The sequence below is a fragment of the Bifidobacterium sp. UBA4282 genome, assembly GCF_002394995.1.
In the GTDB taxonomy this organism is placed as follows: domain Bacteria; phylum Actinomycetota; class Actinomycetes; order Actinomycetales; family Bifidobacteriaceae; genus Bifidobacterium; species Bifidobacterium pullorum_B.
On sequence record NZ_DGVO01000059.1, the window covers coordinates 1 to 50,155 of the forward strand.

Sequence of the window (50,155 nt, forward strand, 5' to 3'; positions counted from 1 at the left end):
GACGGCATCAACGACGCCCCCGCGCTGGTCCGGGCCGATGTGGGGCTGGCGATCGGCGCGGGCACCGACGTGGCGATGGAATCGGCCGACATCGTGCTGGTGCGCAGCGACCTCAACGACGTGCCGGCCGCCATCGAGCTGAGCCAGGCCACGATCCGCAACATCAAGCAGAACCTGTTCTGGGCGTTCTTCTACAACATCATCGGCATACCGATCGCCGCCGGCTGCTGGTATGCGGCCTTCGACCTGAGGATGAGCCCGATGATCGCCGCGCTGGCGATGAGCTTCAGCTCGGTGTTCGTGGTCGGCAACGCGCTGCGGCTGCGCCTGTTCAAGCCAAGGCATGCCGCACAGTCCGAGACGGCGGGACCCGACGGGGCGGCGGACCGTATGACGGGGACGGTGTCGATCTCGACGTTCGCGACGAGTGCCGAGACGAACCGGGGCGCGTCCCGCACCGCCGAATCGTCCTCGCCGGTTCGACGGAACGGTGTACCATCAGTCACCAACCAACAAGGAGGTACCACAATGAAGAAGACACTCGGTATCGAGGGCATGACCTGCGGCAACTGCGTCAGGCACGTCATCCGAGCGCTGGAGGGCCTGCCGGGAGCGAGCGACGTGTCGGTCAGCCTGGAGGACAAATCGGCCCAGGTCACAGTGCCGGAGGACGTGACCGACGAGCAGATCACCGCCGCCGTGGCCGACGCCGGCTACGAGGTCGTCTCGATCGCCTGATCGGTTTCCGTGTCCTGTTCCTGTAGGCAACTGAGGAATGACGGGACTGGGACGGATGCAAAAGAGCCGCCCGATCGGGCGGCTCTTTCATATGCCGGATGGTACCAAGGCCGGCGGCCGTCAGCGGCCACGCATCGCGCGACGGCTGACGCGCTGCGGGCGGGTCGGGTCGATGCCCTTCGGGATGCCCAGACCCTGCTTGGTCTGCAGCGTGCGCAGACGGTCGTTCAGGATGTCAAGCTCACGCTGGGTGAGCAGGAAACGGGAACGCGGATGGATCTTGGCGACCAGCTTGTTCTTGTGGCCCGACGGCACATACGCCTTCTGCTTGACGATGGTCTTGCGCAGATCCTTGAGCTTGACCTGCTTGTCGCCGGTGCCGACGCAGATGCGGTACACCGGGATCTGGGAGCCGGCCGTCACGCCCTTGATGGCATGCTCCTGACGGTCCATCGCACGCATCACACGGCCGTAATCGCCCTCACCGAGCAGATAGATGCCGTTGAAGCCGGTGCCGCGCCAGATCGCATCCTTGGTCTTGGCGTCGAACCACACCGGCTGCTCGGGGAAGTTGAATCCGGCCTTGCTGATGTTGCTCAGCACGCTCACAGCCGCGCCCGGCTTGCCTTCCAGATGCGCGTAGCCGACCTTGTCGGCCCGGTTGGTCAGGGTCATGGTGGCGAACAGGGCGCCGACCATGATGGCCATCACCATCACGAAGATCCATGTCAGCCACGTCCAGTGGAATACCAGTCCCAGGATGACGAACACCACCACCGGGGCCAGCCAGGCACCGGCCAGCAGCCACGGCAACTTCTTGTCGTCGGCAACCGTGAACTTGTAGATCTGCGCGATCTGCTTGAACAGACTCTGCTTCTTCTGCGGCTTCTCGTCCTTGGACGCCATCATTCCTCGCTTCTTCGTTGTGAGAGTGAACACACTAAAACCAATAGTTTAGCAGTACGATGACAACACCGGTCTATCGCGTGTGCAGCGGCCGGCCGTCAGCCTTGAGCAGCGCCTCGCCTATCGCCTCCGCGAATGTGGGATGCGGGTGGATCAGACGGGCGGCCCGCGCGAGCGGCACGTGGTTGCCGACCAGTTGCTGCGCCTCCACGATCAGATCGCTGGCGTCCGGCGCCACCATGTGCACGCCGAGCACCCGCTGTGCGCCGGGGTCGTCGGCGTCGGCACCGGTCACTACGGACAGCGAGCCGGAGGCATCGCTCATCATCATGCGCGCGTTGCCCATCATCGGGTACACCGTCTCCCGCACCTCGACCAGATCCTCGCGCGCCTTCGCCTGCTCCAATGTCAGGCCGACGCTTGCGGCCTCGGGCAGGGAGAACACAATCTGCGGCACCGTCGTCTCGTCGACCGGACGCGGATCGAGACCCGCTATGGATTCGGCCACCACAATACCCTGTTCGAACGCGCGGTGCGCCAGCGCGTGACCGGCGGTGATATCACCCACCGCCCAGACACCCGGCACCGACGTGCGCCCCCGGGGATCGGTGACGACGAAGCCCCGGTCGTCCAGTGTCACGCCCGCCGCCGCCAGCCAATCGAAATCGGTGACCGGATCGCGGCCCACGGCAGCCAGCACGAGCTGCGCGTACACCTGCCGCTCGCCATCCTCGCCCTCGCGGGTGTAATGCACGGTGGCGCCGAGATTCATCCCCGTATCCACGGCGGTCACATGGCTGCGTGTCACCACGTTCACGCCCGCGCGTTTGAGCTCGCGGGTCAACGTCATGCCGGTACGGCGGTCCCAGCCGGAAAGCACCCGGTCCTTGCGGATCAGCAGCGTGACCTCGCAGCCTGTCTGGCTCCATAGCGAGGCGAACTCCAGGGCTATCGCCCCCGAGCCGATGATGATCGCGCTATCCGGGAACGTGTCCTGCTCAAGCGCCTGCGTGGAATCGATCAGTGCGCCACGGAACGGTTCGCCGGGCAGCGGGCGCGGGCGGGACCCGGTGGCCAGCACCACGTTCGCCGCATCCAGCCGCATCCAGTCGCCGACCGGTTCCGCCACTCCCGCCTTGATATACCGCAGCACGGCCTCACAGCCGGGGGAGGGCGTGACCGTGACCTGACGTGCGCCGGCAAGCGAAGCCTGACCGCGGAACACGGTGATGCCGCGATGCGCCACTAAACCGGCCAGACCCTTGACCATCGCATCCACGGCGCGCATCCGGTAGTCGCGTAACGTGCCGAAATCGAATCCGGTCACCTGCACCTGCAGTCCGGTGACCGGCGCCCACTTCGCCGTGTGCATCGCGTGCGCGGCCGTCAGCAGCGCCTTCGAGGGGATGCATCCTCGGTTCAGGCAGGTGCCGCCGAGTGTGGCGTCGCGTTCCACCAGGGCGACGGACAACCCCAGTTCCGCCGCACGCAGCGCCGTCGCGTACCCGCCGGGACCTGCCCCGATGACGACGATATCGAATGTCTGCGGCATCGATGCCTCCTAAGCATATAGTGAATCAATAAAGTGCCGTGTCCCATTGTAGAAACGGTTGCGGAAACCGTCGCGGACACCGCCCCCGGATACGACGAAGGCCGCCGCATGAACGCGACCGGCAGGCGGTGCGATCGTGCGACGGCCCGTGAGATTTGGGCGAGATCTGGGTCCCCCGTCACTCGGGCCAGTGACCGCGCTTGGGGTACTTGGGCTTGGGCAGGCGCCAGCGGCGCAGCTGGATGGCGCGGCTCCACGCATAGGAGCCGGAACGCATGCCCTTGGCCACCGAACGCTCGCCGAACTTCTCGATCAGCTTCTTCTTGAGCTTGCGCCACATGATCACCACATCGATGATCGCGGCGAACAGGTACACATACAGCAGCAGCATAAGCGGCAGCGACAGCATCGGCGCGAAGAACGTGACCACCATCGAGAGGATGAGGATGCCGAACGCCACCGGGATGAAGAACTCGCCGAGGTTGAAGCGGGCGTCCACATAGTCTCGGATGTACACGCGCCACGGCAGACGCTCGGCCTTGGGCATATGGTTGATGTCGCCGGTGCGCATGGCCTCGTACTCGGCGTTCTCCCTCTCGCGCTGGCGTGCCTTGGCGGCCTTGGTGCTGGCCTTGCGGTCCTTGGGTACCAGCGGGCGCAGGTTCTGCTCCTGGGCGTCCTTGCGCTTCGGGGTGGCATGCCCCTTGCCGGCGGTGGGCTCGGGCTTGGCGGCCTTGGCGGATTCCTCGACGGGCACCTGTGCCTCGTCCTGCTTCTTAAACGGGTTCCATGTCATGCTTGCAGGTTACGGTGACGTCTAGACGCTCGATTCCGGCCATTCGTCGGCACTTCGCCGGCAGCGGCGCACGCGGAGGGCCGGGCGGGCGGAGGACTACGCCCTGGAAGACCAGGAACCCCAGATATAAAGGAGAAACATGGCATCCGTGAACGTGGATGAGATCCGGTCCCGCGTTGAGGAGGACTGGCCGCGCATCGTTGAACTGATCGAGCGCAAGATCGCGTTGAAGTCGATCTCCGCCGAAGGCATCACCGGCGAGCAGATGCGCCGTTCCGCCGAATTCGTGGCCGAGGAGCTGCGTCTTGTCGGTATCGACGCCCAGGTGGCTCAGGCGCACAACGCCGACGGTACCCCCGGTGCCTGGGAGGTCATCGGCTCGCGCATCGTGGATCCGGACGCCCCGACCGTACTGCTGTATGCGCATCATGACGTGCAGCCGGTTCCGGACCCGAGCGTGTGGCAGACCGAGCCGTTCATGGCCACGCAGGTCGGCGACCGCCTGTTCGGCCGTGGCTCGGCCGACGACTGCGGCGGCATCGCCATCCACTCCGGTGCGTTGAAGGCGTTGGGCGACGAGCTCAAGGTCAATATCAAGGTGTTCATCGAGGGCGAGGAGGAGATGGGCTCGCCCAGCTTCATCCCGTTCATCGAGGCGCATCGCGACGAATTTGACGCCGATGTGATCATCGTGGCCGACTCCGGCAACTGGTCCGCCGACATCCCCTCGCTGACCACGTCGCTGCGTGGCAACACCACGCTCGATGTGCATGTGCGCGTGCTTGAGCACCCGGTGCACTCCGGACAGTACGGCGGCCCGATCCTGGACGCGAACACGCTCGCGGCCATGCTGATCGCCTCGATGTACAACGGCGATGGCGAGATGCAGGTTCCGGGCGTCGCCGCCGAGGAGCCGGTCGGCGGTCTGCAGCGCGACCTGGACGAGGCCGATGTGCGCCGCGACGCCGGCATCCTGCCCGGCTACCGTCTGGCCGGCACCGGTTCGCTGGCCTCGCGCCTGTGGACCAAGCCGAGTGTGACCGTCATCGGCTTCGACGCCCAGCCGGTCGAGGGGTCGTTCAATGTGATCAGCCACGAGACCACGTTCCGTCTCTCGCTGCGCACCGCGCCAAACCAGCGCCCCGAACAGGCGCAGCAGGCGCTGGCCGACTTCCTGGTGTCGCATGCGCCGTTCGGTTGCGAGGTGACCGTGACCCCCGGCGAGAACGGCATGGGCTGGGCCATGGATCCGAACGCGGAGGCCACCAAGGACGCGCTGGAGGCCATGGAGGAGGCCTTCGGCGTCGCCCCGGTCAACAAGGGCGAGGGCGGCTCGATCCCGTTCATCCCGGATCTGCAGCGCATCTTCCCCGAGGCGCAGGTGCTGGTTACCGGACCGGAGGATCCGAAGGCCAACGCGCACAGCCCGAACGAGTCCATCTCGATGCCGAGCCTGAAGAAGAACATCGTCACCGAGGCGCTGCTGCTCGACAAGCTCGCCCGCTGACGGGCGCATATGGAAGGGTTCCGTACCGCGTGCAAGTGGTACGGAACCCTTTGTCGTATCCGCAAGCCGTGCCGTGCCACGGTTTTGGACAGGGGATGCGGTAGGGTCGGAAACCGACACGGGGGCTTCGCCGCCGGTTCCCGCATCCGCAGGAACGGCGAGGCTGAGATGAGGGCTACCTCGACCGATTGAACGTATACCGGGTAATGCCGGCGCACGGACGTCGCTCTTTTCCCGTGCCTTGACGCAGCGCCGAAAGTCGGCGCGCGGGAGAGAAAGGCACATCGCATGTCTTCTGCTATTACCGAATCCAAAGCCGTCCTGAAATGGCGTGTCGTCGATATCGCCGTCGCCTCGGTGATCGGCGTGGCCAGCGCCCTGATCTACTGGGTCGTCGCCATCGCCACCGCCGCGCCGTGGAGCGCGCTGGAGGCCATCATCCCCGGCCTGGCCGGTGTGTTCAACGGCCTGTGGCTGTTCGCCGGACCGCTGGCCGCGATCATCGTCCGCAAGCCGGGCGCCGCCGTCTACGCCGAGGTTGTGGCCGGCGTGCTCGAAGCGCTGATGGGCAACATGTGGGGCGGCGTCGAAACCTTCCTGATCGCCCTGGTGCAGGGCCTGTTCGCCGAGATCGCCTTCCTGATCTTCGCCTACCGCAAGTGGAACCTGCCGGTGACGATCCTGTCCGGCGCCCTCTCCGGCGTCGCCTGCTGGGGATACTCCTTCCTGACCAACCTGCAGGCCATCGACGTGTTCCAGACCTACGGCGTGGTCTACGTCCTCACCACGGTGATCTCCGGCATCGTGTTCGCCGGCGTGCTCATGTGGTACCTGTACATCGCGCTCGCCAAAACCGGTGCGCTAGACAAGTTCGCCTCTGGTCGCGAGGTGCGCGGCCGCTGAACCTGACGCATGGCGCGGGCCGCAACGCCCGCGCCGTCAGCGTCGTATGAACCGCCGCCTATGCGGCCGAGGACTTTCAAGGGGAATCGTGGACGAACAGCTGAGCATCGACACCGCGCGACAGGGAACCGATCCCGCGTCGGCGAATCATGACGCAACGCATACCGACAACGCGGTGCTGCGCTTCGAGAACTGGGGGTACCGTCACGCCTCGCGCCGGCATTTCGCCGTACGGGGGCTGAACATCACCATCGAGGCGGGGCAGCGTGTGCTGCTGCTCGGCGCGTCCGGCATCGGCAAATCCACGATCCTCGAAGGCGCCGCGGGTCTGCTTGGGGGAGAGGAGAACGCGGAACGCACCGAGATGACGGCCGACGGCACGATGCTGACCACCGACGCGGAGGGCGGCGTGACCGAAGGCCGCGTGCTGGTTGACGACGTGCCGGTCACCCGCGCGCGCGGACGCATCGGCCTGGTGCTGCAGGATCCCGATGCGCAGGCGATCTTCCAGCGGCTCGGCGACAACGTGGCGTTCGGCCCCGAGAACCTCAACGTGCCGCGGGACCAGATCTGGCAGCGGGTGCGCGACGGTCTGCGTGCGGTGGGACTGGAAGGGGTTCAGCTGCACCATTCGACCCTGCACCTGTCCGGCGGGCAGATGCAGCGACTCGCCCTGGCCGGCGCGCTGGCCATGCGTCCGGGCGTGCTGCTGCTCGACGAACCCACGGCGAACCTCGACCCCGACGGCGTCACCCAGGTCGTGGACGCGGTACGCGATGTGCTCGACACCTATCATTCCACGATGGTGCTGGTCGAGCACCGCGCCGGACCGTGGATCGACATGATCGACCGCGTGGTGGTGCTCGGGTTGGAGACTGACGAACAGCAATCCGCCCGCATCGCCCAGCAAGGCGATGAGGAGGAGGTCGACCGCGGCGGATTCAAACGCACGGTCGTCGTCGCCGACGGCACCCCGGACGAGGTGTTCCGTGATCCCGGACTCGACTTCGCCGAACTCGGCATCTGGCTGCCGGATCGATACCGCCGCCCCGAGGACGAGATCGTCCGCATCCACACCGACGATGAGCCGCCATACGATCCGTCCGTCGGTACTGGCCAGGTGCTGCTGTCCGCGCGGGATCTGTCCATCGGCCGCGATGGGAAGGCCATCGCCGAGCATATCGACCTCGATTTCACCGCCGGACAGATCACCGCGCTGGTCGGCGCGAACGGCGCCGGCAAATCCACGTTGTCGCTGACGCTGGCCGGTCTGCTCGAACCGGTGCGCGGGCAGGTGCAGGCTTCGGCCCAGCTGGCCGCGGACGCGGACGGCGACGCGCCGATCGCTTGGAAGTCCACCGAGCTGGCCTCCCGCATCTCCTACGTGTTCCAAAACCCCGAGCACCAGTTCGCGCGCGGCAGCGTACTGGAGGAGGTGATGCTCGGGCCTCTGCGCACCGGATGCAGTGAAGCGGAGGCGGAACGCCGCGCGCGTGAACTGCTGACGCGGTTCCGGCTCATCCAATACGCCCATCAGAACCCGTACACGCTCTCCGGCGGCGAGAAGCGGCGGCTGACCGTGGCCTCCGCCCTGGCCGCGGCACCGCGCGTGCTCATCCTCGACGAGCCGACCTTCGGCCAGGACCGGCGCACCTGGATGCAGATCGTGCGCCTGATCCACGGCCTGCGCGGCGACGGCGTGAGCATCATCGTGGTTACGCACGACCGCGAACTGGTCACCGCGCTCGGCGCCCGACTGGTGGAACTCACCCCCTCCGATCGGACAGGGGAGTGGACGGCGTCCGGCGCGTCCGATCCCCGCATCCCCGTCAGCCCGGTCAACGAGCGCGCCGAGGACCCCAAGCCGTCGAGCCGTTCGCCGTTCCTGGCCGCCCGCAACCCCGCATACCGGCTGATCGGCGCGTTCCTGGCTTCGCTGCCGATGCTGCTGAGCCTGGACTGGGTCTCGGCCACGGTGGCGCTGGTGCTGGAACTCATCATCCTGTGGTGCATCGGCCTGACGCCCTGGCGCGTCGTCAGGTCCACCTGGCCGATCTTCATCGGCGCCCCGGGCTCCGCCCTTGCCGTGCTGCTGTATGGCAAGGAGGGCGGCGAGACCTGGTGGCAATGGGGACTGATGCACGTCACCGACCGGTCGGCCGAGCTGGCGGTGGCCACCGGCATACGAATCCTGGCCATCGGCATCCCCGCCATCATCGCCGTGCTCGGCATCGACGCCACCGACCTGGCCGACGCGTTCAGCCAGATCCTCAGACTGCCCGACCGGTTCGTGTACGGCGGCCTGGCCGGCATGCGGCTGTTCTCCGTGCTGCATGACGACTGGGCCGCCCTGACCGCATCGCGCAGGTCGCGCGGCCTGGGCGACGAGAACAAGATCAAGGCGTTCCTCCCGCAGACTTTCGCGCTGCTGGTGCTGTCGATCAGACGGTCGACCACGCTGGCCACGGCCATGGAGGCGCGTGGATTCGGCGGCGATGGGCCACGCAGCCACGCGCGTGTCAGTACCGTGGATGTCCTCGATTGGGTATATCTGTGCGGGTGTCTCATGATTCCCGTCATTGCGCTGATTACCGCCGTTTTCACCGGTTCCTTCTCGTTCCTCGGCCAGTAAATCGGTTTTGTTCGGCCGTTGCCGCACCGGTTGGAATGATATTTCGGATGCTACAAATAGACCTATCTTTTTCCGGGAGAGTTATGTGATTTGGAGGTATCCGAGTGGTTCGTGAGGTCACCGTCGGCATTGTGGACAACGATTGGTTCGTGCTGCCGAGTCTGAAGACCAGCATCGAGGAACTGTCCGATGACATGCAGGTGATCTGGACCACATCGGACGGCGGCCAGGCCGTGACCAACTGCCTGACCGCTGCGACCCGTCCGAAGGTGCTGCTGGCCGACATGTCGATGGAGGGCGTGTCCGGCATCTCGGTGTGCCGCCGCATCCGTACGCGCATCGGCAAGGTCGGCATCCTGGCGATGACCGCCTACTCCATCGACAAATACGCCGAGAAGGCCTCGCTGGCGGGCGCGCAGGGCATCATCGGCAAGTCCGATGACCAGCAGATCGTCACCGCCATCCGTACCATCGCCTCCGGCGGGACGTGGGGCGATGGATTCGAGATCGCCCTGACCGCGCACGTGCGGCTGAAGAACCAGACCTCCGTCAACGCCGTGCTGACCGACCGTGAATTCGAGGTCATGGACTCCTTCGCCGCGGGTATGTCCATCCAGGCGATCGCCGAGACGCTGAACATCACGCCGGAGACGGTCAAGAAGCACGGGCAGCGCGCCATGCACAAGCTCGGCGCAAACTCGCGATGGCAGGCGGTGGCGATGGCGTACATGCTGGGCACGCTGGTGTATGACACCAGCATGCGCCTGGGGCTGGTCGCCGCGGTCCCGGTGCTGGTCGGCATCTACGTGCAGGCGTGGCGGTTCCCGGACACCAGCTGGAATCTGGCCCTGAACAGCGCCCCGGTGCTCACGTTCCTGCTGCTGCTGATCCTGAACTTCGGCCAGGTCAGCCGCAACCGGTCCAAGCTGATGGAGGCGCAGCTGCAGACCGAACGTGCGCAGGAACTGGTCCACCGCGTGGAGGTGGCGCGCATGATCCACGATTCGGTGACCGGCGACCTGTCAATATCGCCCGCGTCTCGCAGCGCCAGCTGCGCCGTTGCGGCGATCCGGAGCAGGCGGAAGCGTGGCGGCAGATCAATGAGCAGTCCAGGCGCGTGCTGGACGGTGTACATACCGTCATCCGGCAGCTGAATACTACGGATGACGACGCCAATGCCTCGGGGGGAGGCGACGATGGGCTGTCCGAGACGTTGCACGAGCGCGTCGCCGCATGGTCGCGCCGGCTGTCCGAAGCCGGGATCCGCGGCGACGCCCGCGTGATCGACCACACCCATCGGCCCATGCCGTTCGGAGGCAAGGACGCCGCGGCCCGCCAATCCTGCCTGCTGCCCATGATCGACGAGACGTTCACGAACATCATGCGGCACGGCCGCCGCGGCGACGCCGTGTACACCGTGGCCATCACGCTCGGCGAACGCCACGCGGAGATCGTGGGGATGAACGAGCTGCCCGACGGGGAGCGGGACAACGGCGACATTGACACGATCCTGGATCTGCCGGGCGGCAACGGGCTGCGTCTGCACCGCGAGGAGATCGAGGGCCTCGGCGGAACTATGTCCGTCGGTCAGGAGGACGATTCCTGGGTGCTGTATGCGCGCGTGCCGTACGCTGACCCGGAACAGGGCGAGTCCCGCGCGCGCCGCAGGTTCCGGTGACGCCGCCCGGCGGCGTCATGCATCCCATGCCGCCGTGGGAACGGTAGGGTGGTGGGTATGCCGATTCACCAGAACATCATCGACAATCCGAAATCCGAGCGCGTGCGCCGTGTCGCGGACCTCTCCAACCGGCGGTCGCGCGAACGTTCGGGCCGGTTCCTGGTCGAGGGACCCCAATCCGTGCGCGAGGCCGTGCGGTGCATGCCCGAGGCCGTACGCGACGTGTACGTGGCTGTCGACGATTCGGACGGCGCCGGGCATGCCGATACGGCATTGCTCGTCCGGCATGGCTACGCGCAGATGCCGGACGGGTTATACGAAGGGATTCCGGTGCCGGCGCTGCTGGCCCCGATTGTGGCGGAGGCGTTGTCCCACGGCGTCTATGTGCATCTGTGCAGCGCCGGGGTCATCGAACGGATGAGCCGTGACGCGCAGGGCATTGTGGCGGTGGGGGACATGCAGGTCATAAGGGATGCGATGACCGGCGCCGTCCCCGAAACGCCGGGAGTCGGAGGTTCGGGCGGAAGTCCATCACTGGTGGCGGCCTTCTGGCAGGTGCGTGACCCCGGCAACGCGGGCACGGTGATTCGCGCGGCCGATGCCGCGGGCTGTGCAGCGGTCGTGTTCGTGGACGAGTGCGTGGACATGTTCAACCCGAAGGTGATCCGTGCCACGGCCGGTTCGCTGTTTCACCTGCCGGTGCTGACGATGACGACCGGGGAATTCTTCACATGGTGCTCGGAGCGGGGACTGGCGGTGACGGCTGCCGACGTGTACGGTACGCCCGGGAATCGTCCGGTGCCGCTGCCCGAACTGTTGGGCGGTGACGGCGGCCGCGACACCGACCGGGCGGTGCTGTTCGGCAACGAGGCGCGGGGCCTGCCGGACGACGTGCTGGAGCGTTCGGACACGGTGGTTTCGATTCCGATCTACGGCCGGGCGGAGTCGCTGAATCTGGGCACGAGCGCTGCCGTCATGCTGATGAGCATGGCTATGTCGAGTCGCTTTGGGAGAATGTAAAGTCGTAAAACGCCGGTAAATCGCGCTTTTGCGGGTTTGTCGCGCGGTTGACGATGTAGGAAGACGTAGGAAAGGGAGCTCGTGGCACAACAAGCGGTGTTCGATGCTCAGGCGGTGACCGAGGCGGTCGCCGAAGGCATCGCGAGGATAGAGAACGCCTCCAGCACGGAGGAACTGAAAGCCATCAAGACGCAGTATGCGGGCGCCGATTCGGCGATGACGCAGGCCAGCAAGGCCATCGGCGCGCTGCCCGCCGACCAGAAGAAGGACGCCGGCAAGCTTATGGGCAAGCTGCGCGCCGATTTCGGCCGCGCGTTCGGCGCCAGGGAGACCGAGCTGAAGGCCGAGGAGGAGGCCCGCGCGCTGGCCTCCGAAACCGTGGACATGACGCTGCCGATCCGTCGCAAGCCGCTGGGTGCGCGCCATCCGCTGGCCAAGGTCATGGAGGACTGGGAGGATTTCTTCATCTCGATGGGCTGGCGCATCTCCTCCGGCCCGGAGGTGGAGACCGAATGGTTCGACTTCGACGCGCTGAACTTCGGCCCCGACCATCCGGCGCGTCAGATGCAGGACACCTTCTACGTCAAGGGTTCGCAGGCGCGTGACGCCGCGGGCTTCGTGGGCTCGAACATGGTGCTGCGCACACAGACCTCGTCCGACCAGGTGCGCGCGCTGCTCGAATACGGCGTGCCGCTGTACATCGCCTCGCCGGGCCGCGTGTTCCGCACCGACGAGCTGGACGCCACGCACACCCCGGTGTTCCACCAGTGCGAGGCGCTCGCCGTGGACAAGCACCTGACCATGGCCGACCTGAAGGGCGTGCTGGACAAGCTGGCCGTGGCCATGTTCGGCCCGGAGGCCAAGACCCGTCTGCGCCCGAGCTACTTCCCGTTCACCGAGCCGAGCGCCGAGCTCGACCTGTGGTTCCCGGACAAGAAGGGCGGCGCGGGCTGGCTCGAATGGGGCGGCTGCGGCATGGTGAACCCGAACGTGCTGAAGTCCGCCGGCCTGGACCCGGACGTGTACACCGGCTTCGCGTTCGGCATGGGCATCGAGCGCACGCTGCTGCTGCGCCATGACATCAACGACATGCACGACCTGGTCGAGGGCGACGTGCGATTCAGCAAGCAATTCGTGATGGGAGAGTGAGAAGCCCATGCCTATGGTTGATATTGATTGGCTCAAGGACCACGTCGAGGTCCCCGAGGATCTGACGTACGAGCAGCTGGCCAGGGATCTGGTCAAGGTCGGCCTGGAGGAGGAGGAGATCCACGCCTCCCAGGTGACCGGTCCGATCGTGGTCGGCTACGTGGTGGACGCCACTCCCGAACCGCAGAAGAACGGCAAGACCATCAACTGGTGCCATGTGGACGTCGGCGAGGAATACAACGAGGTCGATGAGAACGGCAACAAGGTGCCCCGCGGCATCGTGTGCGGCGCCCCGAACATGAAGGCCGGGGAGAAGGTCGTCGTCACGCTGCCAGGCGCCGTGCTGCCCGGCGACTTCCGCATCGAACCGCGCAAGACCTACGGCCACATCTCCAACGGCATGTGCGCCTCCGAACGCGAGCTGGGCCTGGGCGACAGCCACGACGGCATCATCCTGCTGCGCGAGTACGGCTTCACCCCCGCCGAATACGCGGCCCTGAAGCCGGGCGACGACGCGATGCACCTGCTGCATCTGGACCAGCCGCTGCTGGAGATCAACATCACGCCGGACCGCGGCTACGCGCTCTCGTACCGTGGCGTGGCCCGCGAATACCACCATTCCACCGGCGCCGCCTATGTCGATCCGGTGAGCGCGCTGGACGGGAAGACCCCGGCCACCGAAGGGCTGGAACCCGGTACCCCCACGGACATCGAGGTATCGATCGAGGACGACAATCCGATCCATGGCGTGCCCGGCTGCGACCGCTACTACGCCCGCGCCATCCACGGCTTCGACCCGTCCGCCAAGACGCCGAACTGGATGCGCCGCCGCCTGATCCGCGCCGGCGTGCGTTCGATCTCGCTGGCCGTGGACGTGACCAACTACGTCATGCTCGATCTGGGCCAGCCGATGCACGCCTATGATATGGACAAGCTCGAAGGCCCGATCGTGGTGCGACGCGCCCGCGAAGGCGAGCATCTGGTCACCCTAGACGGCAAGGACCACGAGCTGAGCGTGGAGGACCTGCTGATCACCGACTCCCCGAACGGTGAGCGCGGATCGCGCATCATCGGTCTGGCCGGCGTGATGGGCGGCCTGTACGGCGAGGTGACGGCCGAGACCAAGAACATCCTGCTGGAGGCCGCGCACTTCGACCAGGTGTCGATCGCGCGCTCCGCCCGCCGCCACAAGACCCCGTCCGAGGCCTCCCGCCGTTTCGAACGCGGCGTGGACACGCAGCTGCAGCCCGCCGCCGCGCAGATGGCCGCCGAGCTGCTGATCCGCTACGGCAACGGCGAGGCTTCCGAACATCCGACCGACGTGAACAACGTGCCGCGCCGTCGCGCGATCCATTTCAAGTCCACCGAGGTCGCGCGCGTGACCGGACTGGACACCGATGTGAACCGGATCTGCGAGATCCTGACCGATATCGGCTGCGGTGTGGCCGGCGGCGGCAACGGCGAGTTCTCGATCATGCCGCCGAGCTGGCGCCCCGATCTGAACGAGCCGTGCGACCTGGTCGAGGAGATCGCCCGACTGGTCGGGTATGACGAGATTCCGGTGACCGTGCCCCCGGCCCCCGTGGAGGGCGAGGTCGGACTGACCGACGATCAGCGCCGCAAGCGCCAGGTGGCCGACGAGCTGGCGGAATACGGTCTGGTGGAGGCCCTGACCTATCCGTTCGTGGGCGACGAGGACTACCGCGCGTTCGCGTACGACGCGGACGAGATCAAGCGCGTGAGCGTGGAGATCGCCAATCCGCTGGCCGGCGACCGTCCGTTCCTGCGCCGCGACATCCTGCCGACGCTGGCGCAGACCGTGCGGCTGAACCTGCGCCGCGGTCTGGAGAACGTCTCGCTGTATGAGATCGGCCACGTGTACCTGTGGAATCCACAGGCCCCGGCGATTCCGGCACTGCCGGGCGGCGTGCGCCCCACCGACGAGCAGCTGGCGGCGCTTGACGCCGGTCTGCCCGCGCAGCCGATGCATGTGGCGGGCATCCTGACCGGCAATGCGGTGGAGACCGGCTGGCTGGGCGAACGCCGCGCCGTGGACTGGAGCGACGCCGTGGAGGCGGTGCGCAGGATCTCGGACCGGCTGGGCGCCGATCTGATGCTGGACCAGCCCGCTCCGGACGACGTGCCCGCGCAGTGGCATCCGGGCCGCATGGCGCGTGTGCTGGCCGGGCAGACCGCCGTGGGCATGGTGGGCGAACTGCATCCTCATGTCAACGAGGCGCTCGGCTTCCCGGCGCATTCCGCGGCCTTCGAACTGGATCTGACCGCGCTGTTCGCCGCATTGGACAACGCCCCGATCCAGGCCAGGCCGATCTCCACGTTCCCGCCCGTCAAGCAGGATTTGGCGTTCACGGTTCCCCAGTCGGTCACGGCCGCGGCGTTGGAGTCGGTGATCCGTGAGGCGGCCGGCGAGGTGTTGGAATCCATCGAGCTGTTCGACGTGTTCACCGGCGACCAGGTGGGCGAGGGCATGAAGTCGCTCGCCTACGCCGTCACGTTCCGTGCGGTCGACCGCACGCTCGGCTCCGAGGACAGCGAGACCATCCGCAAGGCCATCATCGACAGGGCGGCCGAACTGGGCGCCCAGCTGCGCGCCTGAGTCATGGCGGATGCGGGCTTGTCTTCCCGGGGATACAGGGAAGACAAGCCCGTTTCGTATCATCAGTACCAACCGGTGCATCACCGACCACCACAGTAAGGAGTATCAGTCCATGACCGCATCGAACGATCAGTCGCAGCCGGATGCGTCGACCGAACGATCTGGAGCGCAGCCGGAATACGGACAGGTGAACCAGCCTGAGTACGGGGCCATGGCCAGCCAGTATCCCGCCGGATACGATCCTTACGTGTACGGGCGCCCCGAAGCGGAACGGAGCGAGCCAGCCCCGGAGAACGGCTCCGGTAATCCGCAAGCCATGCCCGACCGCGGTTCCGCGGAGCCGTATGCTCCCAATGGATTGTATGGTCCTGGCGACTCATTCGGGCAACCCCGGTACGACTCCCCGTCCGCAGGCGGTTCCGAAACGGGCAATGGCGGCCCCCAGCCGTTCCACGGCATCGACATGGACGACCCGCGGCAGAACCCGCTGTATGGCCATTGGGATTTCTACGCCATCCTCTCGCTGGTGTTCGCCCTGTTGATGCCGGTGCCGGTGCTGCCGGCGATCATGGGCGGCGTGGCGATGTGGCGAACCAGGAACTTCCGTATGAAGGGCTACGGACTGGCGTTGGCCGCCGTCATCATCAACGCGCTGTATACGGTGGCGACCATATGGCTGATGATCAACGGCCTGAGCGCCATGGATCTGTATCAGCAGCTGCTGGGCGGCATGGTTGATCAAGAGGGTGGGGAGGGAACCACCTCAATCCGCGCATAGAGCGGTGTTGTCTCGTCATGCGGTGCCATATGTGTCGGTATGGCGGCATTGATGGGGGGTAAGGTGGTGCCATGCGTGATATGAGCATGCGGACGACGCTCCGAATCGGGGTGCTGGATAACGATAGCCTGAGCGTCGAGTACATGAAGGCGCTGCTGGGGCGCCTCAACCGCCGTGACGAGGTCAGTCTCGACGTATGGGGCAGCAGTGACGTGGCCACGGCCATCCATCGATGCTGTTTCGACGTGCATCGGACCGATGTGCTGTTCCTGGACATGGCGCTCTCCGGGATGGATGGCGTAGGCGTATGCCGTTCGATACGTGAGATGGGATCGCGTTGCGCCGTGGTGGGCATGACGTCCTACCACATGGATACCTATCGCAAGCCTTTGCGGGATGCGGGCGGGCAGGCGCTCCTCGACAAGAAACGGCTGGTAGAGGAGCTGCCCGAGGTGCTTGCCGCCGCGGCGGGCGGGGCCGGCTATCCGGACAACACGGATTTCCCCACCGTGGAGCAGAGCCTGGCGAAGGGTCGGGGGCGACCTCGGACCAGGCCGTTGAGCGAATCGGAGAAACGCGTCATCGCCATGACGCTGGGAGGCGTGTCCTCCTCCCGCATAGCCCGCGAGCTCGGTATCGCCGAAAGCACGGTCTTCTCCTATCACCGCAATATCAAGGACAAAATGGGCAAGCGGACATGGTCCGATGTGCTGGACGAGTTCCGTTCGCTGCATCTGTTCTAAGTGTGGGGCGGTGCGGGACATCGCCGCTGCGGCCATAAGACCGCCCATCGACTTGGCGTGCATAATATGCAATGTACTGCATAATGTGTATGCTGGGTGATGTATTCGGAGTGCATGACGGTCATGCGCGGAAAGGTGACGCGAAATGGCGAAATACACGGTCGCCGTGGCAGGGGCCACAGGATATGCGGGAGGCGAGGCGCTGCGCATCCTGGCGGCGCACCCCGCGTTCGAGGTGACCTGCGTGGCGGGACATTCCTCGGTGGGGGATCGGTTGGGCCTGCACATGCCCCACATCCCGCAATTGGCTGATCTGGTTGTGGAGGACACCACTGCGGAGGCGCTCAACGGCCATGACGTAATCGTCCTGGCACTGCCGCATGGGGCTTCCGGGGCGCTCGCCGCGCAGCTTGACCCCAACGCCGTCGTCATCGATCTGGGGGCCGACCACCGGCTCGAGGAACGCTCCGCGTGGGATGCCTACTACGGAGGGGATTTCTATGAGCATTGGACGTACGGCATGCCCGAGCTCGTTGTCGGCAAGGATTCCGAGGGCGGGTATGTCCGGCAGCGCTGCGCGCTTCGGGGAAGCCGACGCATCGCCGGTCCCGGCTGCAACGTGACGGCCGTCACGCTTGCGCTGCAACCGGCAGTGGCCGAAGGGCTGGTCGAGACCACCGATATCGTGGCCGATCTGGTCGTCGGCTACTCGGGCGCCGGCAAGAACCTCAAGCGTGCGAATCTGCTTGCCGCGGAGGCGTTCGGATCCGCGGTGCCCTACTCGGTGGGCGGCACGCACCGCCATATCCCCGAGATCCTGCAGAACCTGGCCCATGCGGCAGGCCTGACGGCCGCCGACGCGGACCGCTTCACACTCGGGTTCACGCCGATCCTGGCCCCGATGTCGCGCGGCATCCTGGCCTCGGTCTCCGCCCGTCTGACCGACCGCGGGGCCGCGATGAGCGATGCCGACATCCACGCGATCTGGGAGCGAGCCTACGCCGGCCAGGAGTTCATGGTCGTGCTGCCGGAGGGCGTGCTGCCGGCCACGCAGAACATCATCGGATCGAACGCGGCCCATCTGCAGGTGGTCGTGGACCGCAAGGCGAACCGTCTGCTCGCGTTCGCCGCCATCGACAACCTCAACCGTGGCACCGCCGGACAGGCCGTGCAATCACTGAACATCGCACTGGGACTCCCTGAGGATCAGGGACTGACGAAGATTGGAGTGGCACCGTGAGCGTGACGTTCGCCAAGGGATTCAGGGCGGCCGGCGTGGAGGCCGGCATCTCCGCCGTGGACGGCAAGAAGGATCTGGCCCTGGTGGTCAACGACGGCCCGCTGGATGCGATGGCCGGCGTGTTCACGCCGAACCGGTTCTGCGCCGCGCCCGTGCAGTGGACCCGGGGCGTCGTGGCCGATGGCCATGCCAAGGCCGTGATCCTCAACTCGGGCGGGGCGAACGCCTGCACCGGACGGGCCGGGTACGACCAGTCCTCCGCCACCGCCGCCACGGTGGCCGAACTGCTCGGCTGCACGCCCGATGACGTGGCCGTATGCTCGACCGGTCTGATCGGCGAGCTGCTGCCGTTGGACAACGTCCTGGCCGGCGCCGCGGCCGCCCATGCGGCGCTGGCGGATACTGCCCAGGCCGGGGCGGACGCCGCGCACGCCATCATGACCACCGACACCAAGCCGAAAACCGTCGAGATCGAAGGCAACGGCTACCGCATCGGCGGCATGGTCAAGGGCTCGGGCATGATCGCCCCCCAGCTGGCCACCATGCTGTGCGTCATCACCACCGACGCGGTGGTGACCGCCGGGCAGATGCAGGCGGCGTTGGCCGTCGGCGTCGACACCTCGTTCAACCGCATCGACGTGGACGGCTGCATGTCCACCAACGACACGGTGCTGCTCATGGCCTCCGGCGCCTCGGGCGTCGAACCGGACCCCGACGAGTTCAACGCGCTGGTGGCGCAAGCCTGCGCCGCGCTCGCCCGCCAGATCATCGGCGACGGCGAGGGCGCCAGCCATGACGTGCGGATCACCGTCGCCGGCGCGACCAGCGAGGACGCCGCATTGGCCTGCGGGCGCGCCGTGGCCGCATCGAACCTGCTCAAGTGCGCGATCGCGGGCAACGATCCGAACTGGGGGCGCGTCGTCAGCTCCCTGGGCACGGTTCCCGAAACCGTGGCGCCGTACGACCCGAACCGGGTGACCGTGGACATCAACGGCGTGCGCATCTGCGACGGCGGCAAGCCCGGCCGCGACCGCTCCGAGGTGGATATGACGCCGCGGGAGGTGCATATCGACATCGACCTGAACGCCGGCGACGCCGAGGCGACCGTATGGACCGACGACCTGACCCACGAATATGTGCATATCAATGCCGATTACGAAAGCTGAACAACCATCATGACAACTTGGAAAGGCCCCGGATACCATCTGGACGTCCACACCGACCTGACCCCCGACCAGAAGGCCGAGGTGCTCATCGACGCGCTGCCCTGGCTGGAGGAGTTCGCCGGACAACGCATCGTGGTCAAATACGGCGGCAACGCCATGGTCGACGAACACCTGAAGCAGTGCTTCGCCGAGGACATGGTCTTCCTGCGCCAGGTGGGCCTGCACCCGGTTGTGGTGCACGGGGGAGGCCCGCAGATCTCGCGGATGCTCGACGCGCTGGGCATCGAATCGGAGTTCCGCGGCGGACTGCGCGTCACCACGCCCGAAGCCATGGACGTGGTGCGCATGGTACTCACCGGCAAGGTCTCGCGCGAGCTGGTCGGCCTGATCAACGCGCACGGCCCGTTCGCCGTCGGCCTGTCCGGCGAGGACGGCGCCCTGTTCTCCGCCATGCAGCGCAGGCCGGTCATCGACGGCCGGGCCACCGACATCGGCCTGGTGGGCGATGTGGTGAGCGTGGACGCGTCGGCCGTCGAGGACCTGATCAACGCCGGACGCATCCCCGTGGTCTCCTCGGTCGCGCCGAACGAGGACGACGCCACGCAGGTGCTCAACGTCAACGCCGATTCGGCCGCCGCCGCCCTGGCCGCGGCGCTCGGCGCGCGCAAGCTGGTGATCCTGACCGATGTGGACGGCCTGTATGCCGACTGGCCGGACCGCAACTCGCTGATCGGCCGCATCGGCGTGGAGAACCTGCGCGACATGCTTCCCGACCTGGAGAGCGGCATGCGGCCCAAGATGGAGGCCTGCGTGCGCGCCTTGGACGGCGGCGTGCCCCAGGCGCACATCATCGACGGCCGCAAGCCGCATTCGATTCTCAATGAGATCTTCACCACCGCCGGTATCGGTACGATGGTGGTGCCGGAAGACGGCGTGGAAATGAGGAGTTCCTATGGCAGATGAATCGCAGACCATCGAAACGCTCGGCCCCGAGGGCAGCAAGTGGCTGGGCGAGTACTCGCGCGTGCACATGAACGTGTTCGGCACGCCGCTGCGTGTGATGGACCACGGGCAGGGCACCCGCATCTGGGATGTGGACGGCAACGAATACCTTGACTTCCTGGCGGGCATCGCCGTCAACTCGCTCGGCTACGCCCACCCCGCCTGGGTGCAGGCCGTCAGCGCCCAGGCCGCCAAGGTGGCGCACACCAGCAACTACTTCGCCACCGAGCCGCAGATCGAGCTGGCCGCGCGTCTGGTCAAGCTGGCCGGCGCACCGGAGGGCTCGCACGTGTACTTCGGCAATTCGGGCACCGAAGGCAACGAGGCGGCCCTGAAGCTCGCCAAGCTGTACGGGCGCACGCTGCCGGGCGCCGCGCCGGAGATCGGCGGCAAGCCGGCCCGCATCATCGCGCTGACCCACGGGTTCCACGGTCGCACGCTGGGCGCGTTGTCGGCCACCTGGAAGCCGGTCATCCGCACGCCGTTCGAACCGCTGGTGCCGAACATCGAATTCGTCGAGGCCGGCGACCCGATAGCCCTGTACGAGGCGTTCGGCCAGACCGGCCTGGGGCGGTACGGCAAGGGGCCGGTGGCGGCGGTCATCATGGAGCTCATCCAGGGCGAGGCGGGCGTCCGTCCGCTCGGTGCCGACTATGTGGCCAAGGTGCGCGCCATGTGCGACGCCAACGATGCGCTACTGATCATCGATGAGGTGCAGACCGGCATCGGACGCACCGGCGCGTGGTTCGCGTTCCAGCGCGAGGACCTGTCCGGCGGCATCACGCCGGATATCGTCACGTTCGCCAAGGGCGTGGCCGGCGGCTTCCCGATGGGCGGCATGATCGCCTTCGGCGAGAAGCTCTCTGCCCTGTTCTCCCCGGGCACCCACGGTTCCACGTTCGCTGGCAACCCGCTGGCCGCCTCCGCGGCGCTGGCTACGCTCGACGTCATCGAACAGGAGGGCCTGATCGCCAACGCCGAGGCGCGCGGCGAACAGCTGCGCCAGGGCATCATGGCCTCGGACAACCCGCTGTTCGAGTACGTGCGCGGCCGCGGTCTGCTCAACGCCATCCAGCTGACGCACCCGTGCGCGCACGCCGCCATGAATTGGGCGCTGGAGCACGGGCTGATCGTCAACGCCGTGGCTCCCGACGCGCTGCGTCTGGCGCCGCCGCTGATCGTCAGCGAGCAGGATGTCGATGAGGCCATCGCCATCTTCGCCGTCGTCCCCAACGACCTTCCCAACGACTGAAACCCACCACACCACGCATAAGGAGAAAGCCATGACCGGACAACTGCGCCACATGCTGCGCGACGACGACGTAACCCATGAGGAGCAGAAGCAGATCCTCGAACTCGGCATGAAGTTCCGCGAGAACCGGTTCTACCACCGTCCGTTCGAGGGGCCGCAGGCGGTCGCCGTCCTGTTCGACAAGCCCAGCACCCGCACCCGTTCCAGCTTCGCCACCGGCGTCGCCGAACTCGGCGGGTACCCGCTGGTCATCGACAAGTCTGGTTCCCAGCTGGGGCGCGGCGAGCCCGTCGCCGACACCTCCCGCGTGCTCACCCGCATGACCTCCGCCATCGTCTGGCGTACCTTCGGACAGGACCGCGTTGAGGAGATGGCGAAATACGCCACCGTGCCGGTGGTCAACGCGCTGACCGACGCCTTCCACCCCTGCCAGATCCTGGCCGACCTGCTGACCATCGTCCAGTTCCGCGGCGGCGTGGACGCCCTGCCGGGCATGACGATCGCCTACTTCGGCGACGCGGCCAACAACATGGCCAACTCGTATCTGCTGGGCGGCGCGGTGGCCGGCATGCACGTGCGCGTGGCCGGGCCGTACGGGTATCTGCCCGACCCGCAGATCGTGGCCGATGCGGAGCGCATCGCCGCGCAGACCGGCGGGTCGATCCTGGTGACCACCGACCCGCAGGAGGCAGCGAAGGACGCCGACTGCATCTTCACCGACACCTGGGTGTCGATGGGCGAGGAGGCCGAGTACGCGGTGCGTTCCAAGCCGTTCTGGAACTACCAGGTCAATGACGAGCTCATGGCGTTGGCCAAGCCCGATGCGCTGTTCCAGCACTGCCTGCCGGCCTACCGCGGCAAGGAGGTCACCGCTTCGGTGATCGACGGTCCGCAGTCCGTGGTGTGGGACGAGGCCGAGAACCGCCTGCACGCGCAGAAGGCGCTGCTCACCTGGCTGATCGGCCAGCAGCGTGGCGACGCCGATCTGCTGTCCTGAGCCTGAGAGGCGGACATGTCGGAAGCGAATCCGTTGCAGCGGCCCGCAACCCGGGCCGCCCGCCTGCGCGCGGTCGAGGAGGCGTTGCTCAAGTACGTCATCACCTCGCAGTCCCAGCTCTCGCAGATCCTGGCCGATGAGGACATCGAGGTGACGCAGGCCACGCTGAGCCGTGACCTGGATGAACTGGGCGCGGTGAAGACCCGTCTGGCGGATGGCACCGTGGCCTACACGATCGGCGGTCGCCAGCAGAACCCCGCCCCGCATGCCGGGGGCAAGGGCGAACAGCAGATGTCACGGGTCCTGTCGGGGTTGGTGACCTCGGTGGCCAGCGCCAGCAACCTGATCGTCGTGCACACGCCATCCGGTGCCGCGCAGTATGTGGCCAGCGTGATCGACAAGCAGCCGCTTGACGGCGTGCTCGGCACCATAGCCGGGGATGACACCGTCATGGTCATCTGCGCGGATGAGGCCATGGCCTCGGCCCGATCCAAGTGGCTGCTCGACATCGCCTCCAAGACCACATCGGAGCAGTGACGTCCGGTTGGCGTCACGACGCACCGATAGTGAATATTTATACAAGCCTATGCATATACTTGCAGTCAGCGTTCGATAGAAAGGGCAGAACATGAGTGACAAGAACCGCATCGTATTGGCCTACTCCGGAGGCCTGGACACCTCCGTGGCCATCCCGTACCTGAAGGACCGCACCGGCAAGGACGTGGTCGCCGTCTCGCTGGACGTCGGTCAGGGTGGCGAAAGCCTGGAGACCATCAAGGAGCGCGCGCTGGCCTGCGGCGCGGTCGAGGCCTACGTCGTCGACGCCCGCAACGAGTTCGCCGACGAGTACTGCATGCTGGCGCTCAAGGCCAACGCCATGTATGAAGGCGTCTACCCGTTGGTCTCCGCCATCTCCCGCCCGCTGATCACCAAGCATCTGGTGCGCGCCGCCCACCAGTTCGGCGCCGACACCATCGCCCACGGCTGCACCGGCAAGGGCAACGACCAGGTGCGCTTCGAGGTGTCGATCCAGTCCATCGACCCCACGCTCAAGGCCATCAGCCCGATCCGAGACCTGTCGCTGACCCGCGACGTGGAGATCGCCTACGCCAAGGAGCACCAGCTGCCGATCGTGCAGACCGAGAAGAGCCCGTACTCGATCGATCAGAACGTCTGGGGCCGCGCTATCGAAACCGGCTTCCTGGAGGATCCGTGGAACGGCCCGACCAAGGACTGCTACGCCTACACCGACGATCCGGCCTTCCCCCCGGTGGAGGACGAGGTCATCATCGAATTCAAGCAGGGCATCCCGGTGAAGATCGATGGTCGTGACGTGACCCCGCTGCAGGCCATCGAGGAGATGAACCGCCGCGCCGGCGCGCAGGGCATCGGCCGCATCGACCTGATCGAGGACCGCCTGGTCGGCATCAAGTCCCGCGAGCTGTACGAGTGCCCGGGCGCGGTGGCGCTGATCACCGCCCACCAGGAGCTCGAGAACTGCTGCCTGGAGCGCGAACAGCACCGCATCAAGCGCGACATCGACAAGCGTTGGGGCGAGCTGGTCTATGACGCGCAGTGGTTCTCCCCGGCGGTCAAGTCGCTCAACGCGTTCATCGAGGACACCCAGCAGTACGTCTCCGGCGAGATCCGCATGATCCTGCACGGCGGCCGCGCCGTGGTCACCGGACGCCGCTCCGAGACCTCGCTGTACGACTACAACCTGGCCACCTACGATTCGGGTGACAGCTTCGACCAGAACGCCTCCAACGGCTTCATCGAGATCTACGGCCTGCCCACCCGCGTGGCCGCCGCCCGCGACGTCAAGTTCGGCAACGGCATCGAGGTGCCGGACAACACCGTCGAGTAATCGATCCCATCACGTCCTCCCTCCGGCGACATCCCGCCGGAGGGAGGACTCGTATTAAGGTGGACATATGACTGAACAGAACGAACATCTTGCACTGTGGGGCGGCCGGTTCTCCTCCGGTCCCTCGCCCGAGCTCGCCAGGCTCTCCAAATCCACCCAGTTCGACTGGCGTCTGGCCGATGATGACATCGCCGGGTCGCGCGCCCACGCGCGGGCGCTCGGCCGCGCGGGCCTGCTGACCGCGGACGAGCTCAACCGCATGGAGGACGCCCTCGACGAGCTGCAGCGCCGCGTGGACTCCGGGGCGTTCGCGCCGATCGAGGACGACGAGGACGAGGCCACGGCGTTGGAGCGTGGCCTGCTGGAGATCGCCGGGGACGAATTGGGCGGCAAGCTGCGTGCGGGGCGTTCGCGCAACGACCAGATCGCCTGCCTGATCCGCATGTGGCTGCGCCGCCACGCCCGCCGCGTCGCGGGGCTCACGCTCGACCTGGTCAACGCGCTGATCGCTCAATCCGAGCAGGCCGGGGACGCGGTCATGCCCGGGCGCACCCATATGCAGCACGCCCAGCCGGTGCTGCTCGCCCATCAGCTCATGGCCCACGTCTGGCCGCTGCTGCGCGACGTGCAGCGCCTGGTGGACTGGGACGCCCGCATCGACGCCAGCCCGTACGGCTCCGGCGCCCTGGCCGGCAACACGCTCGGTCTGGACCCGCAGAACGTGGCCGTGGAACTCGGGTTCTCCCGTGTCACCGACAATTCGATCGACGGCACCGCCTCGCGCGATCTGGTCGCCGAGTTCGCGTTCGTGGCGGCCATGCTCGGCGTGGACATCTCGCGTCTGAGCGAGGAGATCATCATCTGGAACACGCAGGAGTTCGCGTTCGTGCGGCTGGATGACGCCTACTCCACCGGATCGTCGATCATGCCGCAGAAGAAGAACCCGGACATCGCCGAACTGGCGCGAGGCAAGTCCGGCCGCCTCATCGGCGACCTGACCGGTCTGCTGGCCACGCTCAAGGGCCTGCCCACCGCGTACGCGCGCGATCTGCAGGAGGACAAGGAGGCCGTGTTCGACCAGGTCGACACCCTGGAGGTGCTGCTGCCCGCCTTCACCGGTATGGTGGCCACGATGCGCTTCGACACCGACCGTCTGGCCGCCGAGGCGCCGACCGGGTTCGCGTTGGCCACCGACATCGCCGAATGGTTGGTGCGCAACGGCGTGCCGTTCCGCCACGCGCATGAGCTCTCCGGCGCCTGCGTCAAGATCGCCGAGGAACGTGGCCAGGAGCTGTGGGACCTGACCGACGATGACTTCATCACGGTATTCGAGGGATATCTGCCCGCCGACAAGGCCCCGCAGGTGCGCGAGGTGCTCTCCACCGAAGGCTCGGTGGCCGCACGCCGCGGCAAGGGCGGCACCGCACCCGAGCGCGTGCGCGAGCAGATCATCGACGCCAGGTCCAAGGCCGAGTCCCTGCACGTCTTCGCCGTCTCGATCAGCGACGGCCCGGCCTATAAGCCCGAAGGCTCGCTGGTCTGATGCACGGCGCGTTCGCCAAGGTCGCCCGGCGTTCCATCCGAGGTTCGCTCGGTCGGTTCTTGGCCATCATCGGCATCGTGGCGCTCGGCTGCGGTTTCTTCGCTGGACTGCAGATGAGCGGCCCCGACATGCGTGTGGCCGCCGACCGGTATTACGACGGCACGCATCTGTGGGACATCCGGCTGATATCCACGCTCGGGTTCTCCGATGACGATGTGGAACGCGTGCGGGATATCGAGGGCATCGCGGATGCCATGCCCTCGATATCCACCGACGTGATGATGCAGACGGGCGACGAACAGACCGCCGTCCGCGTCTCCCTGCTGCCGGACGGCGCGTCAGATGGCGAGACGTCCGACGGCGTGACCGTCGCCTCCGATGACGACGGTTATCTGAACCGTCTGCTGCTGCGGGACGGCCGATGGCCGGCGGCGGAGGACGAATGCGTGGTCTCCGCGGACGCCCCCAACGGCAAACCGGCGATCGGGCAGACCGTCCGCGTGCTCTACGGCACCGATGCGTTGGATGAGACGTTGGATAGCCGCGAATTCACTGTCGTCGGCACCGTCAGCTCCTCGAACTATCCGTACACGGTCAGCTTCGGGTCGACCACGCTCGGCTCCGGCATGATCGAACAGTACCTGTACGCGCCGCGCGCCGCCTTCGCCGCCGACGCCGCGTACACCGAGATCTACGCCACCGTGGAGAGCGCGGACGCCCACGAAAGCGGATCCGACGACTACGAACAAGCCGTGACCCGGGTCGCCGACCGCATCGAGCGGAAGACCGACGCCCTGGCCGACGCTCGTCTGGACGACATCACACGCCCCCTCCAGCAGGAGCTGGACGAACGCCGCACCACCTATGAGGGCGAACGTGATGCGGCGCTGGCGCAGCTCGATGCGTCGGCGCAACAGCTCGACGCCGTCGCGCAGCTGAGTCCCGGTGACGGCCAGATCGCCGCGGCCCGCGCGCAACTCGGCCAGCAGCAGGCCCAAGCCGAACAGCAGTTCGCCGATGCCGAGGCGCAGCTGGCGGACGCGCAGGCCGAAATCGACGCCATGGAGCCTCCCGAACTCTATGTGCTCGACCGCACCCAGAGCGAGGGCGCGGCCAGCTATCAGGCGGACAGCGAACGCATGGACAGCATCGCCGACGTGTTCCCAGCCATGTTCTTCCTGGTGGCCGCACTCGTGGCCCTGACCACGATGACCCGCATGGTGGAGAACGAGCGCATCGAGATCGGCACTTACAAGGCGCTCGGCTACGGCACCGGCACCATCGCCTGCAAGTATCTGACGTACGCGGCCGCGGCGAGCGTCACCGGAGCCGTCATCGGCATCGCCGCGTTGAGCCAGGTCCTGCCGTATATCGTCATGCAGGCGTACGCCATCATCTACGCGGTGCCCACGCCATCGTTGCCGTTGCCGATCCAGCCGGGTGCCGCACTGCTCTCCGGCGGTCTGGGCGTCGGTGTGACCCTGCTGTGCACCTGGTTCGCCGTGGTGTCCAGCCTGCGCGAGACCCCCTCCCGGCTGATGCTGCCGCGTCCGCCGAAGGCCGGCAAGCGCATCCTGCTCGAACACGTCGGACCGTTGTGGCGGCGGATGTCGTTCTCCTGGAAGGTCACCTGCCGGAACATCTTCCGCTACAAGCGGCGTTTCCTCATGACCCTCATCGGCATCAGCGGCTGCACGGCGCTGATGCTCGTCGGCTTCGGCCTGCATGATTCGATTTGGGACATCATCGACAACCAGTTCGGGACGATCCAGCACTACAACACCGTCGTCAGCTTGGACGCGAACGCGACCGACGGGGATCTCGAATCGGTGCGGCGCATGCTGCGCGAACATGACGCCACCGAACTGACCCGCGTGGATGTGCAGAACATGCAGGTTGCGGGCACGGACGACGCCGACCCGTTGGCCGTGCAGGTCATCGTCCCGCAGAAGGCGGCGGCGCTGTCCGACGTCATCACTTTCCGCGAGCGCGTGGGTCACACCTCGGTTGCATTCGACGACGACGCAGTGCTGGTGACCGAGAAGGCCGCCGCCACGCTCGGCCTACATGTCGGCGACGAGCTGACCCTGTACCGGCAGGACGGCATGGGCAACGCCACGGGCGGCGGCGCACGGGCGCGGATCACGGGCATCGTGGAGAATTACGTGGGCAATATGGTCTATGTGGGGCCCGAAGCCTGGCGGCAAGCCGCGGCGCAGGACGACGGGATGGACGTCGAGCTCGCGTACCGGACCACGTATGCGGTGACGCCGGACGGCCAGCGCGCCAGGGACGACCTGTCGGCCGCCCTGCGCGAGGTGCCGCATCTGTCCACGGTCGGGTTCTCGGCGATCTCGATCGAGACGTATTCCACGATGTTGAGCTCGATCAACCTGATCGTGGTGGTGCTCATTGTCTCGGCCGCGGCGCTGGCGTTCATCGTGCTGTACAACCTGACGAACATCAACATCGGCGAACGCGTGCGCGAGATCGCCACGCTCAAGGTGCTGGGATTCACCCGCGGCGAGGTCAACGCCTACATCTTCCGGGAGATCGCGATCCTCTCGCTGGTCGGCGATCTGTTCGGATTGGCGCTCGGCACCTGGCTGGAGGGATTCGTCATCACCACGGTGGAGGTGGATGTGGTGATGTTCGGGCGGATCATCCATCCGTTGAGCTACCTGTACGCCTTCCTGCTCACTTTGGTGTTCAGCGGCGTGGTGGTGCTGGCCATGCGCGGCCGGCTCGACAAGGTGGATATGGTGGAGAGCCTTAAATCAGTGGACTGACCGCGATGCGCCCCGAATGGGCGGTTTCTGCCGCAAAAGGGGAACATTCGGGCTGTTTGCGGTGAACACGGCCGCCGATGCAGTCCATACTGAGGGTGGGCATGGATGGATCCATGCCCAAAGGAAGAGAGCTTTCGGGAAAGGAACCATTGTGACCTCCTCCAACCAGTCCGTGTCCGCGGAACGCGGCGCACTCAAGGTGTTCGGCGTGCTGTTCATCGTGCTGGGCGTCGTCTACCTCATCTCGGGCGGCGTGATGATCGCCGGCGCGCGCGTGGTGGACACCACCCAGACCGTGGCCGTCGCCGATGGTCTTGACCTCAACGTAATGGTGTGGAGCCTCGCCCTGGCCATCTGGTGGCTGATCTCGGGCCTGTTCTACATCGTGTTCGGCGCGCTGGACATCCGTGGCGCCAAGAACCCCGCCAAGATCGGCGTGTTCATGGTACTCGCCTGGATCCTGGCCATCGTTGGCATGATATCCGTGGTGCTCAGCCAGTTGCTCGGCGCCTCCGTGAACTGGCTCGGCTGGATCGTGTTCGCGGTCACCATCGCCGCCGCGATCTACGCCACCAAGATCCGCAAGGACGCCAGGAACGCCTGAGCGCCGTACGCCGGTCCCGTCCGGCCGCATATCGTGCCCGACGGCGGACCGGTGTCGCATACAATCCGGAGGCCTCTCCCGAACGCCGGGAGGGGCCTGCGGCGTTATATGTGGATGTCTGCATCGTGAACATGCGGGATGCACGGCAACGACGACGCGGTATTGTATGCCCCAACCGACTGCCGGATCGAAAGCGCTACCATGTTCACCACCACGTCATTGGACACCATTCAACGGGTCGCCGCCTCAGGCGCATACACCATCGCACCCGTCAGCCGGGAGATCCTGGCCGACGACATCACGCCGATCGAGGCGCTGCGCGCGTTCAGGGCCGTATCCGACCGCTGCTATCTGCTGGAATCGGTGGTCGGCCGCGAACGGCGCGGACGGTACACCTTCCTCGGGTTCGAACCGTCGCTGGCGGTGACCTGCACCGACGGGTGGATGACCATCGGCGACACGACCTTCCACACCGACGACCCCTCCGCGCGGATTCGGGAGATCCTCAACCGGTACCGCAGCCCGCGCATCGAGGGCATGCCGCCATTCACCGGCGGCCTGGTCGGCTACTTCGCCTTCGAGTACCTGAAATACGCGGAGCCGACGGTCCGGCGTGACGTGGACAACCCGCACGGGCTGCGCGACCTGGAACTCATGCTGTTCGACAAGGTCGTGGCCTTCGACAACGTGCGCCAGACCGTGACCCTGATCGTCAACATGCCGCTGGACGGCGACCTCGAAGCCGCATACAACCAGGCCGTCACCGAACTCGACCGGCTCGAACGGCTGCTGCGCGAGGGGGAGCGGTGGCGGAACGGTGAAGGACGGCTGACCGGGCCGATCACGGCGCTGTTCAGCCGCGACCAGTTCCGGGCCATGGTCGAACGCGCCAAGACACACATCCACGAGGGCGACATCTTCCAGATCGTGCCGTCCAACCAGCTGAGCGCCCCGTTCGAAGGCAGCCTGCTGGACACCTACCGGGTGCTGCGCGTCACCAACCCCTCGCCGTACATGTTCTACCTGTCCGGCACCGACATCGAGATCGCCGGCGCCTCGCCGGAAACCCTGGTCCGCCTGGAGAACGGCGTCCTGCACACCTTCCCGCTGGCGGGCACGCGGCCGCGCGGCACGAGCGACGAGGAGGACCTCCGGCTCGAACGGGAACTGCTCGCCGACCCCAAGGAACTGGCCGAACATAACATGCTCGTCGATCTGGGACGCAACGACCTGGGGCGTGTCAGCCGGTTCGGCTCCGTGCGGGTGGAGCGGCTGCGCGACATCGAACGCTACTCGCATGTCATGCACATCGCCTCCAACGTGCGCGGCGAACTGCGCGAGGACTGCGACGCGCTCGACGCCATCGCCGCGGTCCTGCCCGCGGGCACGCTCTCGGGCGCCCCGAAGATCCGCGCCTGCCAGCTGATCGGCGAGATGGAGGGCGTCAAGCGCGGCGTCTACGGTGGGGCGATCGGCTATCTCGACTTCACCGGCAACATGGACGTGTGCATCGGCATCCGCATCGCCTTCGCGCAGGACGGCCGTGTCTTCGTGCGCGCCGGCGCGGGCATCGTGGCCGATTCGGTGCCCGACAACGAATACCAGGAATGTCTGAACAAGGCCGGCGCCACACTGGACGCGCTGCGGATCGCGGGGGAGGGAATGCGATGATCCTGCTCATCGACAGCTACGACAGCTTCTCATACAACCTGGTGCAGGCGATCGGATCGATCGACGCCGACATCCGCGTGATCCGCAACGACGAACTGACGCTGGACGAGATCCGCGCGCTGCACCCCGACCGGATCGTCCTGTCCCCGGGGCCGGGACGACCCGAGGACGCGGGCGTGATCGTGGACGTGGCGCGCGAAATGAACGGCACGGTGCCGATGCTGGGCGTCTGCCTCGGCCACCAGGCCATCTGCCAGGCGTACGGGGGCACCATCACCTACGCGCGCCGGCTCATGCACGGCAAGCAGTCGCCAACCGAACTTGATCCGCACTGCCCGCTGTTCGCAGGATGCGCACCCAACGTGCCGGTCGCACGGTATCATTCGTTGGCCGTTGACCCATCCACGTTGCCACCGGAACTCAAGGTGACGGCCACCGCTGACGACGGCGAGGTGATGGCCGTGGCCGACGTCCGCCCCGGGCGTGCCCCCGTCTACGGGGTCCAGTTCCACCCCGAATCCATCATGACGCCCGACGGCATGACGATGTTGCGCAACTTCTTTTCCTGAACCGAAAACGTTTCCGGGCTTGAGCAGTTCCGCACCGCGTATGTCCGGTACGGAACCGCTCAAGACACCCGCATAACGGTGCGGCACCATGGCATGAGGGCCGCTGACGATGACGACGGGGGTACTGGGCGGGATTCATCCGGGCGGATGAATGCCGGTGACCCCGGCTGCACATACAATCGGGAACGGAAGGACAATCGACCGCGCTCCTGCGCCGCAATCGTTGGGGGAACAACCATGCTGACACGACGGCAGATCCGCATGCTGGTACACCGGCATGGCCGGGAGATCATCGCGCACGAGAACATGATGATCGAACGCCGCTGCTACCAGCACGGCGCCGTGACCACCTTCGCGCATTCGATCCGCGTGGCCTGCCTGGCCGTATGGATGGCCGACCGGCTGCGGCTGTGGCGGCGCGTCGATCTGCGCTCGCTGATCCGCGCCGCATTGCTGCACGACTATTTCCTCTACGATTGGCACGACTGGGACAACGGCGAACACCGGCTGCACGGCTTCACCCACGGGCGCGCCGCCCTGGAGAACGCGATGCGCGACTTCGACGACCTCAACCATGTGGAGCGTGACAGCATCGCACGGCACATGTTCCCGCTGACCCCGCTGCCGCCGCGGTACATCGAAGGGTATCTGGTCACGATGGCTGACAAGGTGAGCGCCACCCGCGAGACCCTGTCCCCGGACCGGTTCAGCAAACAGCCGAAGGCGCTGGGGCGCGGCGTTGCGGTCCGTCGGCCTGCGCTGCCGTCCGCGGCGGCCCGGAACCGTCGCGGTTGAGGGCGCTTATGCTTGCCGTCGAACACCTGTTCCTGTGGTTCCTGTTCTACTCGTTCCTTGGTTGGGTCTACGAGTCGATTCTGGTGTCCGTGCAGGAGCGCCGGTTCGTCAACCGCGGCTTCCTCAACGGCCCGCTGTGCCCGATCTACGGCACCGGTGCGGTGCTGGCCAGCCTGTTATTGGGCGGGCTATCCGGGCATCCCGTGTTGCTGTTCCTCGTATCCGCGCTGGGGGCGAGCGTGCTGGAGTACGCCACGTCGTGGGCGATGGAACGACTGTTCCACGCGCGATGGTGGGATTACACGGATTTCCGCTTCAATCTCAACGGGCGCATCTGCCTGCTGGGAGCCGTGGTGTTCGGTCTGGGTGGCGTGGTGATCGTGCGGATCATCCAGCCGCAGGTGGAGTACTGGACGGGACTGATGCCCCTGCTGGTGGTGCACTGGCTGTCGATTGTGTGTCTGCTGCTGCTGATCATCGACCTGACGGTCACGGTGGTCGGCATCGCGCATTTCGACGACAGCCTGGCCGCGTTCACCGATATCGTGCAGGGGTACGCGGCGAAGGCCGGCGACCATTGGCAGTGGGGCCGCGACGCGCTGCGCGGCAGGATCCATGACTGGGCCGAATCCTCGCAGGAGGTGCTGTCCGGTCTGCGCGACGTGGCCGCGCTGATGCTTAACGAACAGCAGCGCCGCATGATCGAGTCGTTCCCCCACTTGAAGTCCGTGAACTACGACCGCGTGCTGGAAACCATCCGCGAGCTGCTGCGCCGCGACTGAGGGATCAGTCAACTGCGCTGTGTGGCTACGGCTTGCGGTACCGGAACCAGCGGAATGGTGGAATCCACCGCGGGCGCGGATATGGTGTCCGAGCCCTTGTAGTCGGTGATGCCGGCGCCGGTGTTGGGATGCTGCGTCGAATAGACCTGGTCGCAGCAATAGGCGACCAGCAGCACGGCGGCGACGACCGTCAGCACGCGCGCGTTCGCCCGGCGCAGCAGATCGTCAAGCGCCGGTGCCAGCAGGTAGACGATCGCCAGGCCGCCCAGACCGAAGGTGAGCAGGCCCTCGGCGCAGATGCGGCCGTTGAGGTTTAAGAAATACCCGGTGTAATCCCACCAGCGCTGGCCATCGTGCGTGACCTCCAGATACCAGGAGGAGAAATACTCGATCGCGCCGCACAGCGCCATCGCCGCCACGAATTCCAACGCCGGCCTGCTGCGCAGTTTCTTGAGCAGCACGAGGATGGCGATGCCGCCGGTGCCGTAGATCGGCAGCCAGGGCCCGTGCAGGGTGCCGCGATTGACGAACATGCCTTCGGTGATGAAGGCGAGCGTGACCTCCCAGATCCAGCCGACGAAGCAGAAGATGAAGAACATCATCACCAGGTTGAGCACCGTGTAGCTGCGCGTGGCATCCGGGCCGGAGATCCGCTCCACCTTGGTGCGGATCGGGGCCGGGGCCAGCCGCCCGGGGTAGCAGCGGCCATCCAGGATGTCCTGCGCGTGGTCGAGCGCATCCATCTGCGCCTCATGGCGCTGCCAGGCATCCACCTTGCCGTTGCGGCGCAGCGTGATGCCGAACCAGTCGGCCAGCAGCCCGGTGAACCCGGTCGGGCGCTGCGCGTGCTCGCGGGATGTGGAGGCGATCGCCTCCACGGCGTCGGCGTAGACGACCTCGACCGTCGCGCGGTCGGGACGGACGAACAGCGCCTCGTCGCACAACCGCTCGCTGCCCTCCACACCGTTGCTCTTGGACAGGGCGCGCAGTCGCGCATAATACTCGGCGAAGAACGCGGCCTGATAGCCGTTGAGCCAGAAGATGCCGACCAGACCGAACGTCAGCGCGCTCAGGACATGCCAGCCGATGAACGACAGCTGCATGATGAAGCACTCCCACTTGTGCCCTTTCATCATGCGGCGCGACAGGGTGATCGCCTCGTTGGCGCCCATCGTCGGATTCTCCGCCATGATGTACGGCACCAGGAAATAGGAATAGGATTTCACGAATATGCCGACGATGGTGAACGACCACAGGATCAGATATAGCGTGGTGAGGAACATCGTCCAGGCCATATGCGGCCAGCGGCCGGTCTGAATCGGGTAGAGGAACCGGCGCAGCGGCACCTGCTCGTAGGTCCGGGCCTCCAGCATGATGCGCCGGATGACGATCGTGTAGGTCTCCTGGATGAACAGCCAGCCGAAGACGTACACGATGAGGCTGATGACGATCAGCGCGATGATGCCGGCGTTGGGCGACCGCAGGATCGAACGGGCGGCATCCGAGATGGTCAGCAGGATGCTGCCGGAGGAGAAGGAGTTCAGCACCGAGGCGAAGACGCCGCGGGAACGGCCGAGCATGGCGATGGTGTCGGCGTCCCGGATGTTCCGCTCGTTGCGTGCCACCTCATCGCGGACCTGATCCTCGTTGCCTGTGGCCATCTGGCCGAGCATGGTTCCGAGCCGCTCGGCGGCCTGAACCGCAACGGTCGGCTGCGCCATGGTCGGGTCCTCATAGGATTCTACCCACAGCGACGAAGTGTATTCCACCCCGATGAGCGCGGCGATCAGGCACATGACGACAATCAGCCAGTAGTGGCGTTTGAACACACCCTTGGCCGCGGCCTTCATGGCCCTGCGGTCCATCACGGCATTCTTCTCCCTTTCGGTCATATCCTCCACAGTATCAGCAGCCCGCAGTGTCGGCCTCTGCTGTCAGACTGGGAACGCCTGAAACCACAGGCGCCAATCCGATACAACTCGATAGGGAGATGGAATAGCAATGGCTCACGTCATCGACTTCAAGGAGGCCGGGTTCGACACCCTCCTCGATGAACTGGAATGGCGCGGGTTGATTTCCCAGTCCACGGACCGGGAGCGACTCGCCGAGGCACTGAACGGTGAGCCGATCACGTATTATTGCGGCTTCGATCCGACCGCCCCCTCCCTGCACATCGGCAATCTCGTGCAGCTGATCAACATGCGCCATCTGCAGGCGGCCGGACATCACCCGATCGCGCTGGTCGGCGGCGCCACCGGTCTGATCGGCGACCCGCGCCAGTCCGGCGAGCGCACGCTCAATCCCAAGGACGTGGTGGCCCAGTGGGCCGAACGCCTCAAATCCCAGATTGGAGGCATCCTGGAGACCGAGGGCGCCAACCCGGTCCGGTTCGTCAGCAACTACGAGTGGACCGCGAACATGACCGTCATCGACTTCCTGCGCGACGTCGGCAAGAACTTCCGCTTGGGCACCATGCTGGCCAAGGACACGGTGGCGCGGCGTCTGAACTCCGAGGACGGCATCAGCTTCACCGAATTCAGCTATCAGGTGCTGCAGGGCAACGACTACCTGCACCTGTTCGACGAGTACCGCTGCACGCTGCAGCTGGGCGGTAACGACCAGTGGGGCAACCTGACCTCCGGCCTGGACCTGATCCACAAGGTGCGCGGCGTGGACGTCAACGTGTTCACCAGCCCGATCATCACCGACGCCCAGGGCAAGAAGTTCGGCAAGTCCGAGGGCAACGCCGTGTGGATCGATGGCACGATGCTCAGCCCGTACCGCTTCTACCAGTTCTGGTTCAACCGTCCGGACGTGGAGATGGAGAGCCTGCTCAAGGCGTTCACGTTCCTGCCCAGGGCTGAGATCGAACGTCTTGTCGAGGAGAGCCGGACCAACCCCGGCGCCCGTGAGGCGCAGCGCACGCTGGCGTGGGAGGTGACCAGCTTCGTGCACGGCGAGGCGGCCACGCAGGCGGCGATCGATGCTTCCGCGGCGCTGTTCGGCCGCGGCGGCGACCTGGCGTCCATTGACGAGGCCACGCTTGAGGCCGCACTGGACGGGTTGAAGGTGGAGAACGAGGACGGTTCCAAGGACTTCGCCCGCGTGGCCGTGGGCGATCGCGTGGCCGAGGCCGGTGTGAAGGCGGGACTGTTCAAGTCGATCTCCGAGGCGCGCAAGACCATCAGGTCCGGTGGCGTGTACCTCAATAACGTGCGCGTAGATGACGAGGAGCAGGTGCTGGGCGAATCCGACCTCCTGCAGGGTCGGTTCGCGCTGATCCGCCGCGGCAAGAAGGCGCTTGGCGTGGTGGCGGCCCGCTGACGATTGACATTTCCGATCCATGACGGTGTCCCGCCGTTGAGGCCCCGAGGGCCGACGCGGCGGGACACCGTGCGGTTCGGGCAACGATGTAGGCTATCGGTAACGATGAACGGCCGTTGACAGCAGCGGCGGATGAAAAGGAACGACATGGCAGAAGGCAACAACAATCACGCTTCGCACGGTGGCCGCTCGTACGGCGGCCGCAAGCCCGGCTCCGGTCGCCCCGGCAATCGCGGGGGCAAGGGGTTCAAGCCGCGCGGCAACGGCGGCAAGAGCTACGGCGACAAGGGGTTCAGGCCGCGCCGTCACGACGATAACGGCGGTTACCGCCGTCGCGATGACGCCCAGCATGGTTCCGGTGACGGCGAGCGCCGGTTCCACCGCGACGGTGAACGTCATTACAACGGCGAGCGTCGGTTCCACCGTGACGGTGAACGCCGTTACAACGGCGAGCGCCGCTACAACGGTGATCGCCACTACAATGGTGACGGCGAACGCCGCTACAACGACGGTGAGGGCGAGCGCCGGTACGGCAACGGCGGCCATCGCAACGGTCAGGGGGGCGGCAACCGTTCCTTCCACCACGGCAACGGGCAGGGCAACCGCTCCGGCTTCCGCCGCAACGGCCAGCATGGCGGCGACAATCCGCGCTACCGTGACGGCAGGCGCGATGGATTCCGCGACCAGAACCGTCCGTATCATCAGAACCGCCAGGACCGCCCGTATCACCGCCATGACGAGCAGGCCCGCGACGAGCGTCGGGAGTTCACCCCCGAGGAGAAGCGCCAGTACCGCGAGGCCAAGCGCGGCGAGTACATGTCCAAGCCGCGCCGCAATTCCGACGGCACGATGAGCTTCCCCTCGCAGAACCCGTACACCGACCGTCGTCCGGGCGAACCCAAGATGCCCAAGGGTCTCGAATGGTCGATGCTGTCCAAGGACGAACGCGAACGCATGCGCGGCCTGTCGAAGGAGCACGCCGAGAACGTCGGCCTGCATATCCTGGCCGCGTACGCGCAGGAGGAGAACGATCCGGAGAATGCCCTGGCGCACGCCAAGTGGGCCGCCAAGCAGGCCTCCCGCATCGACATCGCCCGTGAGACGCTGGCGTTCATCGCCTACCGCCAGGGCGACTACAAGTTGGCGATGCGCGAGTTCCGCACCGCCTACCGCATGAACGGCTTCCTGGACTACCTGCCGTTCATCGCCGACTGCGAGCGCGGCGTGGGCAACCCGAAGAAGGCCGTCGAACTGGCCATGTCCGACGACGCCAAGTATCTGCGTGGCGAGGCCAAGGCCGAGATGTTCCTGGTGTACGCCGGCGCCCTCGGCGATCTGGAGATGTGGGACAAGGCCGTGCAGATCGTGCACACGCTGGGCCGTTCCAAGGGGCTGGCCGGCGCCTACCGCATGCGCGCGATCCAGGCCGAGCAGTACTTCCTTGAGGAGGCCGGGCGCACGGATGAGGCGGCGGCCCTCGACACCATGTTGGACAAGTTGGAGATGCAGTACGCCGACGTGGACGAGGACGAGACCGACGAGGACGTGCTGATCGACTACGATTTGCAGACCATGTCGGAGGATCTGATGGAGGACCTCGGCATCACCGCCGACGACGCGCGCTTCGCCCCGGATGACGAGGCCGATGAGGGCGAGCATGGCGAGGACCAGTCCGATGAGCCCGACGCCGACGACGCCTCGGATGACGACGAGTCGGAGGACGACGGCTTCACCGTGGACGACGAGGTGCGCGAGATCCTGACCGACGCCGGCATCGACGATGACGACGCCGAATCCGACGACGAGAGCGAACTGTCCGCGCAGGAGGCGCAGGACGGCGCCTCGTCCGCCGTCGAACCGGCGACCGGTGAATCGGACGCCGAACAGCCGCAGGACGACTCCGTCGAACCCGCCGCCGACGAGGACTGACCGGCATGCCGGAATACCTCCACGGTGCCGACCGTCCGCTGGCCGAAACCTACGCGCTGGCGTTGCTGGATCTCGACGGCGTGGTCTACCGCGGCAAGAACCCGGTGGACCACGCCTCCGACGCCATCAGGCGCGCCGAGCAGGCGGGCATGACCATCGAATACACCACGAACAATTCATCGCGGTTCCAGTCCGTGGTGGCCGACCAGCTGGTCGGATTCGGGCTGAGCGTCGAACCCCGGCAGGTCATCACCTCCTCGGTGGTGGCCGCACGCATGGTCGCCCGCGCGGTGCCGCGCGGCGCGAAGGTGCTGGTGGTGGGTGCCGAGCATCTGCGCGAGGAGATCGCGCGGCAGGGGCTGACCATTGTGGAGCGCGCGGAGGATGATCCCGCCGCCGTGGTGCAGGGCTGGTACCCCGATATGACCTGGAACCAGCTGGCGCAGGCGGCCTTCGCCGTGGAGCGTGGCGCCGCCTATTACGTGACCAACCGCGATCTGACCATCCCGCGCGAACTGGGCATCGCCCCGGGCTGCGGGTCGATGGTCCAGGCCGTCGTCAACGCCACCGGCGTCCAGCCCCTGTCCAGCGCCGGCAAACCGGAATCGGCCATGTATGACGAGGCACGGCTATTGGCGGCCGCCGACGGCGCGGAACCCGTCCGACGGGAGCTGTGCCTGGCCATCGGCGACCGGTTGGACACCGATATCGAGGCAGGCAACCGCGGCGGATACGACTCCCTGGCCGTGCTGACCGGCGTGACGAACCCGCATGAGCTGATGCTCGCCCCCCGGCACCTGCGGCCGACCTTCATCGCCCGCGACCTGCGGGCGATGAACAAGCCGATGCCCGCGCCACGCCGCGAACCGGACGGCCGCTGGGTATGCGGACGGTGCGAGGCCGCCATCGACGCTGCGGGCCGACTGACCGTGAACGACGTGACGGCCATGGATGCGTTGCGGGCGGCATGCTGCGCCGCCTGGGAGGCGTCGGACAACGGACAAGCGTTGGATGCCGACAGCCTACCGGATTTCGACCTCACCGGAGCGGGGGAGTGAACATCACCATGCCGGATGCCGATAGCGAATCGCAGCGGGAGACCCCGACACCGTTGACCGCGCGGTTCCCCGAACTGGCGGAACTCGACGGATTGGACGACGATCAACGCATCGCGGCCTTCCAGCAGGTGCTGGACGCGCTGCAACAGGAGCTCAACGAAAGCCGGGATATCTGATGGGCATCGACAACGGCGGCACCACAATCCCTGACCGTCTGGACGCCGCACTCGTGGCGCTGGGGCTGGTGGAATCCCGTGCCAAGGCGCAACGGCTGATCAAGTCGGGCAAGGTCATGGTCGACGGCGTCACCGCCACCAAACCGGCGCAGACGATCGCCTCCGCCTCGGACATCGCCATCGACAAAGGCGACGACTATGTCTCCCGCGGAGCCTACAAACTAGTCGGCGCATTCGACGCGTTCCGTGCCGCGGGACTGCCGGAGCCGGTCGGATTCGACTGCCTGGACATCGGCGCGTCCACCGGCGGATTCTGCGATGTGCTGCTGCGGCGCGGCGCGCACCGCGTCATCGCCCTTGACGTCGGCCATGGACAGCTCGACCCGCGCATCGCGGACGATCCGCGCATCATCGAGATGAGCGGCGTCAACATCCGCGACGTGCGGGACGGCGATCTGCCCTACCGTCCGCGGATGGTGGTCTCCGACGTCTCGTTCATCTCGTTGACGTATGTCATCCCGGTGATCGCACGCATCGCCGCCCCTGACGCGCATATCGTGCTCCTGGTCAAGCCGCAGTTCGAGGTCGGCAAGGGACATCTGGGCAAAGGCGGCATCGTCGAAGACCCCGCATTGCGCGAGCGGGCGCTGGCGACGATCGTCGCATGCGCCGACGAATGCGGATTGGACGTCGTCGCCACGGCACCATCGCCGATCGAGGGGACGCACGGCAACGCCGAGTATCTGCTATACGCACGCGTGATGGAACGCTGAGCGGCGTTCAGGCCCTGCGGCGCTTGAGATGCGTCTGCGAACAGGTCGGGCAGAACAACGACACATCCGCCGTGCCATCGCCGTCGACATGCGAGGCGTTGCACAAGCGTTCGATCCGGCATCGCTCCGACAACTCCACGGCGTCGGCGTGCAGGGTCACGCATGTCAGGGCATGGACGCGTACCGCATTGCCGACCACGGTGCGGGCGTGACTCGATGCGGTGTACTCGCCCATCGCATGCCGCGTCAGCATCATGCTGTGCAACGGCTCGATGCTCAGCGTATCGGTCCGGACATCCGCGCTCTCGAGCACGCCGTGCAACGTGACCGACGCGGCCGAGATGACCCTGCCGTTGCTCAGGATGCCGTCGACGGCAACATCCCGCGCGCATGCGAGGCGTCCGTCGGCGCGCACGACGCCGACGAAGCGCAGCGTCTGACAGGACAGTCTGCCCGAGACGTGGATCTCGCCATATCCGATGATATTGCGGACGTCCATATCCCCGGCGCACACCATGCGTCCCGCCCTGCATTCCACCGTTCCGCCCCGGCACTCGGCCATGGCCACCACGCCGGCGACCACCAGGGTGTCGAAGACCACCCCCGGGTCGATGACGGTGCGGCCGCGGGCCGTGATTGTGCGGTATCGCCCGGCGGCGACATGACCATCCAACAGACGCAGATCCATGGCGCTCTCCCTACATGACGGCAGCACCGCCGTCACCTTTCGATTATCGGAGCGCGTGCCGCCGATGCAAGCGGCTCTGCAGGTCATCCGTCGTACGGCGGTCGGGGAGCCGCGCCGTTCCGCGGTTTTTCGTTATGCAGGTCCCGGGCGGTGTCATCCGCAGATCAGTTGTTCGATCTGGTTCTGCGTGCCCATGAGGATCAGTTCGTCGTTGCGATGCATGACCAGATCCTTCGACCCGTATTCCAGGTCGCGGTTCGGCGATTTGACGGCGACCACGGTCACCCCGTACCGTTCGTGCACCTGGGCCTCCGCGATGCTGTAGCCGATCAGGTGGTTCGGGGTGTGGATCTTGACGACCGTGTGCGGGCCGGCGATCTCGATGTAGTCCAGGTAATTGCCGGAGACGAGGTGTCCGACGCGTTTGCCGGCGTCGGTTTCGGCGTTGATGATGTGCGTGGCGCCGATGCGTTCGAGGATGCGCGCATGCTGGAGGGACACGGATTTGGCCCAGATGTCGCTGATGCCGGCGTCCAGCAGGTTGCTCGTCACCAGCACCGAGGCCTCCACGCTGTCGCCGATCGCCACGACGGCGGTGGTGAAATCGGTGATGCCGATCTGCTCGACCGCCATCACATCGGTCAGATCGGCCTGCACAGTGGGCAGGATCGACGACCATCGGCTGACCAGTTCGGCATTCCTATCGACCGCGAGCACATCCTGGCCCATATGGTCGAGCGTGGTGGCCACGGCGCTGCCGAACCGCCCCAACCCGACCACCAGCACACTGCGATTGCCGTTCGCCATCGTCCCGTCCCGTTCCTTTCCTCTACGCTCCATGCGGGCCGTGCCCATGCCACCCCAGTACAACGGGGGTTATCCCACGATGATACTTTCCTCCGGATACCGCAGCGCCTCTGTGGCGAGCGGTCGGCTGATCGCGTAGACGACCGACGTCGGCCCGATCCTGCCGGCAATCATCAGCAGCGCGAGGATGACCAGTGTGGCCGGCTCCTCCGCGTTCGCCACGCCGACCGAATAGCCGCCGAGGCTCAGGGCCGAACAGGCCTCGAACAGCACATCGCTCAACGGCTTGCCGGTGACGAACATCAGCGCGAGCGAGGCGGCGAAGGTGAGCAGGGCGAAGATCAGGGTCACGCTGACCGCCATCATCACCACGCGCATGGGCAGACGACGGCGGAAGGCCGTCACGTCGCCGTGCCCGGTCAACGCGGCGCGGCAGGTCAGCACCAGCACGGCCAGCGTGGTGACGCGGATGCCGCCGGCCGTGGAGGAGCTGCCGCCGCCGATGAACATCAGCATGCTCATGAACACACGGGTCGGATCGCTCAGCTCCGGCACCCAGGACAGGTCGAACCCGGCCGATCGGGGCATCACCGCGGCGGACAGCGCGGCCTGGACCTTGACGTCGAGGTCGGCGTCGGCGTACAGCCGCGGGTTGTTCCATTCGACGGCCACGTACCACAGCAGGGAGCACAGCACCAGCGCGAACGTGGTGACCAGCGTGAGTTTGGTGTGCAGCTGCCAGCGGCGCGGAGGGATGCGGTGGCGGCAGGCGCGAGCCAGATTGAGCAGCACAGGGAAGCCGAGCGTGCCGCAGAACGCGCTGAGCAGGATCGGCAGGCCGACGGCCGGATTGTTGACGTGCAGGCCTGCCGCATCCGGCGTGAACCCGGTGTTGTTGTAGGCCGATACCGCGTAGAACAGCGCCTCCCAGGCCGTCTGCCCCCAATCGCCCCTGTTGATGGAGAACAGCCCGGGGAACAGGGCCGCGAACGTGATGCCCTCGATGATGAATGTGGTGGCGAACACCACGGCGAGCACGTCCTTGGTCTCGCCCAACGCCGAGGCGCCCAGCTCGTTGGCGGTGCGCAGCCGCTGCGAGGCGCGCAGATGGCGCGCCGTGGCCAGTATGATCAGCGAGGCGAAGGTCATGACCCCGAGCCCGCCCAACTGTACCGACACCAGGATCACGCACTGGCCGAACACGCTCCAATGCTCGGTGCTGTTGACGATGGGTATACCGCAGGTGGACAGGGCCGACACCGCCGTGTAGAACGCGGTCAGCGGGTCCGTGGAACCGGGGGAGCGCGAGGAGACGGGCAGCGTCAGCAGCACGGTGGCGATGACGACCAGCATGATGAAGTAGATGATGGTCAACCGTCCGGGGTAGGCGAGCAGCAGGTCGCTGAGCACCCGCCTGCGGGTGGAGAGGTCCTGGTCGGGGTCCACCAGTGCGCGCCACAGATCGGTGCCGCGGGGCGTGCGCCGGCGAATCGACGGTCTACGGCTGTTGGATGGCTCCATGCACTGCTCCTTACCGGGAACCGGACCCGCTGCGGCCCGCGGCGCGTCCGTGACGCCGAGTCGGACACATGTTCGGCTGACGGCACCATTGTACGGCGCGGAGGGGCGGCTTCGATTAGGATGGGTGTGGGCGGCCAGAACGCCGCCGCATGGACCTTGAACGGAAGGGGCATTATGGGCAGCGATCGCCGTGCCGTGGTGGTGACGCACAGCCGTCTGCGCGAAAGCGGAACGGTGGTGCCCGAGGCGGTAGATCAGCTGCGTCACGCCGGCTTCCGCGTGACGATCGTCGACAACGTGGCCGCGCCGCGCTTCGGCGGCGACTCGCCGCGCGTGGACCCCGACACCGAGATCGTGGTGGTGCTGGGCGGCGACGGCACGATCCTGCGCGCCGCCGAGCTGGTGCACTGCACCGACGTGCCGATCCTGGGCGTGAACCTCGGCCATGTGGGGTTCCTGGCCGAATTCGAAAGCTTCCAGATGAGCGAGGCGATCCAACGCATCGCCGACCGGGACTATTCGATCGAGGAGCGCATGATCGCGCATACCGACGTGTGGATGCCCGGCGCGGACAAGCCGTTGGAGGACTGGGCGCTGAACGATATCACGCTGGAGCGCGTGGACCGCGGCCGGATGGTGGAGCTGTCCATCCGCGTGGACGACGTGGAGATGAGCTCGTTCGGGTGCGACGGCGTGATCGTCTCCACCCCGACCGGATCCACCGCCTACGCGTTCTCCGCCGGCGGGCCGATCATCTGGCCGAACGTCAAGGCGCTGCAACTGGTGCCGAACGCCGCTCATGCGCTGTTCGCGCGCCCGCTGATCATCGGTTCGCGCTCGACATTCACCCTGGACATCCTGGAGGAGTCCTCCACGAACGGCTGGATCTGCTGCGACGGGCGCCGCCAGCGCGAACTGCCGAAGGGCACGCGCGTTCAGGTGCGCGAATCGCGCAACATGCTGCGCCTGGCCCGCTTGTCCGGCGCACCGTTCACCAGCCGTCTGGTCAGCAAATTCGACCTGCCGGTGGTCGGCTGGCGCGAACAGGCGCGCAAAACCGGCGACGTCCACCACGGGCAGGTCGCGGTCTCCTGGCCGTCCGCGGCCAAAGTCGTGCACAGCGATGACGCCGACCGCTGCTGCGGCACCTGCGCCACCGGGGACACCGGCGGAAGCGAGGTCTGATCCGGCATGCTGGAGGAACTCGAAATCCGCAATCTGGGGCCCATCCGATCGGCCGTGCTGACGCCCGCCCCGGGTATGACCGCCATCACCGGCGAAACCGGTGCCGGCAAGTCGATGCTGCTGAACGCCATCCGACTGATCTCCGGTGCCGCCGCCGACGCCAATCGCGTGTCGTCGGGCGCGGACGCCGCATGGGCGCAAGGGGTGTTCATGGCCGGGCCGCAGACCGCGGCGGCCGCCATCGCCGCCGAGGCCGGGGTCGAGCCGGAGGACGGTGAGCTGTTCCTGGCACGCAGCGTGCCGTCCTCCGGACGTTCGCGCGCCACGGCGAACGGCCGTAGCGTACCCCGATCCGTGCTGGGCCGCATCACCGACGAACTGGTCACGGTGCACGGGCAGGCCGACCAGCTGCGCATCGCCTCCGCCGCCAGACAGCGCGAGTTCCTGGACGCCGTGGCCGGCGACCAGGCGGAACTGGCCTCATACCGACAGGCGTGGGAGGCGTTGGCGGCCATGGACGAACGGCTGGAGAAACTGGCCAGCCAAGAGTCCTCGATCCGGCAGCAGGCCGACTACCTACGCGAATCGATCGAGCGCATCAATCGGGTCGATCCGCAGCCGGGGGAGGACGAGGACCTCAAGACCCGCCGCAGCCGCATCGAGAACGCCGCGGAGATAGCCCAGGGCGTGGGCGGCGCGCTGGGCGCGTTGGACGCCTCGGCGGTCGACGGCGATCCGGACGCATTGGGGGCCTCGGATCTGATCACACGCGCCGTGCAGCACCTGCGCGCCATCCATGTGGAGGGGCCGTTCTCCGATCTGGCCGACCGTCTGGAATCGATCGGCGCGGATCTGTCGGATGTGGTGTTCAGCCTTTCCCGCCAGATCGATATGGAGGAGGGCGTCGACGATCTGGACGCGATCAACGGGCGCATCCACGAGCTCGACGAGCTGACCCGTCGTTGGGGGCCGACCCTGGCCGACGTGATCGCCTGGCGCGACAAGGCCGTGCTGGACGTGGAGGATCTGGACACCTCGCCGGAGAAGCTGGCCGAGCTCCGGCAGGAACGCCGCCGGTTGTTCGAGGACGCGCTGGAGGCGGCCGACAGGCTGTCGTCCATGCGCCGGCGTGCGGCGGGGGAGCTGTCCGCGCGCGTGGGCGAGGAGCTGTCCTCGCTGGCGATGGCCGGCGCGGGATTGGAGATCCGCGTCACGCCACGGGAGGCGGACGAGGCCCGCGGCGGCACGTGGCCGCTGGACGCCAACGGACGCGACGACATCGCGTTCCTGTTCACCCCATTCCCTGGTTCCCCGCAGTTGCCGATGGGCAGAAGCGCGTCGGGCGGCGAGCTGAGCCGACTGATGCTGGCGTTGGAGCTGGTGGCCGCCGAACGCCGCATGGCCGCCGATGGCGATGCCGGCATCGATGCGGACGGTCCGGCCATGACCTTCATCTTCGACGAGGTCGACGCCGGAGTCGGCGGTAAATCCGCCGTGGAGCTCGGACGTCGTTTGGCCCGGCTGGCTCGCGTCGCGCAGGTCATTGTCGTCACCCATCTGGCGCAGGTCGCCTCCTGGGCGGACGCCCAGTTCGTGGTCAGCAAGGGCGGCGACCCGTCCGCCGACGGCGTGTCCACCACCGTGCGCGAGGTGCGCGAGGAGGAGCGTGTGGCCGAGATCGCACGCATGCTCTCGGGCAGCGAGTCGGAGACCTCGCTGGACCACGCGCGCGAACTGCTCGCCGAAAGCCGCCTGGGCTGAGACGGCGGCCCGGACCGCCCGTCGTGCTGCCCGGCTGTCCGGCCCGCCGTCCCCGCTGTCCGACCCGTCGTTACGCGCTTGTCCGAATCGGGGGATTCTTACGTGTGAGCGCTCACGTTCCGGCGCATTCCGTCCGAATCCGGGGAATCGTTCCTGTTCGAATCGGGGGATTCGGACGGGCGGGATGGACTATGCTGGGCGTATGGGCATCAATACGGGTAAGGCCGCCATCTTCGATCTGGATGGCACGTTGCTGGATTCGATGGGCGTGTGGGATCAGGTCGATATCGACTTCCTGGGACGCCGCGGCATCGAGGTGCCGGGCGATTACATGACCAAGGTCTCCGCGATGCAGTTCCGGCAGATCGCCGAATACACGATCGCGCGCTTCGGCCTGGAGGACACCCCCGAGCAGCTGATGGCGGAATGGGACGAGATGGCCCGCGAGGCCTATTCCACCGTGGTCGAGGCCAAGCCGCACGCCGTCGAGTACCTGCACCTGCTCAGGACGTCGGGCGCCAAGCTGGCCGTGGCGACCTCGCTGCCGCCCGCCCTGCGCGACCCGGCGATGGCGCACGTCGGCATCGGCGGCCTGTTCGACGAGGTGGTCAGCGTCGATGACGCGGGCGACATGAGCAAGGAAAGCCCGGACGTCTACCTGCTGGCGGCCGAACGCCTTGGCGTCGCGCCGGCCGACTGCACGGTGTTCGAGGATCTGCTGGTGGGCATCAAGGCCGCCAAGTCGGTGGGTATGGCGGTCTGGGCCATGAACGACGATTCTTCCGCCGGCGATTGGCCCGAGATCTGCGAGGTGGCCGACGGCGTGCTCTTCGACTTCGCCGACGCCCCCGAAATCCTGTGATCGCGGCCGCCGCGCCGACTGTTATGGTCGGAGTTGAACAGTTGGCCCGAAACTGTTATAGTGTTATACAGAACAGTTAATCACTGTTCCGCTAGCACAATCAGAAAGGGGATACGCGGTGAAGTTGATCGTCTCATCCGTGTCCGGAGAACCGATCTACGAGCAAATCAAGGATCAGATTCGAGCGGCGGTGCTCTCTGGCGAGCTGGTCGCGGGGGAGGCGCTGCCCTCCCTGCGCAAGCTCGCCAAGGAGCTGCGGATCTCGGTGCTCACCGTCACCAGGGCGTACAACGAACTGGCCGACGAGGGCATTGTGGAGAACATCCAGGGCAAAGGCACGTTCGTGATGAGCCAGGGGACCGAGCTGATGAAGCGGCGGGCCCGCACTCGCATCCAGCGGATCTTCGACGAGACCTGCACGGCCGCCAAGGCCGCCGACATCCCGTTGCTTGACCTGATGACGATGCTCGAGGCAAGCTACAAGGACCAGTCATGACCACCACACCACCGATGGCGCTGTCCGTCACGGGCGCGACCAAACACTACGATTCCGGCTTCACGCTGGAAGACGTCACCTTCGACCTGCCCGCCGGCTACATCATGGGCCTGATCGGCCCGAACGGCGCCGGCAAGTCCACGCTCATCAAGCTGATCCTCAACATGATCCGCCGCGACGCCGGCCAGATCCAGGTCCTCGGCCTGGACGCGGTCTCCGACGAGGAGGCCGTCAAGGAACAGCTCGGCGTGGTCTTCGACACCAGTTACTTCGTGGACACCTGGAGCGTCGACAAGGTCGAACGCGTCATGCGCGGCATGTACCGCACCTGGCGGCATGAGATCTTCGACGGCCACCTCAGGCGATTCGGCCTGGACCGCGGCAAGAAGGTCAAGGAGCTCTCCCGCGGCATGCAGATGAAGCTCATGCTGGCCGTGGCATTGAGTCACGATGCCCGTCTGCTGATCCTGGACGAACCGACCAGCGGCCTGGACGTGCTCGCCCGCGACGAGCTGATGGACGTCCTCGCTGCGTACATCGAGGACGGCGAACGCAGCGTCCTGTTCTCGACGCATATCACCGCCGACCTGGAGCGCGCCGCCGACTTCATCGCCTACATCACCCGGGGCGAACTGTATTTCACCGGTCCCAAGGACGAGTTCGAGGACTCGTTCCGCATCGTCAAGGCCGGCCTCGATCTGCTCGACCGGCTGCCCGCCAAGGCGTGCGTCGGCGTGCATCGCTACTCCACCGGGTTCGACGCGCTGGTGCGCAGCGAGGACCTGCCGATCTTCCCCGCGGACCAGATCGTGGTCGAACCCGCGTCGATCGACGACATCATCCGCCTGACCAACGTCGGGCAATCCTCGTTGTGGGAGGTGTGAGCCATGCGTGCCGTACTGGTCTCATTCCGCCTGGACATGGCCCGCATCACCGTATCGTCGGCCAGCGGCTTCGTGCCGTTCCTGCTGCCGCTGCTGTTTGCCGTCATCTTCGGACTGGCCGGCAGAACCGCCGGCAACGGCGCCGACTTCGCCACGGGCGGCGTGGTCGGCAGCGTGTTCGGCGTCGGCACGATCCTGCCGATCGGCGCGTTCGGCTACGAATGGCAGGAGCAGCATGCGCGGATGAACGGCATCATCCCCGCCGACCGCACGCACCAGGTCATCGGGCGGTATCTGACGCTGCCGGTGTTCGCCGCCATCATCGTTGCGGAGACGACGCTGGCGCTTGTGATTCTGCATCTGACGGCCTACGGGAGCCTGAACGGTCTGGCACAGGCGCTGACGACGTCGGTGCTGGGCAGCACATGGTCATTCGTGGTGTTCGAGCTGGTGCTGTTCCCGCTGTTCTACCGGTGGAACGACATGCGCAAGGCGTTGCTGTGCGTGGTGGCGTTGCTCGTCGGGCTGGCCGGGCTGGTCACCATGGCGTTGTACGCCGTGCCTGAGGAGGCGCTCGACGAGTTGGGCGACGCCGTTGCGCGGACGCTGTCGAACCCGGGGGTCGGCATTCCCGCGGGGCTGGTGGTCCTTGCCGTCATGACGGCCGTCTCCCTGCCGGTGTCGATTGCATGCCGGCGCAGGAAGGAGTTCTGAGGGCCATGAGGAATGCATCCGTTGCGATTCGCCGCGCGATGCGGCTCGACTACCAGACGATCACCGATTCGGGATTGGTCTCCATACTGGTGACGTTCCTGTTCCCGCTGCTGTTCCCGCTGATCGCGTTCCTGGTCGGCACGGTGGGCGCGCTGGCGTTGTGCCTGACGCTGACCGTCGGGTACTGGGCGCTGTCCGCGGCCGGGCTGTTCGTGAACACCAGCAGCGTCCAATGCGGTCGGCTCAGCGCGCTGATGCCGGTCACTCGGTCCCATCAGGTTGTGGGCCGGTACCTGTCCGCCGGCGTGCTCGGCATGGTCTGCCTGGCGGAGATCATCGTGCAGATCGGTCTGCTGTGGCTGATTGACGCCGTCTGGCTGCCGCTGCCATGGCAGGACGATCCGACACCGGTCTTGGCGCTGCCGACGGGCATGGTCGTGGGCGTGGCGATGGCCGCGTTCGTGGCGATCGTGGCGTTGGAGATGCCGTTCTACTACGCCTTCGAGTTCACCAAGGCGTCCAGCTGGTTCTGGTCGGCCGTGTTCGTCGTGGCCGGTGCGTTCGGCGTGGGCATCATCCTGATACCCGACGAGGTGCTGCATTCGATGGCCGAATCGCTGGCCGCCATGCCCGGCTGGATGTGGGGACTGCTCGGCGTCATCGGCTGCTCGGCGGCGGTCG

44 protein-coding genes are annotated in these 50,155 nt (G+C 66.5%); 37 read left to right on the top strand and 7 right to left on the bottom strand.

The genetic code is table 11. From position 1 onward, the window contains the following. The coding region (locus tag B4C31_RS08575) for a heavy-metal-associated domain-containing protein (protein WP_291532125.1) at positions 1-738 on the top strand (738 nt) is incomplete at its 5' end. Positions 739-858: 120 nt separating this feature from the next. Here the strand turns inward: B4C31_RS08575 and B4C31_RS08580 are convergent. From B4C31_RS08580 to B4C31_RS08590, 3 genes are all read right to left on the bottom strand, one after another. Next, positions 859-1,644: a DUF4191 domain-containing protein gene (locus tag B4C31_RS08580; protein ID WP_291532160.1), complete on the bottom strand. Its 786-nt coding sequence runs from the start codon at positions 1,642-1,644 to the stop codon at positions 859-861. A 73-nt stretch (positions 1,645-1,717) separates the two neighbouring features. After that, a complete protein-coding gene (locus B4C31_RS08585) occupies positions 1,718-3,196 on the bottom strand; it encodes a dihydrolipoyl dehydrogenase family protein (protein ID WP_291532126.1) in 1,479 nt (492 codons plus the stop codon). 178 nt (positions 3,197-3,374) lie between these two features. Then, positions 3,375-3,992 carry a DUF3043 domain-containing protein gene (locus tag B4C31_RS08590; RefSeq protein WP_291532127.1) on the bottom strand — a complete coding sequence of 206 codons (618 nt, stop codon included), beginning with the start codon at positions 3,990-3,992 and terminating at the stop codon, positions 3,375-3,377. Positions 3,993-4,131: 139 nt separating this feature from the next. On the opposite strand from B4C31_RS08590, the gene B4C31_RS08595 reads away from it, so the two are divergent. The 24 genes from B4C31_RS08595 to B4C31_RS08710 all read left to right on the top strand — a co-directional run bounded on the left by B4C31_RS08595 (position 4,132) and on the right by B4C31_RS08710 (position 33,296). Then, complete coding sequence (locus B4C31_RS08595; RefSeq protein ID WP_291532128.1) at positions 4,132-5,499, top strand: dipeptidase; 1,368 nt, start codon at positions 4,132-4,134, stop codon at positions 5,497-5,499. A gap of 288 nt (positions 5,500-5,787) precedes the next feature. Beyond that, positions 5,788-6,402 (top strand): ECF transporter S component, encoded by a 615-nt coding sequence (locus B4C31_RS08600; RefSeq protein ID WP_033505859.1) that lies wholly within the window; start codon positions 5,788-5,790, stop codon positions 6,400-6,402. Positions 6,403-6,577: 175 nt separating this feature from the next. After that, on the top strand, positions 6,578-9,034 hold the full coding sequence (locus B4C31_RS08605) for an ATP-binding cassette domain-containing protein (protein WP_291532161.1): 2,457 nt from the start codon (positions 6,578-6,580) through the stop codon (positions 9,032-9,034). 104 nt (positions 9,035-9,138) lie between these two features. After that, on the top strand, positions 9,139-10,188 hold the full coding sequence (locus B4C31_RS08610) for a response regulator transcription factor (RefSeq protein ID WP_291532129.1): 1,050 nt from the start codon (positions 9,139-9,141) through the stop codon (positions 10,186-10,188). Next, a complete protein-coding gene (locus B4C31_RS08615) occupies positions 10,152-10,712 on the top strand; it encodes a hypothetical protein (RefSeq protein ID WP_291532130.1) in 561 nt (186 codons plus the stop codon). The genes B4C31_RS08610 and B4C31_RS08615 overlap by 37 nt, the downstream gene beginning before the upstream one ends. Positions 10,713-10,769: 57 nt before the next feature. Beyond that, positions 10,770-11,732, top strand: coding sequence for a TrmH family RNA methyltransferase (locus B4C31_RS08620; RefSeq protein WP_291532131.1), 963 nt, complete (start codon positions 10,770-10,772; stop codon positions 11,730-11,732). A gap of 81 nt (positions 11,733-11,813) precedes the next feature. Beyond that, a complete protein-coding gene (pheS, locus tag B4C31_RS08625; protein ID WP_129237707.1) occupies positions 11,814-12,881 on the top strand; it encodes a phenylalanine--tRNA ligase subunit alpha in 1,068 nt (355 codons plus the stop codon). A 7-nt stretch (positions 12,882-12,888) separates the two neighbouring features. Next, positions 12,889-15,498, top strand: a complete 2,610-nt coding sequence (gene pheT, locus B4C31_RS08630; RefSeq protein ID WP_291532132.1) for a phenylalanine--tRNA ligase subunit beta — start codon at positions 12,889-12,891, stop codon at positions 15,496-15,498. Between the two features lie 112 nt (positions 15,499-15,610). Further along, on the top strand, positions 15,611-16,276 hold the full coding sequence (locus tag B4C31_RS08635; RefSeq protein WP_291532133.1) for a hypothetical protein: 666 nt from the start codon (positions 15,611-15,613) through the stop codon (positions 16,274-16,276). A gap of 71 nt (positions 16,277-16,347) precedes the next feature. Beyond that, complete coding sequence (locus B4C31_RS08640) at positions 16,348-17,019, top strand: response regulator (protein ID WP_193531381.1); 672 nt, start codon at positions 16,348-16,350, stop codon at positions 17,017-17,019. Positions 17,020-17,164: 145 nt separating this feature from the next. Then, positions 17,165-18,259, top strand: coding sequence for an N-acetyl-gamma-glutamyl-phosphate reductase (gene argC, locus B4C31_RS08645; protein ID WP_291532134.1), 1,095 nt, complete (start codon positions 17,165-17,167; stop codon positions 18,257-18,259). Beyond that, on the top strand, positions 18,256-19,425 hold the full coding sequence (argJ, locus tag B4C31_RS08650; RefSeq protein ID WP_204389206.1) for a bifunctional glutamate N-acetyltransferase/amino-acid acetyltransferase ArgJ: 1,170 nt from the start codon (positions 18,256-18,258) through the stop codon (positions 19,423-19,425). The genes argC and argJ overlap by 4 nt, the downstream gene beginning before the upstream one ends. A gap of 9 nt (positions 19,426-19,434) precedes the next feature. Continuing rightward, the gene (gene argB, locus B4C31_RS08655) at positions 19,435-20,388 is read left to right on the top strand and encodes an acetylglutamate kinase (protein ID WP_193349084.1); all 954 of its coding nucleotides are present in this window, start codon (positions 19,435-19,437) and stop codon (positions 20,386-20,388) included. Continuing rightward, a complete protein-coding gene (locus B4C31_RS08660) occupies positions 20,378-21,679 on the top strand; it encodes an acetylornithine transaminase (RefSeq protein WP_291532135.1) in 1,302 nt (433 codons plus the stop codon). The genes argB and B4C31_RS08660 overlap by 11 nt, the downstream gene beginning before the upstream one ends. A gap of 31 nt (positions 21,680-21,710) precedes the next feature. Continuing rightward, the gene (gene argF, locus B4C31_RS08665) at positions 21,711-22,676 is read left to right on the top strand and encodes an ornithine carbamoyltransferase (RefSeq protein WP_291532136.1); all 966 of its coding nucleotides are present in this window, start codon (positions 21,711-21,713) and stop codon (positions 22,674-22,676) included. A 15-nt stretch (positions 22,677-22,691) separates the two neighbouring features. Then, positions 22,692-23,213 carry an arginine repressor gene (gene argR, locus B4C31_RS08670; RefSeq protein WP_291532137.1) on the top strand — a complete coding sequence of 174 codons (522 nt, stop codon included), beginning with the start codon at positions 22,692-22,694 and terminating at the stop codon, positions 23,211-23,213. 91 nt (positions 23,214-23,304) lie between these two features. Further along, positions 23,305-24,543: an argininosuccinate synthase gene (locus tag B4C31_RS08675; RefSeq protein ID WP_043169113.1), complete on the top strand. Its 1,239-nt coding sequence runs from the start codon at positions 23,305-23,307 to the stop codon at positions 24,541-24,543. 67 nt (positions 24,544-24,610) lie between these two features. After that, a complete protein-coding gene (gene argH, locus B4C31_RS08680) occupies positions 24,611-26,086 on the top strand; it encodes an argininosuccinate lyase (protein ID WP_291532138.1) in 1,476 nt (491 codons plus the stop codon). After that, the gene (locus tag B4C31_RS08685; protein WP_291532139.1) at positions 26,086-28,875 is read left to right on the top strand and encodes an FtsX-like permease family protein; all 2,790 of its coding nucleotides are present in this window, start codon (positions 26,086-26,088) and stop codon (positions 28,873-28,875) included. The genes argH and B4C31_RS08685 overlap by 1 nt, the downstream gene beginning before the upstream one ends. A gap of 151 nt (positions 28,876-29,026) precedes the next feature. Then, a complete protein-coding gene (locus B4C31_RS08690) occupies positions 29,027-29,479 on the top strand; it encodes a hypothetical protein (protein ID WP_291532140.1) in 453 nt (150 codons plus the stop codon). A gap of 201 nt (positions 29,480-29,680) precedes the next feature. Further along, positions 29,681-31,150: an anthranilate synthase component I family protein gene (locus B4C31_RS08695; protein ID WP_291532141.1), complete on the top strand. Its 1,470-nt coding sequence runs from the start codon at positions 29,681-29,683 to the stop codon at positions 31,148-31,150. After that, positions 31,147-31,719, top strand: a complete 573-nt coding sequence (locus B4C31_RS08700; protein WP_291532142.1) for an anthranilate synthase component II — start codon at positions 31,147-31,149, stop codon at positions 31,717-31,719. Before B4C31_RS08695 ends, B4C31_RS08700 begins: the two co-directional genes overlap by 4 nt. A 237-nt stretch (positions 31,720-31,956) precedes the next feature. After that, positions 31,957-32,514, top strand: a complete 558-nt coding sequence (locus tag B4C31_RS08705) for an HD domain-containing protein (protein WP_291532143.1) — start codon at positions 31,957-31,959, stop codon at positions 32,512-32,514. An 8-nt stretch (positions 32,515-32,522) separates the two neighbouring features. Continuing rightward, positions 32,523-33,296 carry a putative ABC transporter permease gene (locus tag B4C31_RS08710; RefSeq protein ID WP_291532144.1) on the top strand — a complete coding sequence of 258 codons (774 nt, stop codon included), beginning with the start codon at positions 32,523-32,525 and terminating at the stop codon, positions 33,294-33,296. Between the two features lie 8 nt (positions 33,297-33,304). On the opposite strand, the gene B4C31_RS08715 is transcribed toward B4C31_RS08710, so the two are convergent. Next, on the bottom strand, positions 33,305-35,188 hold the full coding sequence (locus B4C31_RS08715) for a DUF975 family protein (RefSeq protein WP_291532145.1): 1,884 nt from the start codon (positions 35,186-35,188) through the stop codon (positions 33,305-33,307). Between the two features lie 109 nt (positions 35,189-35,297). Between B4C31_RS08715 and tyrS the strand changes: the two genes are divergently transcribed. The 5 genes from tyrS (at position 35,298) to B4C31_RS08740 (ending at position 40,556) form a co-directional block, all read left to right on the top strand. Continuing rightward, positions 35,298-36,620 carry a tyrosine--tRNA ligase gene (gene tyrS, locus B4C31_RS08720; RefSeq protein WP_291532146.1) on the top strand — a complete coding sequence of 441 codons (1,323 nt, stop codon included), beginning with the start codon at positions 35,298-35,300 and terminating at the stop codon, positions 36,618-36,620. A 147-nt stretch (positions 36,621-36,767) separates the two neighbouring features. Next, positions 36,768-38,549: a helicase gene (locus B4C31_RS08725; protein WP_291532147.1), complete on the top strand. Its 1,782-nt coding sequence runs from the start codon at positions 36,768-36,770 to the stop codon at positions 38,547-38,549. A 5-nt stretch (positions 38,550-38,554) separates the two neighbouring features. Next, positions 38,555-39,607 carry an HAD-IIA family hydrolase gene (locus B4C31_RS08730; protein ID WP_291532148.1) on the top strand — a complete coding sequence of 351 codons (1,053 nt, stop codon included), beginning with the start codon at positions 38,555-38,557 and terminating at the stop codon, positions 39,605-39,607. Further along, positions 39,604-39,783: a hypothetical protein gene (locus B4C31_RS08735; RefSeq protein ID WP_291532149.1), complete on the top strand. Its 180-nt coding sequence runs from the start codon at positions 39,604-39,606 to the stop codon at positions 39,781-39,783. The genes B4C31_RS08730 and B4C31_RS08735 overlap by 4 nt, the downstream gene beginning before the upstream one ends. Continuing rightward, positions 39,783-40,556 carry a TlyA family RNA methyltransferase gene (locus B4C31_RS08740; protein ID WP_291532150.1) on the top strand — a complete coding sequence of 258 codons (774 nt, stop codon included), beginning with the start codon at positions 39,783-39,785 and terminating at the stop codon, positions 40,554-40,556. The genes B4C31_RS08735 and B4C31_RS08740 overlap by 1 nt, the downstream gene beginning before the upstream one ends. 7 nt (positions 40,557-40,563) lie before the next feature. Here B4C31_RS08740 and B4C31_RS08745 read toward each other — a convergent pair whose 3' ends face one another. The 3 genes from B4C31_RS08745 to B4C31_RS08755 form a co-directional block, all read right to left on the bottom strand. Further along, positions 40,564-41,244, bottom strand: coding sequence for a hypothetical protein (locus B4C31_RS08745; RefSeq protein WP_291532151.1), 681 nt, complete (start codon positions 41,242-41,244; stop codon positions 40,564-40,566). A gap of 153 nt (positions 41,245-41,397) precedes the next feature. Then, the gene (locus B4C31_RS08750) at positions 41,398-42,051 is read right to left on the bottom strand and encodes a potassium channel family protein (protein WP_291532152.1); all 654 of its coding nucleotides are present in this window, start codon (positions 42,049-42,051) and stop codon (positions 41,398-41,400) included. A gap of 69 nt (positions 42,052-42,120) precedes the next feature. Beyond that, positions 42,121-43,572, bottom strand: a complete 1,452-nt coding sequence (locus B4C31_RS08755) for a TrkH family potassium uptake protein (protein ID WP_349679141.1) — start codon at positions 43,570-43,572, stop codon at positions 42,121-42,123. Positions 43,573-43,746: 174 nt separating this feature from the next. Here B4C31_RS08755 and B4C31_RS08760 point away from each other — a divergent pair, with 174 nt between their 5' ends. The 7 genes from B4C31_RS08760 to B4C31_RS08790 form a co-directional block, all read left to right on the top strand. Next, complete coding sequence (locus B4C31_RS08760; protein WP_291532153.1) at positions 43,747-44,757, top strand: NAD kinase; 1,011 nt, start codon at positions 43,747-43,749, stop codon at positions 44,755-44,757. A gap of 6 nt (positions 44,758-44,763) precedes the next feature. Beyond that, positions 44,764-46,518: a DNA repair protein RecN gene (gene recN / locus B4C31_RS08765; protein WP_291532154.1), complete on the top strand. Its 1,755-nt coding sequence runs from the start codon at positions 44,764-44,766 to the stop codon at positions 46,516-46,518. A 202-nt stretch (positions 46,519-46,720) separates the two neighbouring features. Continuing rightward, complete coding sequence (locus B4C31_RS08770) at positions 46,721-47,380, top strand: HAD family hydrolase (protein WP_291532155.1); 660 nt, start codon at positions 46,721-46,723, stop codon at positions 47,378-47,380. A gap of 118 nt (positions 47,381-47,498) precedes the next feature. After that, positions 47,499-47,876 carry a GntR family transcriptional regulator gene (locus B4C31_RS08775; protein WP_291532156.1) on the top strand — a complete coding sequence of 126 codons (378 nt, stop codon included), beginning with the start codon at positions 47,499-47,501 and terminating at the stop codon, positions 47,874-47,876. Then, complete coding sequence (locus tag B4C31_RS08780) at positions 47,873-48,760, top strand: ABC transporter ATP-binding protein (protein WP_291532157.1); 888 nt, start codon at positions 47,873-47,875, stop codon at positions 48,758-48,760. The genes B4C31_RS08775 and B4C31_RS08780 overlap by 4 nt, the downstream gene beginning before the upstream one ends. Positions 48,761-48,763: 3 nt before the next feature. Beyond that, entirely contained in the window at positions 48,764-49,474 is a 711-nt protein-coding gene (locus B4C31_RS08785; protein WP_291532158.1) for an ABC-2 transporter permease, read from the top strand. 5 nt (positions 49,475-49,479) lie between these two features. Then, positions 49,480-50,155: hypothetical protein (locus B4C31_RS08790; RefSeq protein ID WP_291532159.1), on the top strand; the 676-nt coding region annotated here is incomplete at its 3' end.

Bases quoted from the DNA above. Each gene is read 5' to 3' on its own strand.
- B4C31_RS08730 (WP_291532148.1), top strand. From the start codon at position 38,555: ATGCCGGAATACCTCCACGGTGCCGACCGTCCGCTGGCCGAAACCTAC.
- argH (WP_291532138.1), top strand. From the start codon at position 24,611: ATGACTGAACAGAACGAACATCTTGCACTGTGGGGCGGCCGGTTCTCC.
- B4C31_RS08715 (WP_291532145.1), bottom strand. From the start codon at position 35,188: ATGACCGAAAGGGAGAAGAATGCCGTGATGGACCGCAGGGCCATGAAG.
- B4C31_RS08620 (WP_291532131.1), top strand. From the start codon at position 10,770: ATGCCGATTCACCAGAACATCATCGACAATCCGAAATCCGAGCGCGTG.
- B4C31_RS08780 (WP_291532157.1), top strand. From the start codon at position 47,873: ATGACCACCACACCACCGATGGCGCTGTCCGTCACGGGCGCGACCAAA.
- B4C31_RS08700 (WP_291532142.1), top strand. From the start codon at position 31,147: ATGATCCTGCTCATCGACAGCTACGACAGCTTCTCATACAACCTGGTG.
- B4C31_RS08760 (WP_291532153.1), top strand. From the start codon at position 43,747: ATGGGCAGCGATCGCCGTGCCGTGGTGGTGACGCACAGCCGTCTGCGC.
- B4C31_RS08745 (WP_291532151.1), bottom strand. From the start codon at position 41,244: ATGGATCTGCGTCTGTTGGATGGTCATGTCGCCGCCGGGCGATACCGC.
- B4C31_RS08590 (WP_291532127.1), bottom strand. From the start codon at position 3,992: ATGACATGGAACCCGTTTAAGAAGCAGGACGAGGCACAGGTGCCCGTC.
- B4C31_RS08685 (WP_291532139.1), top strand. From the start codon at position 26,086: ATGCACGGCGCGTTCGCCAAGGTCGCCCGGCGTTCCATCCGAGGTTCG.
- B4C31_RS08580 (WP_291532160.1), bottom strand. From the start codon at position 1,644: ATGGCGTCCAAGGACGAGAAGCCGCAGAAGAAGCAGAGTCTGTTCAAG.
- B4C31_RS08755 (WP_349679141.1), bottom strand. From the start codon at position 43,572: ATGGAGCCATCCAACAGCCGTAGACCGTCGATTCGCCGGCGCACGCCC.
- B4C31_RS08770 (WP_291532155.1), top strand. From the start codon at position 46,721: ATGGGCATCAATACGGGTAAGGCCGCCATCTTCGATCTGGATGGCACG.
- argC (WP_291532134.1), top strand. From the start codon at position 17,165: ATGGCGAAATACACGGTCGCCGTGGCAGGGGCCACAGGATATGCGGGA.
- B4C31_RS08695 (WP_291532141.1), top strand. From the start codon at position 29,681: ATGTTCACCACCACGTCATTGGACACCATTCAACGGGTCGCCGCCTCA.
- B4C31_RS08585 (WP_291532126.1), bottom strand. From the start codon at position 3,196: ATGCCGCAGACATTCGATATCGTCGTCATCGGGGCAGGTCCCGGCGGG.
- B4C31_RS08600 (WP_033505859.1), top strand. From the start codon at position 5,788: ATGTCTTCTGCTATTACCGAATCCAAAGCCGTCCTGAAATGGCGTGTC.
- B4C31_RS08710 (WP_291532144.1), top strand. From the start codon at position 32,523: ATGCTTGCCGTCGAACACCTGTTCCTGTGGTTCCTGTTCTACTCGTTC.
- B4C31_RS08725 (WP_291532147.1), top strand. From the start codon at position 36,768: ATGGCAGAAGGCAACAACAATCACGCTTCGCACGGTGGCCGCTCGTAC.
- B4C31_RS08595 (WP_291532128.1), top strand. From the start codon at position 4,132: ATGGCATCCGTGAACGTGGATGAGATCCGGTCCCGCGTTGAGGAGGAC.
- B4C31_RS08705 (WP_291532143.1), top strand. From the start codon at position 31,957: ATGCTGACACGACGGCAGATCCGCATGCTGGTACACCGGCATGGCCGG.
- B4C31_RS08660 (WP_291532135.1), top strand. From the start codon at position 20,378: ATGGCAGATGAATCGCAGACCATCGAAACGCTCGGCCCCGAGGGCAGC.
- argF (WP_291532136.1), top strand. From the start codon at position 21,711: ATGACCGGACAACTGCGCCACATGCTGCGCGACGACGACGTAACCCAT.
- tyrS (WP_291532146.1), top strand. From the start codon at position 35,298: ATGGCTCACGTCATCGACTTCAAGGAGGCCGGGTTCGACACCCTCCTC.
- B4C31_RS08785 (WP_291532158.1), top strand. From the start codon at position 48,764: ATGCGTGCCGTACTGGTCTCATTCCGCCTGGACATGGCCCGCATCACC.
- B4C31_RS08635 (WP_291532133.1), top strand. From the start codon at position 15,611: ATGACCGCATCGAACGATCAGTCGCAGCCGGATGCGTCGACCGAACGA.
- pheT (WP_291532132.1), top strand. From the start codon at position 12,889: ATGCCTATGGTTGATATTGATTGGCTCAAGGACCACGTCGAGGTCCCC.
- B4C31_RS08750 (WP_291532152.1), bottom strand. From the start codon at position 42,051: ATGGCGAACGGCAATCGCAGTGTGCTGGTGGTCGGGTTGGGGCGGTTC.
- recN (WP_291532154.1), top strand. From the start codon at position 44,764: ATGCTGGAGGAACTCGAAATCCGCAATCTGGGGCCCATCCGATCGGCC.
- argR (WP_291532137.1), top strand. From the start codon at position 22,692: ATGTCGGAAGCGAATCCGTTGCAGCGGCCCGCAACCCGGGCCGCCCGC.
- B4C31_RS08640 (WP_193531381.1), top strand. From the start codon at position 16,348: ATGCGTGATATGAGCATGCGGACGACGCTCCGAATCGGGGTGCTGGAT.
- B4C31_RS08740 (WP_291532150.1), top strand. From the start codon at position 39,783: ATGGGCATCGACAACGGCGGCACCACAATCCCTGACCGTCTGGACGCC.
- B4C31_RS08675 (WP_043169113.1), top strand. From the start codon at position 23,305: ATGAGTGACAAGAACCGCATCGTATTGGCCTACTCCGGAGGCCTGGAC.
- argB (WP_193349084.1), top strand. From the start codon at position 19,435: ATGACAACTTGGAAAGGCCCCGGATACCATCTGGACGTCCACACCGAC.